Source organism: Candidatus Zixiibacteriota bacterium (assembly GCA_036397555.1).
In the GTDB taxonomy this organism is placed as follows: domain Bacteria; phylum Zixibacteria; class MSB-5A5; order WJJR01; family WJJR01; genus DATKYL01.
Window position 1 is genome coordinate 1 of sequence record DASWIS010000019.1, and the last position, 42,450, is coordinate 42,450.

The following is a 42,450-nucleotide window of genomic DNA, read 5'->3' on the forward strand; positions in this document are numbered from 1 at the left end:
TAGGCGAACATCGGCATGACGAAGTATTTCTTCCGTGGATCAGGGATCTCCGGCGCGCGGAACAGCCCCATCTGCTCCCAGCGCTGCTGCCATTTCGCCGAGGGATCGGGGAGTTTGCCGCGGAAGACGACGGCGGGTGCGGATGTTGATTCGGGTGTCATGGACCGTCTCGGGCACGGCACGCCGTGCCCCTACAATGCGAAGATCACACGCCTGAGGTGTCTTCTGCGACTGATTTCAACGATAGCGCCAGCGGGTTGGTCCGGATGTACCCGCGAATACGATGCAAGTCGGCCTCGGTCCGGATGATGTGATCATAAAACCCGCGTTGCCAGACGGCAATGCGCTGCCCGCCCGCTTCTTCGCACACCCGTCTGGTAACAGCACTCTTAAAGGATCTGACAATCGTCGGGATTGATCCTGGAACGGGCCGCCCGAACGCCTCTGGCGTAGGGGCACGGCGTGCCGTGCCCTCTTCCGTAGAGGGTGGAATCACAATGATTCCGTGGAGATGACTCGGCATGATGACGTATTCGTCCAACTGGATTCCTGGCCTGAGAGTGCCTGTTTTCAACCACTCGTCGCGCACAATCAGACCGTAATCATTCAACGACGTCTTCTCGCCATCGATGGTTCCGAATGTGTGCTGTTGACGGTACGCACACACCGTCACGAAATACGCCCCCGGCTGCGCGTAATCATAGTCGCGCAAACGGAGCGATCGGCGTGTTTGTGTTGTCGATCCGGCCATCACGGATACAAACGGCTCAATGTCCGCGCGAAGGGGATCGTCTCGCGGACATGATCCAGTCCGCAAATCCAGCCGACCGTGCGCTCCAATCCCAGGCCGAAACCGGCGTGCGGCACCGAGCCGTACTTGCGCAACTGGAGATACCACTGGTACGATTCTTCCGGAAGCCCCTGCTCGCGGATGCGCGCCAACAACCGGTCATGATCGTCCTCGCGCTGCGAGCCGCCGATCAATTCGCCGTATCCTTCCGGCGCCAACAGATCATTGCAGAGCACCAGATCGTCGCGCGTGGGATGCTGCTTCATGTAAAACGCCTTGCAGACCCTCGGCCAGTCGTAGACAAACAACGGGCGCTCGTATTCTTCCATCAGTTTTTCTTCGTCCGGGGCGCCGAAGTCATTGCCCCACTGGATCGGCAATCCGGCCTTTTGCAGCCGCGTGACCGCATCGTCATAGGTGATTTTCGGAAACGGCGCCCGGATCGCCTCCAGTTTCGCGACATCGCGCTCCAGCGTCGCCAATTCCGCGCGCGACTTGTCGAGAACCCACGCGACGATGTAACAGACAAACTCCTCTTGCAGCTTCATGTTGCCGTCGCTGTCGGCCCAGGCGACTTCCGGCTCGATCATCCAGAATTCATTGAGATGCTTGCGCGTCTTGGATTTTTCCGCGCGAAAAGTCGGGCCGAAGCAATAGACCCGGCCGTGCGCGACACAGGCCGCCTCGACATACAATTGCCCGGTCTGCGCCAGGTACGCCTTGCCCAGATCGAAATACTCGGTTTCAAACAGCGACTGCGCGGTCTCGCCGATCGCGCCGGTCAGGATCGGCGTGTCGATGATGACAAAGTTGCGCTCGTAGAAAAACTGGCGTGTCGCCATGATGATTTCATTGCGCACACGCATGATCGCGTGCTGCCGTGACGAACGCAGCCACAGGTGGCGGTGCTCCATCAGAAACGCGGGGCCGTGATCTTTGGGTGAAATCGGATACTCAGCGGCGATCTGCACGATCGTGATCGCCTGGACACCCATCTCGAATCCGCCGGGGGCACGTTTCTCTTCCCGGACAGTCCCGGTCATCGTGAACGACGATTCCTGCGTCAACTGATCGAAACGCGCAAAGGAATCATCGTCGCACTCGCTGCGCGCAAGTACTCCCTGCAGATAGCCGGTGCCGTCGCGCAGGACGGCGAAACTGATCTTGCCGCTGGAGCGCTTCTGGTACAGCCAGCCGCGCACCGTGACGGTTTCGCCGACATGCTGTCCCAGTTCGTTGATGGTGACGATCGGCGCGGCCACGTTACCCCTCTGCCCTGATGTGCGGTCTCGGCGTCATGATCATCTCGGGCGCTGCCTGCGGCTCGGCGGACTGTCCGCCGCGGCGTTTCATCCGGCGCCAACTGATGACCGTCGCGCTCCCGGCATTGAGATGCTCGAGAAAGCGGTGAATGCCGCGAGTCATCGCATGGGCACGACGTGGCGTGCCCGGTTGCGTCGCGCTGGATAGTATCGACGTGAACTGACTGAGCGTCATCAATCCATTCACCGTTGTTCGTGGAAGCGCAAATGTATTGCCCGATGATAACCCGCCGGACGTCGCAAACGCAGCCCGGTATCCGCATTCCCCGGCGATCGCGCGAACGCGGGTATTGTGGCGTCCAAATGGATACGACAAGTACTCGATGCGCCGCCCCAACTCGTCCTCGATGAGCACTTTGGAAGTCCGCAGTTCGTATCGGAGCGCGCGCTCCGAGAGCGCTGTCGGGTCCGCGTGTGTCATGGTATGCGATCCAAAGCAGATTCCGCAACGGCTCCACGCCCTGACTTGATCCCAGGAGAGCATGCGACGGCGGCGGCCCAGGATGCGTACATCCCAGTCGTCGTAACCCGACACCGATCCCGCCACCAGAAAGACCAGCGCGCTCCAGCCACGGCGCACGATCCGGGGCAACGCGAATTCGGCGATCGACTCGAAGCCGTCATCGAAGGTCAGCAGGATGTCGTGACCGCCCATCTGAATGCCATCATCCGGCCTGGCAACCCGTAGACCGCTCGTTTGGATCAGGTCGAGAAAGCGTTCCAATCGTCCCGGCGACAAACGCGTGATCTCAAAACCCGTTGCCGTCTCGACGCGATGGAAGTTCAGCACCAGCACGTTTTTCGCTCTCTAACGAGCGGGCCGGATCGGTTGATCCGGCCCGGGGTCGCAATCTTTGGTGGAGCTGACGGGATTCGAACCCGTGACCTCTTGACTGCCAGTCAAGCGTTCTCCCAACTGAACTACAGCCCCACGTTCCGCCCGCCGGGGGATCGCACGGGCGACGCGGAATATACCGCTAAGCCATGGCAAGTCAAGGCACTACGCCGGACGGATGGCCCGCCCCTCGGGGCGTGGTGAAAGACCTCTCTTCGCGATTCCGCTATAAACGGATTGAGATGCCTCGGGCCGTCATTCCGGGCCCGCTGGGCGAGGAATCTCCAACGAGTTGTCGGCATCCGCGCGCGCACAGATATGCCTCGCCCGAAGGGCTCGGCATGACATTGTCGTGGGGTTTTGCAACACTCCCCTTGGTCCGGGTTTTACACATCAGTTTCCAATACGCACTCCCTCAGGTTGTCCGAGACGCGAGGCATATGGAACGTCTCGCCTTGGTCCGGGGCACGTCATTGAAATCCGGACCAAGGTCCGGGCCCCCCCTGGGGTGACTAACCGCGCCGTTGACGCCCTGAGGGAATGCGTTAGATTACGGTCGTATCGCTTTTGCTCGGCTTCATATTACGACAGACTGAGGATCCACCTTTTCCTTCCGCTCCCATTCACGCCGGGTGGTGAGCACTAAACCTGCAATTTCGCAAGGAGCAGAAGACATGCATGACGTAGCAGTGAAACGCCTGTTGTTAGTCGGCGTGGCCATGGCGCTTGGCGTCGCCCCGGCGCAGGCCGATGTGCCGACGAACATGACGATCCAGGGCCGGTTGTCGGACGCGGGCGGCAGTCCGCTCGGTTCGACGCCGGTCGATTTGTATTTCAAGATCTTCGACGACCCGCTGGCCGGATCGGTCCTGTGGCCCGTCGATCCCGACGGCGAAATTCACGCGTTGACGACCGACGCGGGAGGATTGTGGACCTTGACGCTCGGCTCAGTCTATGCCATTCCCGATTCGATTTTCGGGGACACGTCGTTGTGGCTGTACATTCTCGTCGTCGACGGCATCAATCCCGACACCGAGCTGCCGCGCATCAAGCTCAACAGCGGCCCATTTGTGTTTCGCGCCGCGTGGGCGCAGAAAGCGGACACCGCATTGGCGGTCGCCGGGGGCGGCGCATTCCTTCCACTGTCGGGCGGCACGATGACCGGGCCGATCGGCAATACCGGCGACCCGGACATCACGATGGGGAAAGGGAATTTCGGATCGGGAAATACGAATGCCGGAACTCAGGCATTTGTCGCGGGGCAATTCAATAATTCAGTGGGCGACTGGTCGACGGTCGGCGGCGGCGTCGGCAACAGTGCGGCCGATGAGTATGCCGTAGTCGCCGGCGGCACCGACAACGAGGCCAACAACGGCTTCACGGCGATCGGCGGCGGCGGCTTCAATGTCGCCGATGGGTATTGCAGCGGGATTGCCGGAGGGTTGCAGAACCTGTGTGCCAATACCGGCGCCTTCATCGGCGGCGGCAAATGGAACCGTGCTCGCGGTCTGTTCTCGACCATCGCCGGCGGCGGGGGATTCGACCAGATCGACTCCAATTCGGTGAAAGGCGATTACTCCGTCATCAGCGGCGGGCGCCGGAATCTCGCGCTCGGACTCAGCGCGGTCGTCTGCGGCGGGTCGGGCAATCAGGCCGAGGGTAACTACGCATTCATCGGCGGCGGTGATATCAATAACGCCCCGGGCTACGGGACAGTGATCGCCGGTGGGTACGCGAACACCGCTGATCAGCAGAATGCAACGGTCGGGGGCGGCGCCCAGAACCATGCATCGGGCACCGGATCGACGGTCGGCGGGGGCACACAGAATACCGCGGCCGGTGAGTATTCGGTGATCGGCGGCGGGTCTGGTAGCTTAACCAACGGCGATTTCTCGTTCCTCGGCGGCGGCTGGTTTAACGAGGCAGACGGCTTGTCATCGGTGACCAGCGGCGGGCAGCAAAACGCCGCCGATGGCAACTACTCATGTGTCGGCGGCGGCACTGCCAATACGGCCGCCGGAATCGCCTCGGTTGTCGCGGGCGGCTCCAGCAATAGTGCCGACTCTCTGAGTTCAACCGTCGCCGGCGGCGCGGAGAATACCGCCGGCGGCATCAATGCCACAGTCGGCGGCGGCCATCAAAACTCCGCGGCTGCGACTGCGGCAACCGTGGCGGGCGGCGAATCCAATCTTGCTGACGGCACCCATGCCGTCATCAGCGGCGGATATAACAACGGCGCAGCCGGGGATTATGCCGTTATTCCCGGAGGCGATGCCAATGTCGCCGACGGCGCCAAAAGCTTCGCCGCGGGGCATCGCGCCAAGGCAATGCACGCCGGATGCTTCGTCTGGGCCGACACGACGGAGGCCAATTTCACATCATCGGCCGACAACCAGTTCCTCGTCCGCGCCGGCGGCGGCGTCGGCATTAACACCACGACCGTGACCAATGTCCTGACACTCCCCAACAATGCCGACGCGACGGGCAGCGGGCTGGCTTTCGCCTGGGACACCTATTCATCGAAGCGCTGGAAAACTGACATCACACCGATCCCGAATGCACTCGAAAAAGTCCAAAGACTGCGCGGCGTGACCTACAAGTGGACTTCCAACGACCGTGCAGACATCGGACTGATCGCCGAGGAGGTCGGCGCGGTCATTCCCGAAGTCGTGCAGTATGAGGACAACGGCATCGATGCCCGTTCGGTCGATTACGCGCGGCTGGTGGCGCTGCTGATCGAAGGGATGAAAGAACAGCAGGCGCAGATTCGCGACTTCCAGAGTCGGCTTCGCGTCCTCGAAAGGGAGAGGTAATCATGAACCGGACGAACTGGAGACGGCTGGCCATCTCGACGTTGGCGCTGATTGTCTCGCTGACGACCGCCGATGCAGCCGAACGGCGAGATGAACGCGGCCGGCCATCGCCGATCGACACGGCGATCTCGGCGGAATCGTCCGCGGGCGTTTCGGGGGATACTCGGACGACAATGCCGGCGCCGCCGAATGCATCTGCAGTGTCCGTCGCGGGAACATCCGTCCGATTGGATTGGTACAGCATCAACTACGGCGGTGTGACGGAAGCGGCTGAGGGGCCCTACCGGATGGGCGTGTCGATCGGACAGACGGCGGCAGGATTTGTCGAGGAGGGACCGTACCAGATGGGTTTGGGCTTTTGGTACGGCGCCGCGCCTGCGCCGGAGTGCGCGTGCGACTGTTTCGGCGATGCGCAGTGCGACAGCGTCATCACTAATGTCTTCGACGCGGTGATCGTCGTCGACGTGGCGTTTCGCAACGGGACCAGCCCGGTCGATCCGAATCCGAATTGCCCGTATTGGCCGACCGATGTCACCTGCGACGATGTCGTGAACATATTCGATGCGGTGCTGGTGGTCGATGTCGCCTTCCGCAACGGTGACCCGGCGGCGTTGTTTTGCGATCCGTGCGCGCCCGCTTTGACCGCCGGACTAAAGTGATGATTACCCTACGCCCCTCCGATGCACGCGGCCAGACGCGCACCGGCTGGCTGGACAGCCGTCACACGTTTTCCTTTAACCGCTACTACGATGCCCGGCACATGGGCTTTCGCGCGCTGCGTGTGATCAACGAGGACTTTGTCGAAGGCGGGCAGGGCTTCGGGCAGCATTCGCATCAAAACATGGAGATCCTCACCTACGTCGTCAGCGGCGCATTGGAACACTCCGACAGTCTGGGCAATGGTTCGGTGATCCGACCAGGGGAATTGCAACGCATGAGCGCCGGGACCGGGATCGCACACAGCGAATGGAACCATTCGCCCGAACAGCAACTGCATCTGCTGCAAATCTGGATTCTCCCCGAACGCGAAGGGACCAAGCCGTCGTACGAAGAGCAGACGCTGCCGGAACCGGAGCCCTCGGCGCTCCGTTTGATGGCCTCGCCGCCGGGACGCGACGGCATCGTGACGATCCATCAGGACGTCGACGTATACGACGCGCATCTCTCCCCCGGCTCCGTCGTTGCCCATGCAATCGGGCCGGGGCGTCACGCGTGGCTGCAACTGATCAGCGGCTCGGTCGTGCTCAACGGTACAACGCTCGCCGCGGGCGACGGCGCCGCTGTCTCCGATGAGAACGCGCTGGACATCTCGGTTGATGGCGCGTCGAACTTCCTGTTGTTCGATCTGGCGTGACCGACCAGTAGCATCGGCGCGTGGCCCGGACTTTAGGCGGTTGCTGAAAGACCCACCGTGATCGCCACAACGCAGTCTGTCACCCTGAGCGAAGCGAAGGGTCTGCTTTCTGCCCCATAGGAGAAAAACAGCAGATGCTTCGCTCCGCTCAGCATGACGAAGGTGGCTTTTCTGCACTTCCTGGAGTTTTTCATCCGCCTTTTAGGCTGTCCTGAGAACTCTCCGACAATGTCATGCCCCGTCCCGCCTTCTCGTGAGGGACGGAGCGAAAGGCAGACTGACATCGAAAGGCAATTCGGATCGATCAGCGAGCAATCGCGCGACGGAAGATCATTGGTAAGTCCCAGTGCCGGGCCGCGTGTTGACTCGGCTGCCGTCGGGGTTGCCCCTCAAACGACGGCATTGCCCGATGCACGATGACGCGGTATCATGCTCCGACGCTTGGGGGCACACGGTGCCGACGATCAATCAGACCATCCTTCACTATCGAATAATCAGAAAGCTCGGCGAAGGCGGGATGGGCGAGGTCTATCTCGCGGAGGATGCCAGACTCGACCGACAGGTGGCGTTGAAGTTTCTCCCGGCATCGTTGTCGCAGGACCACGAGGCGCGCGAGCGGCTGATCCGCGAAGCCAAGGCCGCGTCGCGTCTGAATCACAAAAACATCCTGACCGTGCACGCGGTGGAGCACGCCGATGAGCGCGACTTCATCGTGATGGAGTATGTCGACGGCCTGCCGCTGCGCGAGTGGATGTCCGGCAATAAACCGTCGTTGACGCAGACGCTGCGCATCGCCATGCAGATTGCCGACGGTCTGCAAACGGCCCACGAGGCCGGGGTCGTGCACCGCGACGTCAAACCGTCGAATATTCTCGTCACCGCCAAAGAGCAGGTGAAGATCGCCGATTTCGGGCTGGCGACCTGGCGCGGCGCATCGGAACTCACGAAATCGGGATCGACCGTGGGCACGGCCGCTTACATGTCACCGGAGCAGGCGCAAGGACAGAAGACCGACCAGCGCTCCGATCTCTTCAGTCTGGGGGTCGTGATTTTTGAGATGCTCACCGGACGGCCGCCCTTCGGGGGCGAGCATCAGGCGGCGATTGCGTATGCCATCGCGCACGAGCCGGCAGCGTCGCTGTCGCAGTATCGTCCCGACCTCCCCACCGGTCTCCAACACATTATCGACAAGTCGCTGCAAAAGGATCCGTCGGTGCGCTATCAAAGCGCCGCCGACCTGATCGCCGATCTGAAACGCGAGCGGCAGCTTTTGGATTCCACACCCAGCAGCCGGTCGCATGTCACCCCCATCGCTGCGGTGCAACCGCGACGGTCCCTGCGGCCGATAACGGTTTCCGCGATCATCGCGGCGGTATTGGTCGCGGCGGTGCTGATTCTGCGTCCGTGGCGATTCACGGTCGAGCCGACGCATGATGCGGCTGCGGTCGAAAACCGATTGGCGGTCATGTATTTCGACAATGTCGCCGAACCCGACGACCCACAACGTTTGGGGGAGATCGCCACCAACCTGCTCATCACCGATCTGTCCGGGTCACAATATGTGCAGGTCGTCTCCAGCCAGCGGCTCTACGACATCCTCAAGCTGATGGGGTACGAGGGCGCCAAGAAGATCAGCCCCGACATTGCGACGCAGGTGGCGCAGAGGGCCGGCGCCCGCTGGATGCTGGTCGGCAGCATTCTGCGCACCGCACCCAACATGGTCCTGACTGCGCAACTGATCGATGTCGCATCGGGCAACTCGATCGCGCCACAGCGCATCGACGGCGCGCCCGGCGAGGACATCTTCGCGCTGGTGGACCGGCTGCGCGGGAAGGTCACCGAAGGGCTGTCCATACCCGCCGGCATCGACGCACAGCAATCCACTCACATTGCCACGACGACGTCGACCGACGCGTACCGGCTCTATCTGGAAGGCATGGACCTGTGGCACAAGTACTACACCGATGAAGCAAACGAAAAGTTTTACCAGGCCATCGCCATCGATTCGACCTTCACGATGGCGTACTTCCGGATCGCCCAGAGCCAGTTCTCGGGCGCCGAGGTCGACAGCGAGAATCGTCGGCAACTGGACATCGCCCTGACTCAGATTGACCGCGTCGGCCCCAAAGAACAACTGCAACTGCGCGCGCTCGACGCCGGCCTGGATGGTGACGCCCCACGCGCAATCGCAACACTGACAGAGCTGCTAAAGCAGTATCCGGATGAGAAGGAGGCGTGGTGGATTCTCGGCAACATTCAGGGGTTGTGGCTGCGGGATTACGAAGTGGGAGCGGCCGCGCTCAGGCAGGCGATCGCCATCGACCCGATGTATAAACTGGCCTATAACAGTCTGGCCTACTTATACAATTTCATGGGGGATTTCGAACAGTCGCTCTGGGCGATCAATCAATACATCGCCGTCGCCCCGGACGAGGCCAACCCCTACGATTCTCGCGCCGATCTGTACGCCTACAATGGCCAGCCCGACAAGGCACTGGAGTCGTATACGCTGGCTCTCTCGAAGAACCCGGCGTACACCGTGTCGCGGCGCAAGCAGGCGTTTATGTGCCTATTCCTGGGTCGTTACGCCGACGCAGACAGCATCCTGCAATTGGAGGCCTCCGGCCCCTCGCCGGCTGCGCGCGCGGAAGGCCGCTTCCTGCTCGCCAAAGTGCCGGAACACCAGGGACGCTTGCGGGAAGCGATCGCCATTCTGAACAAGGGAATTGCCGCCGACGAATTCGATGGGATCGACAGCGCCATCTCGGCCCGGAAGCTGAATTGGCAGGCACTCCTCCTGTCCGAACTCGGCAAACACGACGACGCCATCCTCACTCTTCACGCGGCGCGGCAGAAACTCGATTCCACGCACGGGGAGGATTACGCGTGGACACTCTTCGATGAAGTCGAATTGTCCTGGCGGGGCGGCGACTTCGCCGCGGCCGAGCGTGCATTACAAGAACTGGATCAGTTCAAATCCCATCCCGATCCGCGGCGGGCCGCAATTCCGTCCCTGGCGAAAGGGCTGCTGGAATCGGCGCGCGGCCATCACGCACTGGCCACCACACTCATGGAATCGGCTCAGAGTTTCAGCGACGAATACGGGTACGTCTATGAATTGGGATGTCAGTACCTCCGGGCAGGCGAATTGAGTCAAGCGGTCGAAACCCTGGAGAGGGCGGCCGCCGAATACAGCGAGCAACGGGCGCACTTCGGTGTGATGTCGACGAAAGTCCATTACTACCTGGCCATGGCCTATGAGCAATCCGGATGGAATGACAAAGCCATCGGGCAGTACGAGAAGTTCCTCGGAATCTGGAAAAACGCCGATCCCGAACTGACGTTGGTCGATGACGCCAAATCGCGGCTGCAACGACTCCGCAGCGGGGCGTGACGTCCGGCCCTGTCTGCTTCTCTGTCAGCTACTGATTCAACGAGGCCTGTCGGACCGACAACGGTGACAACAACAACGGCCGCAAGGTTGCGGTCTTGCGGCCGTTTCATGATCCCTGCCACCCTCTGTGTGTGCAATCAAAGTGAAGGGGCGCCCTTGTGGGGTCGGTCGGGATGGGGCGACGCCGCCTCACCGCATCGGGGATGAGGCCCGATGCCGGCGCCGCTTAATGTATTCAACGATGAACGGGGCGATAAGTTTCAGGAATCGAGGCGGCTATGGGCTGCTCGTGATACGGTGACGGTCGGGGGTCCTGACATCAATATCATTGATGTGCACCGAGGTCAAAAGCCACTGGGTTGGTCCGGAAATGCTGATCGTCTCCCAATAGACCGGCCCGACCGCGCGCGCAACGCTGACCGATAAACCACGATCGAGACAGCCGTTATCGATGACGATGATGGTCGCGCCGTCGAATCGCGCGTAGGGCGTTTCTACCACGGCGTAGTCGTCGGCCATCCACGACGACCCGCAATCGCTTAAGTGCGACTCCCATTGTTCGTTGACGTCGGCGTCGAACCGCAAGAACGGCGACGCGGCCGATCCGGGATGGTCGACCCACTGCAAGTTCCCGCTGCGGTCACGGTAGACCCAGAGGGATATCGGAAAACCGCTCAGGTGAAAGTACCGGCGATGATCCCTTGTGACGGCGGAGTCAATCGCTAATGTCCGCTTCTCCCCGTCCTGAATCCCCCCCTGGGCGAGGTAAGTCCATTCGTTGCCGAGTTCCAGGGGGAAGAGCGGCCTGGTCTGGGCATCGACTTGAACCCGCTGACACCCCGAAACCCCGGCAATGGCCACGACGGCCACCACCAACATCAGGCCGAGATTGAGTCGCTTCGTCGCGAGTGGAATCATGCGCCTCTCCATCGCTAATACCCATGAAGAGGCAGCTTATTCCAGCCATGACATGTGGAAGCGGAACTTCAGGCGGGGCATATAATACATTGTCACACAATACGATACGAATTGTCATTCTGAGTCCTGTCCTCACGCCCGCATCAGGCGGGCGTGAGGACAGGGCGAAGAATCTGTTGTGGAAGCTTCGGGTGCGACGAGACCGGCGAACACGGGCAGACCCGGACAGCGCATCCGTTGCGCTATTGCGGCGGCGGCAGACGTTTCTTCATCAACTGGTAGCGGTCTTTGAAGTCGGGGAGGTCTTTGACCGATGCAGGCATGGCATCGATCTGCTCATTGATTTTGGCGATGCGTTCCTGCGTTTCGGGATGCGATGAGGTTAGGTTTTCGAAAAACCCCCGGTCGCGGTCGCCGGACAATTCGGCCAGCTTGGTGAACATGGTGACCGCGCCATTGGGATTGTACCCGGCCTCTTTCATGTAATGCAGTCCGTATTCGTCGGCTTCGAGTTCGTGGCTGCGGCCGTAGCCGGTCAGCGCCAGCCCGAGCACAATGCCGGTGACCTGTCCGGCCGCGCCCGAGGCGGCATCGCCGAGCGCGATCTGCGCTAAGACCGATGCCCCCAGCGCCGTCTGCAAGTGTTTGACCGAATGCCGTCCGACCACATGTGAAATCTCATGCGCCATGACTGCCGCCAGTTCGGCTTCGGAATCCATCATCTGCAGAATGCCGGTATAGAAATAGACAAAGCCACCGGGACAGGCGAAGGCATTGATCTGGTCAGACTCAATGACCTTGAATTGGTAGTCGAGATCGGGACGGTCGCAGACGCGGACGATCTTTTGCCCCACTTCGGTGAGATACGCCTGCCAGACCGAATCAGCGAGAACCGTCTGCGTCGCCTCGACTTCAGTCGCGACACCGCGTCCGAGCTCGACCTCCTCGGCATCGGAGATGATGATAAACGACCTCTTCCCCCCCGGCCCGGTGGTGACGCAGGAGAGGAGGAGGGTGAGGAGGGACAGGAGTAATACTCCTGTCTTAATCCGGCCAATCGTAAACATACGAATCCACTTTTCATGTGCCGGTCAGCCCTCGGGCTGACCGCGTGCCGCAGGCCCAAATCGAATCTGCCGATATTTCTGTGCCCGCCATGCGCCCTCACGTGGCGGCATGGCGGCGTCACCCGAGAGCGGGTGACGCCACATCGAATCCGGATTCGCAATGCCGTCAGCCCAAGGGCTGACCGGCACAATAATCCCTTCAGACAGTTATCGCTTCGTTCAGAATATGTTGGTGCCGCCCTACCCGAACTGATCGCATCGGCACCAGATCAACTTTGACTCCAATCACCTCCGTCAGATACAACTCCGCGCCCACCAACTCCAGCAGACTGACGGGCCGTACGAATTCAGCCAGCAAATCGAGGTCGCTGTCTGGCTCCTGATCACCGCGGACGTACGAGCCGAAAACGCCGGATACCCTCAAGCCGTAGCGCTCGATTAAATTGTCCTGATTCCGCCGAATCACATCGCGGATTTCATCGAGCGACTTCCTCACAGCTTCACCTTCTCCTCGAACCATTTCCCTGCGAAGGGCACGGTCCAGTCTTTGCCGTGCAGCGCGTGGTAGATGCCGGTGATGATTGACGCCAGACAGGCGAACACGACGGTCACCCAGAAATACTCCGAGAGTCGCGGGATGAGAAAGAGTCCCGCGAGGATTTCGGCCAGGGTCAACAGCAGCCCCTGCCGCGCATGGTTCATGGCGAATTTGTTGTGACGGTAATTCAGCAGGGTGATGAAGCAGCCGAATGGGACATACGCCAGGATGGCCGGGCCGCGCCCCTCTTCAATTTCTTCGGCGCGGGTGTCCGCAATCGGCGACTCGACCACGGGGGCCGGGCGCTCCACCATCGGATCGGCTGGGTCCATTGTGGGCACAACATAGAGCGCGGGTGGCCCGGCGGCAAGAATGAAGGGGAGGCAGGCCCTCCTCCGACCCGACGCCGTACTGCTGGCGTACAGCGAGTTACCCGGATCGCGGATCATCCCTGGGAGGTGTGAAGTGACCCCATGTGATTGTCATGCTGAGTCACACGTCCCGCCTCAGACGGGACGCTGGGCGAAGCATCTGCGTTCATTCGGGAGCGGAAGAAAGCAGATTCTTCGCTTCGCTCAGAATGACCCGCTGCGTATGCCAGGCGTCTGGCGGGGTGGCCCCGGCGCTAAACTGTCGTCAGGGAAGCGCGAATGGTGTTCAGCGGTTTGGGTCGAGGATGCCCTTCTCGACGAGCATCTGGCGGGCGATCAGCGTGTTCTCGCCGCCGGCGGGATAGTCTTTCTCGAGGCGGTCGAATGCGGCCAGCGCTTTGGCAGAATCGCCGGAAGCGACCGCTGCGCGGATAAGTCGCCGCAGATAGTCGGGCGCCTGCGGTCCGGTCGGGTCGACATCGATGGCCTGCTCGTAATGGGCGATGGCGTTGGCGGGGAAGTTCGCCTGCTCTTCAATGGCGCCCAATCCCGCCCAGGCCGCGGCGACCAGCAACGGATCGTCGCCGTAGTCGTCGATGTACCGCTCCCAGGCGACGCGCGCGTCATCGAACGACCGCTCGAGGAAATGCAGGTGCCCCATCTGGAAGCAGCCCGGCCCGGCAACCGCGGCGCCGGAGTGCTCATCGATCAATCGTTGCAGCAGCGCGGTGGCGACCGCAAAATTGCCGGAGCGCATTTCGATCCCGGCTTCGCCATAGAGCCGCTGCGCGTCGAGCTTCCGATCGGCGAAATGCGAGGTGAGGGCCCAGACCCCGACCACCAGTGCGATTACGGCCCCGACGGCAATCGCCACGGTACGCACGTTTTGCTCGGCCCATTCACGGGCGCGAAAAACGCCGGTCGTAAAGGCGTCGGTCCTCAGATCGTGCTTGGTCAGTCGGTGTCGTGTCGGTGCGGTTGCCATCACTCTCGTTTCCCGGCGGCGTTGCCGTCCCCCCTGTCAGCAATCGTCTGTCGGCCGAATGTCCTTTACGAGTGGGTGGGGGGCGCTGTCAGTGTGTCTAAAATTGTCCCGTGAAATTCAGGAAGAGCCGCACGCGGCTGACGTCGAAGGCGCGTGTGTAGTTTCCCCAGCGGTACAGTTTCCGGCGTCCGTATTCGTCATTGTTGACATCGGGGTCGACCAGTGGGTCGCAATCCAGACAGCGTCCGATCATGAACATCTCCCCCGCTTCGCTGTAGTCGTAGCCGCCGAATTCCAGCGCAAAATCGAACCCGACCTGCGACCACTGAATGCCGGTGCCCATCGACAGGATGATCGGATTGATCTGGTCGCCGGTGCCGCTGGCGGCCGCGATCGGAATGAAATACGGAAACTCCGCGGTTTGGTCGCGTCCCAGTCGCTGATCGTATGTTACGATGGCCCCGGACGGTTCGCCGATGACGTACGGCTCGTTGCGAATCCCCAGCCGGATCGGAATCACGCCGAAGCGGGCCTCATGGCGATATTCGATCCCGGCGCGAATCTGATGCAGATTGTACCAGCCGACCGGCTGCGCCTCGAACGGCGACAACGGGTCGGCGGGCTCGGTCTGATAACGCAGCCCGGAATCGCCGCTGCCCGTCTCGGAATCGCTGTTCTTAAACGGGCGCAACTGGTAGTCCACCGCGATCAGCAGATTGTCCGACGCGTTGTATGACCCGCCGAGCCCGATGGTATAGGGGATGTCGATTTCGCGGTCGGTGCCGTCCAGCGGACCGTAGAGGGGTCCGTTCGTCGGGTTCATTTGCGGGATCTGATTGGTGGTCGTGATGCGTACCGCGCGGAAATCGAGGTTTTGCGTCAGGGTCCAGCCCGGCGATAAGATCGCGCCCACGCTCCAGTTGTCGGCCCGGTACATCGCCGATAGCTGCGCCGTAAAGCCGCCGTAATCGATGTCGGAATCGTTGATCCAGCGCACATAATCGACACCCCGGCTGGTCACGCGCGTGGAGTCCAGATCGATGACGTGGTTTTCCGTGCCATCCCCGGTGATGATGCCGATCATCCCGCCGATGGACAAACGGTCGGTCACCGACGTCCCGAACGCGCCGCCGAGGATGTTGATGTTGCCTCGGATGGCATAGCGCGATTCGATCGGGGACCGCTGCTCGAACGGCGTTCCCGGAGTGTGCCCGTCGGCGGCGAATTCGCCCTCGGCGTAGGCCTGCTGCAATCGGTTGTAGAACGCCGTCAGTGTAAACTCATGTTCTTTGATCGTCACTGGGGCGACGAACGCCGCGGAGGGGAGATTGCTGAAACTGTTGTCGGAGGAAAACAACGACAATGGCGTCCCGCCCGGCGAGCCGCCCAGATCCGACGAGAAGCTGGTGTGCGCGTAATTGACGGTCAGCAGGACGCCTTCGTTGTAAACCAACCCGGCAGGGTTCCAACTGCCCGCATCGGGATCGTCGGCGACGCCGAGAAACGCGCCGCCCATGCCGCGCGCGCGCGCGCCGCCGCCCAAAAAATTCCAATCCTGAAACGTGTTGACCGAAAGGCCCTGTGCGATGACCGGTGAGGAGCCCAGCAGGGATGTCGCGAGAACCGCGAGAGTTGTTGTCCGCAACCGTTGCTTAACCACCATGAATCCTCCTGAAAATCAGCGTCCGCGCGGGCAGTTTCCCGTCAAGCACAAGGCGGGTAAGCTATTCGCGCACAAATCGATTGTCAACCGTCAACTGGAACCGACGCGGCCTGGGGCAGTCGCATCCTCCACCTCCAGTTACCGATGGACGGCGCTGATATTCCCGGCGGATTCGCCGACTACGTCTTTGTCCCGCAGAGAAATACCCCCGGACGGATTTGAACCGCCGACACGCGGTTTAGGAAACCGCTGCTCTTTCCACCTGAGCTACGGGGGCGTTGAGGCATCGCGGCCGGCCGGAATGTCTCGGGGCCGGTAGCTCATAATGGCTATCCGGTCTCGTAGGCAACCACGGCAAAGACATCATATCCATCCAGCGCCTCGCGTCCCGGCAGAAACGCCAATTCGATGACCACGCCGATCCCGGCGACAACGCCGCCGGCGCGTTCGACCAGCTTTGCCGCCGCGCGCATCGTGCCGCCGGTCGCCAGGAGATCATCGATCAGGACGACCCTCTGCCCCGGTTCGATGGAGTCGATGTGCATGTTGATCGTGTCTTCGCCGTATTCGAGCGCGTACGTCTCCGACATCACGGTCGCAGGCAGTTTGCCCGACTTGCGCAAGGCGATGAATCCGCAGCCCAACTCGTGCGCCAATGCGCCGCCGAAGATAAAGCCGCGCGCCTCGATTGCGGCGATCAGATCGGGACGTCGCGGCTGATAGTGCTCCGCGAGCGCCGACTGGGCGGCGGCGAACGCTTTCGGATTCTTCAGAAGTGTCGTGATATCCTTAAAGACGATCCCCGGCTTGGGGTAGTCGGGAATGTCACGAATGGCCGATTTGATGAGCGACGTGCGATCGTTCATTGGTCACGCCTCCGTTGCCCCGAATCAAAACCGCACATCGAAACTTTCGTATCGATGGTCATCGTCGAACCAGTGTGTCTCGACGCCGTACACATGCGCCGCCGGCGGGCCCACGCGCACATAACTGAGGAACCCGTCGAGCGCGCCGCGCTCGCCGACCGCCTCGATTTCAACAGTGCCGTCGGCGCGATTCTTCACCCATCCTTTGACCTGCGCCGCACGCGCGCGGCTCACGACAAAGTAGCGATACCCCACGCCCTGGACCACGCCGGTGATGCGAATCTGCAAGCGGGTCACGTCGCGGCTCCGGCCCGGCCGACAGCGCTGAGGATGAGACGCACGGCCGTTTCGGCGTCGCTGGCTGCGATCACCGCCGGATCGGGTCGCCAGCTACCCAGCGAGACGACGGGCTTGCCATAGAGCAGCGCGAAGGCGACTTCCGAGAGCGTACCAAACTGCCCCGGCAATGCGATGACACCATCGGCGGTCTGGATAATCATCACGTTACGTCCCTCGGCCATGCCGCTGGCAATGGCAATATCGACGCTCTCATTGGCCAGTTCGGTTTTGACGCCGGGAACGATGGCGATGGTGACACCGCCCGCCTTCCGGGCGCCGCGACTGGCCGCTTCCATGACCCCGCCCAATCCCCCGGTGAGCACGCGAGCTCCGGCCTCGGCCAGCCGTCGGCCGACTTCCTCCGCCTGCGCGCAAACATCTCCGTCAGCCGCACCGCCGCCGCAGACGGCGATTGTCGCCGGACGTGGTGCCATGCGAATAAACAAACCGCTAAAACGATGATGGGCAACTCAAAAGACAACCACGGCGATGTCACCGGAAGGCCGCGTGGCGGGAATGATCATGGTCGGGGCGACTGGATTTGAACCAGCGACCCCTTGGTCCCGAACCAAGTGCGCTACCAAACTGCGCTACGCCCCGACCTGTTTGTTTCACCGGGCCCCGTCAGGCGGGGCCGAACGGTCAATTATTCCATTCGGACAGTGCAAAACAAACTGTTTTCGGATGTGCGCCGCCCGGCTCACGTGCGATGTTCGCGCACGGTGCGGTCAGCCCAAGGGCTGACCGCCACATGACGTCGGCACGACATTGCAACTTAGGGGCGGGGTCTCCCCGCCCTGACGCGCGTCCACTAACTGGTCAGGGCGCCAGCACTGTCTCGTGCCGGTCACCCCTTGGGCTGACGCGCACGAGTCGACGGTTCGCATCCGTGTGCCGGTCAGCCCTTGGGCTGACGCACACGAGTCGACGGTTCGCATCCATGTGCCGGTCACCCCTGGGGCTGACGCACACGAGTCGACGGTTCGCATCCGTGTGCCGGTCACCCCTTGGGCTGACCCGCACGAGTCGACGGTTCGCATCCGTGTGCCGATCAGCCGTTGGGCTGACCCGCACGAGTCGACGGTTCGCATCCATGTGCCGGTCAGCCCTGGGGCTGACCGCACTGGCGCCAGAAGTTTCACGCCAATCTCCACGAACGCATTTCGTCCACCAGCGATGTATCCGTCATGTCGATTTTGAGCGGGGTAATGGATACATATCCCCGTCGGACGGCCGCGGCATCGGTTTCCTCGGTGTGGTCCCATGACGGCTCCCCGCCGATCCAGTAATACGCCAGACCACGCGGGTCGCGATTGGTCGAGATGATTTCGGTGTAGATGCGTCGTCCCAGTCCGGTAATCTGAGTCTTGCGATAGCCGCCGCGCGGCATCTTCGGAAAGTTGATGTTCAGCAGCGTGTGCTTTGGCAGTCGGCCGATGATGCGCGGAATCAGACGGCGGATGAACTTCGCCGCCGAGGTGAAATCGCGCCAATCGCGGTCGCGCGGTATGACCGAGGCGGCGATCGCCGGCACACCCATCAGCGCGCCCTCGATCGCGGCGGCCACGGTTCCGGAGTAAGTGACATCCTCGCCCATGTTGGCCCCGTGATTGAGGCCCGACACCACGAGGTGGGGACGACGACGACGCAGGATTTCGTGGAACGCCAGCGTCACCGCATCCGTCGGGGTGCCATCGACCGAGTACACCCCGTCCTCGTGCCGGCGAATTCGCAACGGACGCGTAAGCGTCAGCGAATGGCTGGACGCCGATTGGTCGGTGCCGGGCGCGACAATCGTCACGTCGGCCACGCGCCTCAATTCGTGCGCCAGAATGTTGATCCCCGGCGCATAGACTCCGTCATCGTTGGAAATCAGAATGCGGAGCACTTTGGGGATGCGCTGCGTTCTGGTCATTTCAGTGTGTCGGTTCCGATGTCGCACGCGCGGTGATGGTACGCGGGCTGCTGACGATCAATCGCAGCATCGCGCCGATGAACTCGAATGTGTCCCGCCAGGGATGAATGTAGCTTTTCTCATCCTGATACACCGTTCCGATCGACACCGCTCCGATGCGAAATCCGGCTTTCCCCGCCAGCACGAGATACTCCGGCTCGAATGTATACCCGCCGCTGCGCGGATGCACGGTTTCCATCACGGCCCGTGAAATCAGACGATAGCCGCACTGCGAATCGGCGACCGATTGACGAGCCAGCGCCGAAACGGTCCAGGAGCACAGCGTGTTGCTGAGACGACGCGAGAACGGCATGTGGCGGGCGGACAGGTCACGCGAGCCGATGATAACGTCTCCCTCACCTCTCTCGAAGGCCTCGACGAAATCCGGCAACGATTCGGGTTCATGCTGCAAGTCGGCGTCCATGTGAATCACGGCCTCGGCGCCCCGTTCCATGGCTGCGCCAAATCCCGTCATCAGCGCGGCCCCTTTGCCGCGATTGACCGGATGGGAGATCACTTCGACCCCGGCGTGCCGGGCAACCGTCTCTGTCTCATCCGCCGAACCGTCATTGACGATGAGAATGCCGATACCGGGGGCGGACGTGCGAATACGGGCGATCAATTCGGGCAGATGCCCGGCGGCATTATAGGCGGGAATGACGACGAGGCATCGCATGGATTCGATCCAATCACGCCGCGACGCTTTTCAGTTGATTGGATAGAACGGCTCGGGTGAGCCCGTGTCGCGGAACAGCACTACCTTTATCGGGGCGAGCCGATTTGAACGGCCGACCTCTCGCACCCCAAGCGAGTGCGCTAACCAGGCTGCGCTACGCCCCGAACAAGCAGATTCACGGAAATCGTTGCGGCTCCCCTATGAGAGCATCTCGACGATCGCTTCGAGTTCCCGTCGGACCTCGCCGATCATCTTGCGGGTCTTCAGACTCTCCGGCGGCGCCTTCTCCCCGGCGGATTCGGCCCGCAGCCGCTGGCGCGCCCCTTCGATGGTGTACCCCTCGCCGTACAGCAGGTGTTTAATGCGCATAATCAGTTCGATATCGCGGCGTTGGTACTGACGGTTCCCGGCCCGGTTTTTTTTGGGGCGCAACATCGGGAATTCCTTTTCCCAGAAACGGAGGACATACGGCTGCAAGTCGGTTTCGATGGCGACATCGGAGATCGCGTAGTACTTGCGCTCCGGCGGCCGCTTCAGCTTGAGCTTGGTCGTGTCGGTGGCGCTCATGACGACGGATGATACTCAAATGGTGGCGGCAGCCAAAGTGGAACTTTAAGTGCTCAAGCGGGGGCATCCAGCGGCATTTCCGAGCGCAATGGACGCAACATCAGTTCGGTCAACGCCTCACGCGGATGGGTTTCGCCGTTTAAGACACGGTGTACCGCCTCGGCAATCGGCATTTTCACTTCGAGTCTTTGCGCCAGAACCACAGCGGCACGGGTGGTGTTAACCCCCTCGGCCACCATCGACATCGCAGCGAGCGTTTCTTCGAGCGTACGGCCGCGTCCGATTTGCTCTCCGACATGGCGATTGCGCGAATGGCGCGACAGGCAGGTCGTCACCAGATCACCGATACCGGCCAGACCGGCGAACGTCTCGGGTTTGGCTCCCATCCGAATTCCGAGACGGCTGATTTCGGTCAGGCCGCGCGTCAACAGCGCGCCCTTCAGATTGTCCGCGGACTCGTATCCCAGTCCGTCGGCGATTCCGGCCGCGATGGCGATGATGTTTTTCAACGCGGCCGCGACTTCGACTCCGACGACATCATCGCTGGTGTAGACGCGAAAAGTCTCGCCGGAAAACAAACTCTGGATGCGTTCCGCCGCCGCGCGATCGTCGGATGCCGCTACAACAGCGGTCGGCACGCCCCGGACCACTTCTTCGGCATGCGAAGGACCGGTTAGTGCCACTATGGGAATGGCGGGAAGCTGCTCGGCGATGATCTCGGTCATCCGCCGACCCGTGCCGACCTCCATACCCTTGGCCAGACAGACGACAACACGGGCGCGCGGCCGGACTGCCGCGACCATCGCCGCGGTGCTGCCAATGGCCGATGTGGGGGTGACCAACAGGACAACATCGGCATCGCGGGTAATGGCCGACGCCATATCCGTTACTTGAATCGAAGCGGGCAACCTAAATCCGGGCAGCTTGTTATGCCGTTCGCGCGTGCGGGCCAATTGCTGCGCCTCCTGGGGATTGTGCTCCCAGATGGAGACGACATGTCCGGATTTGTGCAAGTGAGTCGCCACGGCCATTCCCCAACTCCCGGCGCCGAGCACCGCGACGTTCTGTGAATCGTGGTGAGACACGATGGTGAGAATAGAGCGTGCGAGGCGGCCGAATCAATCGAATTGGCAGATGCTCAACCCGAGCGTCGAAACCGATGTTCGGTCCCGGCGCGGATTCGCATGATGTTGGCGCGATGCGTGTAGAACACCAGCGCCAGCAATACGACGGAGATCGAAAGCAGCGCGTCATGGATCGGCTGACCGAGCACGAACCGCCGCACCGCGACCGCTGCGCAAAATGCCACGGCGGCGCTCAGCGAGCCCAGGGAAACAATCCGCGATATGCCGAAGACTATCGCCCAGACACCGAGGGCGATGGCGGCTTCGATCGGCAACAGGGCCACGAACATCCCCAGCGCGGTGAGAACACCCTTCCCGCCCCGGAATCCGGCAAACACCGGGAAAAGATGTCCGACAATCGCGGCGACACCGACTGAGATTCCGGCAATAACCGGATCCCAGCCGAGCGGGTGCGCGGCGATGGGGCCGAGCCAGAAGACCGGGGCAAATCCTTTGGCAATGTCAATGGCGGCGGCCAGCAGCCCCCAGCGCAGTCCGAGCACGCGCGCGGCATTGGTCGCGCCGGGATTCCCCGATCCGTGCTGGCGGATATCGATCCCCCTGACCGCATGTCCGATCCACAACGCCGACGGGATCGATCCGGCAAGATAGGAGGCAAGCAGGGAGGCGATCATCAACATCACTTCACGACCCGTCCGGCACCGACATTCGCAGGGGCGTGGTCTCCCCGCACTTTCCCGTCCCGCCGCAAGGGTTCGGACGGGGAAACTCCGCCCCTACGCGGCACTGCTTTCGTCACCATCCAGTTTTTGATACAAATACCACTCGCCGGTGCCGCTGGGCGTTTTGCGGTCAAAATAGATTTCGAAGATGTCGCCGGAATCGGTGCGCACGCGGTAATACCGACGGTGCCGTCGTGTCTTCCAGTCGCGCTGCATGGCGCCGGCGGGAAAGCCCCAATCGAACCAACTGACGATGATTTCGGCGACGGTGAATACGGACTTGTTCCAGCGAAATGTCACCGGGGCGGGGATTTCCCCCTGCGTCGTCACCGTGATGCGTTCGCCGACAAACTTCGTCATGGTTCGGCTCCGCTCACCATCAACGGTTCGGCTGCGCTCACCATAAATGGTTCGGCTGCGCTCACCATCAATGGTTCGGCTGCGCTCACCATAAACGGTTGGGCTCCGCTCACCATAAACGGTTCGGCTCCGCTCACCATAAACGGTTCGGCTGCGCTCACCATAAACGGTCAATTCTTCTTACGGAAGACCAGACGAATCGGCACACCCTCGAATCCGTAGCGTTCGCGCAAGCGGCGTGTCAGGTAGCGAATATACGGCGCCGCGATCAAATCGGGGTGATTGCAGAACAGGATGAAGGTCGGCGGCGGGTCCGGGAGCTGGGTCACGTAGTTGATTTTGATGTAGCGTCCCTTGATCGCCGGCGGCGGCTTGGAGGCGGCATCGGCCAGGACGCTGTCATTCAACTCCGATGTGGCGATCCGTGTCTGCAGTGTTCCGGCAATCGTGCGCGCCATGGTCAGAACCCGCGCGGCGCGCTGCCCGGTCAGCGCCGAGATGAACACGATCGGCGCCCAACTGATGGTGCGGATGCGGCTGCGCAGATCCTTCGCATAGGCGCCGGCGGTGTCGGTGTCCTTCTCCACGAGGTCCCACTTGTTGACCGCGAAAAACAGCCCCTTGCCCGCTTCGATGGCGGTTTCTGCGATTTTGAAATCCTGGAGTGAGAGCGGCTCCGACGCATCCAGCAGGACACAGACGATATCGGACCGATGCACCGCACGGATGCTGCGCAGCGCGGTGAAGAACTCGAGCTGATCTTTGACGCGCGCGCGTTTGCGGAGCCCCGCGGTGTCGATCAACACGAACGGCTGACCCTCGTAGGTGAGTGTCGTATCGATCGAATCACGGGTGGTCCCCGGCTCGGGCGAGACGATCATCCGTCCGCTGCCCAGCAGCACATTCGCCAATGATGATTTGCCGACATTCGGTCGTCCGACCAGCGCGACGTGAATCGGACGTTCACCCTCTTCTTCCCCTTCGCCATCGGACAACGGCGCCACCGCCGCACCGATTCGTTCAAGCAGATCGGGAATACTCTGTCCGCCGAGCGCGGAGATTCCGAGCGGATCAAACGGCCCAAGCTTGGTGAATTCGTAGATGTCGCCTTCCTGAGCGCGTTTGTCGATCTTGTTGACGACAAAAACAGCGGGCTTTCCGGACTTCAGGAGGAACCGCGCAATCTGACGATCCTCGGGCTGCGGTCCGGCGATGCCGTCGACGACAAACACAACCGCATCGGACTCCTCGATGGCCAGTTTCGATTGCGCGGTGATGTGCCGCTGCATCTCCTCTGTCCCAAGCGAAGCCGGGGGATCGTCCGAATGCAAGACGAGGCCGCCGGTATCGACCAACGCGAAATGCCGGTCGTCCCATTCGGCCACCGCATAGTGGCGGTCGCGCGTCACTCCCGAAACCGGCGAGACCACCGCCACCCGCCGTCTCAGGATGCGGTTAAAGAGGGTCGATTTGCCGACATTCGGCCGACCGATGATGCAGACCACGGGCAGGCGCATAGGGATTCCCCAAGGGGCGGGAATATACGGCGGCGGTGCCTCGACAGGTAACCTTGATCCTCGGACGTGCGTTTCAAAGACGAAGAAGTCATTCCCTCCACTCGCGTGGGCAGGAGATCGTTCTGCCGCCGTCCAGGCGAATCTCCCAAGGCAGCAGACTCGTGCGGAGATGTTTCTCCTTCATTCGCTGGCAAAAGTCCGCCTCCCTTTTCATTGCTTCAGCGGCTCGGCCCACCGGTATCACGACACGAATCTGCTTGGAGGGAAATACCTGACGGACAGCGCGAATCGACGGTATCAGATCGCTGTCGCCCGAGACCAGTACTGCGGTGTCATACGCATCCTCAACCGAAAGTCGGAACAAGTGTATTGCGATGTTGACATCGGTCTGCTTTTCCTCAAACGTCTGATAGCGTTGATGGCACAAGCGACACGTGCGATCCCGCCGTTTGAACTCCCCATACACGACATGTACGCCGCGCGTCTCGAGCGCCCTGATGTATGTCCGATGTCGAGACAGCTTTTTCTGATTCCAGGTAACGAGCGATGTGAAGTAATGGACACCAACGGAGATATCTCGCGGCAACAGGAACCGTCTCGCAAGCTGGTTCAGATCAAGCCACTTGAATCTGCGCCAAACCGCATTCTCGTTAATCGCATGGTATAGGTTGAAGCCGTCAATGAGGAAAACCACCCGGTTCATGCTCGCGAGTATAGCAGAAAAAAACCCGGATCCACGAGGAATCCGGGGCCAAAGGGGCACATGGCCCTCTTGGGAGAATCTGTTGAACTTTATACGTATATTATTCGAGGTTTCAAGAGAATTCTTGTGGTTTTCTCGAAAAATCCTAAGAGCATCTAACAGAATGAGGCATTGCGACTAAGTTAGGCTCAGCAGAAGCTTCGCCCTCCCCCCTGATCGCGCGGGAGGGCGAGGCTTCCGCCGAGCCTGCATCTGACCGAATGGATGGTGGCCAGTCATTCTGTTAGACCCTCTAAGTAATTGTCCTGAAAGGGGCCAGACGGTCCTCCGGCAATAATGCGGACAGACGGATGATTGCTCGTCGCATCCTCGATGGCCACTCGGCACAACCACAAGACATACAATGGTCTCCAAAAAGGGCGGCGACTCTCACCACGTAAAAAACCACGTCGCCGAATCGGGGACTGCGACAGTGCGGCGCAGGATGGCGCCGGAGCCGAGACGGATTTCAAATTCGTATTTCGTGTCGGCTGGGTCGAGCGTTTCGCTCGGGAATACATCCAGCGCCCAGTATCCGGTCGAATCGGAAGTTGACGAAACCTGATATGGAGAGACTATCAAGTTTGCGTGTCGCAGCGGTGACGCTACGATTCGAGCCAACACAGACGCCCCCTCGACAGTCCCGGCAGTCAGATCAGACACCCAGCCGTAGACACGACAAAGATCGGGTTCCGCCGGTGAACCGGGGTCGAACGCGGTGGCCCAGGCGGTGTCGGTCACACCGGCGGGTGTGACGACGACAATCTCCGGCTGCGGCGCAAAGATCAGGCCGCCCTGATAACCGTAGACATGGAACGTGTCGGCATCGAGCGCAAAGATCACGCGGCCGTTGGCATCCGACACACCCGTTGCGGCGGTGGCAGTTTCATCGGAGTTGTAGACGCGCAGCAAAACGCCCTGCAATGCAACTGTGTCATCGAGAACGGCCTTGAGCACGTAAACGGTGCAGGGGTACGCGCCGCCGCCCGAACAATCGCTGCCTGCTGCGGCCCCGAAATTGTCGTCGTGGGGAGCGTGATCGTTGACCGTGTCACGCACTTGCTGCGCATACTCCCGCGCCGCCTGGACCGTGCGGCCGAAACTCCAGCCGTTGTCGAAGACCGTACCTGCGGTGTCCCGATTCAGCAGCGTATCGGCCAGCTCGCGCGCGGCCGAACCCTCGATCGCGGCCGCGGTGATCGCATTCGTGCCCAGCAGGTTGACCAGACCAAGTTGTGTGCCCGATAGATTGACCGATGCTCCCTGATTGGCGACGTCGTCCCAGTTGATGCCGATGTTGTCGGCCGTCGTCAGCGTGGAGACGCCGTAGGATGACAAGGCCGCATCGACCTGCGCCCGGACCGCCGAATCGACATCCGTCTCATGCTCATAGCGCACAACGTCGGCGTACAACGTGTCGGACGACAGGGCGATCCCGTACGCGATGAGTGTCGATTCGACCGCCGCGCGGATCAGCGAATCCAGCCAGGCGCACGCCAGCGTGCAGGCGGGCGTGTCGGCCCGCGCCGTCGTGACGACGGTCAATGGCCCATCGACCGACAGGCGGGCGGAGAAGACAATCGCACTTGCAAGGCACGCCAGCAACGCGACGCGTTTGACTCTGTTTGTCACGGAATTTCCTCCGGATTGACGATGATGATGCGGCATGAGTCGGGCTCGATGATCACCTGACATTCCGCCCCGCACGCATCCACGGTGTACGTGCAGTAGATATTGGCGTCCGCCAGACCGGTGGCCGTGACGAGACCGCCCGGATCGGGATATGTGCCCGTGTACGTGTATGACGTGCGCCGCCAGTACGTAAACCCGACATCGAACTCCGCTTTTATCTGCGTACTGAAGCTGGCCCAGGCGACCAGGAAGTATTGTGTGCCCGCTTCCAAACACACGTCGCCGTCGATTGCCAGCGACGACCAGCCCGCGCCGTTGACGCCGGGGTCTTGTTCGACCGTCACGCCGACCAACGACGTGTCGGCCGCCAGGTAAATCGCGCATTTGAGCTTGTTACCCGCCGTGCCGCCGCCGTCGGACAGATAGACGGTGATCGAGTCAGCCGTCCCGCCGGACGCGCCGATCGTGTAGTTGTCGCCGACAATCGCGTTCTGAATCGACGCGCCGCTGGCTCCGGGCGTGCCGTTGTTGCCGAATATCTCGGCATGCAATGCAGTTGGTATTGCGAACACCATCATCGCCGAAGTGACCATCCCGCCAAAATAACGGCGGGCAAGTCTCAAGAGAGGACCTGCGGCGACCCGCAGACCCCGCCTGAAGGCGGGGCGACTATCCGCCAAATTAACGGCGGTCAAGTTTATCCGTAGAGATTTCCGAAGGATCACTATCGGGAGCGGCAACAGTTTCATGTTTCTCCTCAGCCCTCAAGAGAGGACCTTCGGCCCTCAAGAGAGGACCTTCGGCAAATTCAAACCGATGCCGATGGCCGAAGGTCCTCTCTTGCCGAAGGTCTTCATCAGGCGGATGGTCCCCGCCTGCGGCGGGTGAGTCGAATCCGTCGGACAAGCGATCCTTGTCGGTCTTAAGGGCTGCGTTGTCGCCGTACTCGGCCAGCTCTTCATGGCGCATCCGGTCGATCATGCCCCAGAATGTTCGTTCGGCATCGGCCGCCGGCGACAGTCGCGATTTCAATTCCATCAGACGCACGAGATCGGTCAGCTTGACATTCAGTTCCGTACCGTCGAGTTCATCCCAGCAGCGATCGAGCAATTGCTGCACACGCAGCAGATCGCCGGAGGTACTCTCTTGAGGGAGGGCCGAAGGTACTCTCTTGAGTGCTGGGGGCGGTTTTAGTGTCGCGCTTCGACGATCCACAGGTCCACCAGTGCGTTCTCCGCGGCGTCGGTCATGGCCAGGCGCACGCTGGTATCGGTCGGGATGCCGACCACGGCGACGCCGGCAGCGCCGCGGGCGATCGGGATCACGACCGGCTGCTCGATGGTCGTCGGAAGCGGGTTGCCGCGATGATCGGTCAGTGTCGCAAACGCAATTGTCTGCGCCTGGCCGCCGATGTCGAATTGAGAGAATACAACCCGCGTGCCATCGTCGTGCGTCTCCGTCGCAACGGCCGCAATCGTCTCGGCGACCAAATCGCCGTTCACCGATACCGTCGGGACAAACCACGCGCGCCGGCCCGTCAATTGTGCCAGTGTCGTGTTCATAGACAGTGCTCCTCCAACCAGACACATCCTCCGTCACTCAGAGGCGGGTGGTCCGCCCCCAGTGACCAACATGTCCAACTCACAAGGGGCGGACCCGCAGGCGGTGTTGGGAGGAGGTTGGCGGATGATGACGCGTGACCGAGACCATCGATCACACGCCGTTGATTGTTCAGCTTGCCACTTGGGCCCAACTCATCCAACCCTCAAACGAGTTTCTCCATGCTCCCTCTCGCTGTAGCCAGGGGTCCCGAGCGAAGCCGAGGGAGAGAGGGCCGGGGTGAGGGGCGCTGTTGGAGCGATTCACGTCCGCCTCCCACTTTGCAGCCCCGAAACCGGCGCGGCAAAGCGCGACAGCCGGACCCGACCGCTCTCTTCGTATTGCGCGGCGATCTCCATCCATGTCTGCGAAACGGCGCGAGACTGGCTGGAGAGCAATCCGGCATCGGCCAGTGTGGCGACCGCGCGCATCCGGCAGACTGCGGCCACCGCCCAATGGGTCTCACCGATGACGATGCCCGGTGTCGGCACATCGCGGTATTGCGGATCGATCATGGCCAGCACAGCGTCGCCGACATCACTGATGGCGGTATCAATCACTTCATCGGAGACCGTTCCCAAGGCCACGAGATAATCAACCAGCACACGCTGCCCGTCGGCGATTGCGCCGGTGCTGCGGCGCGACAGCTCGCCTGTTGTGAGACTGATGGCGTAGTCATCGCCCTCGACGTATTGATGATAATATTCGTACCAGACTGTCACCGTCTGCGGCGAAACGATCGACCCGGCGGCGAGACGTTTGATCCGCCCGTCGTCGTAATCGACGATGAAATCGGTGTTTTCGCTGTAAACGGTGCCGAGTGAACTATCCGCTGCCACAACGACCGCATCGGGAATCAGACGCTGATGTGACAGATTCACCCAGTCGGAGGCGAGGGTTACAGTCTCACGGATCAGCGACGGCGGTCTGAGCGCCTTGACGATCACGGATCCGGACACCAGTCCCCCGTGGGCGAGCCCAATCGCCTCGATACCGTCGAGCGTGACGGCGAAGTCGCTGATCGCCGCTTCGCCGACGCGCAGTTGTGTCAGGTGCCGGCGCACAAGCTCCGGCGACGTAAATGCCATGGTCAGTCTCGTAGAAGATTGAAAGGTTGACGGCCCGGTTTCATGATAACGTGCGCACGCCCGACGTGTCGACGAGCGCTGTGAGCTGCGATCCGACCGGCGGCGTGGTGAATGATCCCGAGACAACGGCGCGGACCCAGTAGCGGTTGATGCCGTTGACCGATGCGCGCTGCCAATCGCCTGGCGCGGCGGTCCCGTCGGCGAACAGACGGACTGTACGGTCGGCTTGGTTGAAATGGTAGAGGCCCGAATCGGGCGCAAAAGTGATCCACTCCTGCCCATTCCAATACGACCACTCGACTGCGCCGCCGGAGCCGGTGGTCGCCAGGATTGCGTGAACGACGGTGAAACGATCCTCGCCGCCGAGATAGACACTGTCGCCGATGTCCGCCATCAGCGCCGATGAGCTCGGATGCAGAATATCGGCGCCGCCGGCATCGGCGGCGGCGGCCGTCAGATCGACGAACGGCGTCGGTGCATCGGCGTCGTGGCACAGCACTGTGGCAAACACGGACAATTGTGACAGCGCGTTGACCGGCGTCGTGAAGACGGTGCCGTCGCGATGAGTCTCGACCAATTGATTCTGCCCTGTGCCGATCGATCTCAGGTAGAGCATGTGCGGCACGGTCCGGATGTATCGCAGCAACGGTGCGGAAACGGGCGTCGTGCTCACTGTTTGCAGTGCGCCCCATGCCGCGCCATCATATTCCTTGAGAAACAGCTCACCATCGGCGGCGAAGCAGACACCGAGCCGCGCATCGGCTGCGACCGCCGCATGGAAATCCGATCCCGCGCCGGCACCGGTGTAGAGAGTTTCTTCCGAGCTCCAGAGCGCCGCATCCAGGTGACGTGGCCGATGTCGCAGCGATGTCCCGTCCACCGAATACAGACAGTGAATGAAAGCCGCACGGGCGATGAGCAAACCATACCCCGAGCTCACGCTTCCTGACACGTCCGTCCCGGCGTCGGTCGATCCGGACCCGAATGTTGCGCCGTCGTCGACCGACGATTTTGTTCGCACGGTGACGGTGCCCGCGTCATTGCGCGTCCAGACCACCCAGAGACGATCGTATGCGTCCTTGAGAATCGACGGATCGCCGTTCGACGACGACGCCGAGTCGTAGACGGTCGACGCCGTCTGGGGAATCCAACTGCCGTTGCTGTGGACCAGCTTGAGGGAGCGCAGCGCGCCGGTGATCTCCTGCGTGTACGCCAGGTAGAGATTGCCATCGTCATCCATCACGCCGCTGAACGATGCATCTGCTGACTCGGTCACGACATCCAGCGGATCGCTCCAGTTGACATAGGGCGCGTTCGCGTACGAGACCGACAGGATCGACGGCGTGCGGGCATACAGCGCCGGCATCCGTCCGGCATACGGGCCGGATGCCAGGCGAAACAGCCGATGCTGCGTCGCCAGACCGGTCGGAACCGTGGCGGTCGATGCGCCCAGTGATTTGTGGATCATGGTCGTGTGATCTTATGTCCAGACCGAGTCGAGGACTTTGACTGCTCCTGGGACCATCTTCGCATAGGCGACCGACTCGGAGATGACCGCCTCTTCGAAGCGTTGGTCGATGATCTTGTCGTATTCGACGGTCAGCGGCTGCGTGATGACTTCCTCGGCGGCGAATCGTTTGTCCATGCCGATGACCAGGTCGGTCGCGACTTCATCGGAGCGAACCAGCGTGGCGCCCAGCGGGCTGACCAGCTCACCGGTGCCTTGAAACTTGAATCCGGCCAACGGGTCCTTGAACTCGGCCATGGTGAGGATGCTGTTGACCTTCGCCTTGGAGACGATGAGCGTGTTCATTTCAAACGGGTGCAGCTCCGACCAGAACGAGACCAGGTCGGCGTACGCGAGCGTTCCCGAGGCGGCTGTGTTGATCACCGTCGCGGCGTTGTCGTTGCCGTCGCCGTTGATGAGCACGTCGACCAACAATCCCAGCTTGTCGACCTGCATGCGGTAGCCGATGTACCACAACAGCACTTTGAACTGCGCGGTCGTGCGATGGCGCAGCGCTTTGTATGAGGCCTTCAGCGCCAGCCCGTAATCCTGCACGTCGATTGAGTGAAGCCGTTCGGTCACGACCACCGCGGGGACATTGGCGCCGTCACCGACGGGCCGCAGCGACCATTGCGCGTCGTCGGTGTCGGAGTTGATGTCGAACGGCGTGTAGCGGTTCGAACTGATGGTCGAGCTCGAACCGACCAACCCGGCCAATTCCGGTCGCATCTCCATGCCGCGCCGGATTTCCCGCATCATGAATTCCGGCAGCAGCGCCGGCGCCGCCCGCAAGAACAGTTCGACGGTGATCGGCCGCGATCCGCCGACGCGCACACCGCGCGCGGCCAACTGGCGCTCGAACGCATCCAGCGGCGAATGGACCGGCGAAGGATCGTAATCGTCGGTTTCCAGAAGCTCCGAAACCGTCAATCCCCGCGCTTCCGCCTCCAGGTAGGTGTCGCGCGAAACATCAAGCTGACGCGCCCGCCGCAGATCGACCGTACCGTCGATGCGCGGTTCCTCGGACGCTTTCTGCAGCATGCTGCGCGGTGCGTCCATCAGCATTTTGTCCAAATCCATTCCTCTCTCCTCTGTTCGTTGTTTCGCTCAGCGGCGTGCGTCAGGAGCCTCGCGCCGACGACATAGTTTCTGAGTGAATCACCACGTGCGGACGCGGTGCTCCTGACCTACGCGAGGTTTTTGACTTCGGCAGGAGCGCTCAATTCAACAGGATCGTGCACTCGGTGGTACCGTTGACGGCAAGAACTGTGCCGCGCGCGATGTTGCCGCCCGCCGGATCGTTGCCGCCGAGCGCGGGTGCCTGTTTAATCGTGCCCGATGCGCCGCACACGACACGGTTGCCGACTTCGGGGTAGGTCGTCGTGATCGGCAACGTGCAAACCCCGGCGATCTGCACCGTGGCCAGACGATCGCCGTCGTCGCCGTCTTCCAGCGTCAGATCGATCAGTTTGCCCAACAGTATGTCGCCGTCGCCGCCCGGACCGACCTCGTGATCGTCGGTGAGCGTCACCGCGTTGCCGATGTCGGCATCGGCCAGCGTGTCGGCGCCCGTGTCTTGCGCGACTTTGAATGTGGCGAAGACTTCGCCGATCGATTCCAGATTGTGATCGCGTACCGTCATTCACTCCTCCTGGATTGTGCCCGATTCATCACTCTCTCTCTCTTTCCCGTGGAGACGGCTGGTGTGAGATCGTATCGACCCACCCTCAATCCTTGTTTGCATGGGAATCCGACAATGCCACGCGTCGTGCGCGCGGGGCGAAGGCGCGCTCGAGCTGCTGTTCGAGTTGTTCGTCCAGGCCCCAAAGTTGATCCGCGTCATCGCCGATTTGCGTCAGGCGTTCGTCCAGCGCCGCCAGAGCGTCATCGTCGTCTGAGAGCTTCTGCAGCGCGCGAAATCGGCGTCGGATGCGCTCGCACAACAGCGATTTGATCGTGTTCCAGTTGTGCCCGGCATCAGGCCGCCCGGGTGATTGCGGAGCCGCACGACGATTGACCGAGGCACTCACGCTTCCTCCAACTTTTTTGAGTTCATCAGGGGTTGCTCGATTTCCCTTCCAGCAGGACCTCAATGCGGGTCAGCCGCCGATCCATCGACGTTTCCAGCCGGAACAAATCGTCGCGGCTCGCCACGTCGGTGCGCAGAACCGTCTCGATGGCGACCAGGCGCCGATCCAGATCGGCGACCGAAACGCGGTCGGCCTTTTCGCTGACGGTCAGGCGAATGCCGTAGACGGTGGTGTAATAGGCCGTCAGCGCTCCGGCGAGCATCACCACGATCGTCATGATGACCCGCATCACCGGCTGCGGAATCGGTCCGCCGCCGTGGCTACCGGCGACACGGCTCCCCGGCCGGACCACTGTTCGCGTGATCATGTCTGATAGAGGCGTGTGATGAGCCGGCCCGGCTCGTTGCGTTTGCTGCCGGATCGACATGCAGCACGACGCATGGGCCATCGCCCCGTCACCTCGCGACGGCCCACGGTCGTGTACATCGCCCACATCAATCCGGCGGCGATGCCTATGGTTTGTTCGCCTTGAGCGGCGTCGGCCGATTCGAAATGGTCAGCCCGCCGCCATGATCCCTTCTGCTCGGTCAGACGCTCACCGACGGAAAACAATTCGCATGAATGGATTGTCAGTTCATCGCACACGGCGGGATCGGCGTTATCGCGCAATGCCAGCAGATAGTCAAACTTGCCGTCGCCGGTGCTCGACCGATCCAGAACGACGGCATGCGTTCCACACTGCGGCGCACGCGGCGAATCGGATTTGCAGAAGACCGGTGCGGCAAAGTGAGTTCCCGGCGTGGCGCCCCGATAGACCAGTGACGTTTCCAGCACGCGGGTGATCTGGCGGTATTCGTAATGAGCGGATTGCGATTGCCCGGTCGCGTCGGCGTACTCGTGTCCGGGAATGTGATCGCACGTGCGGATGTCCTGCCCGCAAACCGAGCAGCGCGGCAAACGAAATTCAAAGCCGATCGACCCCTCCTTGACGATGCCGCTGTCGATGTCGGCCGCCAGGCGGTCACCGTGCGGACTGCGAAGCCAATAGAATGAAACTTCGATCCACGATCGACCCTGTACGGCCGGGCGCGCATCGAAATTGCGGGCGACCGGAAGCCGCGTGCGGTCGTGTCCGATGAGCACCGGCGTATCGATCAACAGCGCACAGAGGGGTCCATATTCTTCGACCGGGAAGCGGCCGCCGTGATCGTTGACCTCATCGGAGATCAGCCGCAGACTTCGGATATGAACGTCCTCGCTTCTTAACAGAATGGGCGGCTTGATGCGTTGATTGATGAGAGCCATCAGCTCGCCGCATCGTGTCCGCTTCGACTCTTCGGCGGTTTTGACAAGTTCGGCTCGCCCCAACTGAAGCTGCCCCCGCAACATCACGCCGTTGCCTGCCGTGGTCTGTTCGATCATCGACTGCCTCCACCCTACCCGGCAAGGGCCGATCACCCCCGGAGCGGGGACGCCGACAGATTCAAAGACAAATTGAAGACCACCGGTGGTAATGCCCTTATCCACTGACCGACAAAAGGTCGGCCGCGATAACTTAAAGCGTTACTCGAAGCACCGGACGGCAACAGCGCAAAACGCCGCAACCGTGCTGCTCTCACTCTCGTCTGAATGTCGAGTCAGGCGCGCTTCTGCGTGGTGGAGGTTGAGCATTGATCGAGTTGGCTTGACGATGAGCTTCTTTTGAGTCAGTATAATCAACGCGTATCGGCACAAGGTCCGACGCGCGAGACCAAGACAACGATCCGCCGTTCGTCCGCCCTCACAAGACCGGACGATCGGCGGTCAACACCCCACTTTGTGGCAGGAGGGTCTATGTTCAAGCGCACCATGCTTTGCACTGCCTTGGTCGTCTGTCTGTATCTGTCACCGGTTCAAGCGCAGTTCGGCATCGACGACGGCCCGCGCGGCAACTCCGGCGCCATCACGATGCGGATTGATGTCATGCCGGGCTGGTGCCCGAACTCCGTTTTCATGTCGCCCGTGTATGAAGTCTACACCGTGCGACCCGGGCGCGCGGTTGCGCCGGATTTGATTGCGGTGGCCGTTGCGGGAACGCCGACGTTGCAGGCCGCCGCCTATGATCCCACGACCGCGAATCTGGAAGGCGTTTCACCCTTGCGGTATGAATTCAGGGACATTATGGCCGCCGACGTTCCCGAAGGAGGTCCATGCGCCTGCCGACGGTCGATGCCCGATGGACTCGAAGACGTGGTCCTGTATTTCCCGCGCGGCGAGTTTGTCGCCGCGATGGAGCCGATTGTCGACACCGAGCGCCGGATGGTCCAACTGGACATGATGTACGGCGGATACATGCAGTCGGGCCTGGATTGTGTTCGCTTCTATACATCGGTCAAGACCATCAGCCCGGCCGCGGCGGAGCTGCCCGCTGTCGCCAATCTCGTCAACTATCCCAACCCGTTTAACGCCGAGACCGTGATCACGTTCGAACTGGGTACGCCGCAGGATGTGACACTCGACGTGTACGACGTGCTCGGGCGACATGTCGCGCGGCTCATGGACGGGCTGCAGGCCGCCGGAGTGCACTCAGTCGGCTGGGACGGCATCGCCGACAACGGCGCACCGCTCGGATCGGGAATGTACTTCTACCGTGTGCAGAGCCGGCAGTTCAGCGAAGTACGCAAGATGATCCTGTTGCGATGAGACGTTCTCGGGATCGGTGCACGTGAGGTCGCCAAATTGCCGGCGACCGAGGGTCTTTGGGCCGTCCTGCTGCGCGGGGCGGCCCTGCTGGTTTTGCGCGAACCGCTCTCAGAATGGAAGTGCCGGGCGCAATTCACTGTGGAGAGCGGGCGGACTGCGGACACCGGCGAGGACGCCCGGTGCTCACAGTCAATTCAACTTCCGATTGCTCGGAATGCCCGCGAATCGCCCGGTGGTTCAACGGCGGCGCTTGCGGCCGTCCGTCAGCTCAGCCGCGTACTCGAGCGTCCTTTCGGTGATCCGATCACCGGCCACCATGCGCGCCAACTCGCCGATTCGCTCTTCTCCACGTAGAAGACGCAGGCGGACTTTGGAGCGACCCCGCACGGTTTGCTTTGAAATTTGCACGTGCGAATCGGCGGGCGCGGCCATCTGTTGCAGGTGGCTGACCAAAAAGACCTGGGCATGCTTCGAGAGATCCGCAATGCGCGATGCCACTTTGTGCGCCGTTTCGCCGCCGATTCCAGAGTCGATTTCGTCAAAGACGTACAGCCGATTGTCGTGCGGGCCCCCGGTGATCGTCTTGAAAGCGAGCAACAGACGCGACAACTCGCCGCCGGAGGCGATCTTGTCCAAGGGCTTGAATCCCTCGGCGGGGTTCGCCTCGAAGAGAAACCGGATGCGCTCGGCGCCATTCGGTCCGATCGCATCAGTCCCGTCAATAACTGTTGGGGCCATCTCGACCTGGATGCGCGCCCCCGACATGCCCAATGTCGACAGCAGGGCATCGACCTTCTTCTCCAGTGTCGGCGCCGCGTGACGCCGCTGTGCGCTCAACGCGGATGCCAAAGCGGTGAGCTGCCCCTGCAATTGTCCGACTGCGTCGCTCAGTTTCCTGACACGCACTTCCAGATCACCCGCTGATTGTTCCTCGGTTTGCAATTCGTCCAGGCGCGCGAGAATGGCTGCGCCGGTGGCGCCGTATTTGGACTTCAGACGATGCAACAGCGCCAGGCGCGATTCGATCCGGTCCAACTGTCCGGGGTCGAACTCCAGCGATTGCCGATAGTCCGCAAGCGAACGCGTGGAATCGGCGACGGCCTCCTGTGCAGCGTTCAATTGTTCGGCGATCTTGCTCCAGCGCTCATCGAGCTCGGCCAGCCGTCCGGCATCGCGCACCAGCCGCGCGATGATGTCCGACACCGAGCCATCGGTCTCACTCAACGCCGAGAGCGCACGTTCGGCGCCCTCGATCAGGCGATGGCCATGGCGTAAGATCGAACGCTCAGAGACAAGCCGTTCCTCTTCGTCGGCGACGATGGCGGCGGCCCTGATCTCATCGATCTGGAAACGGCGGAGCTCCTCGCGGCTGCACTCAGATTCCCATGCGGCGGTCGCCTCCGTCAGACGCCGTCGTGCGTCGGACAATTCGGCATGGACGTCGGCGACCGACGAGGACAGTTCGACGCAGCCCCCGAAGCGATCAAGCAGCTCGGCATGACGGTCGGAATCGAGCAATAGCTGCTGCTGATGCTGGCCGCACAAATCGGCCAAGGATTCGCCCAGTGCGCGCAACTCCGTCTGCCTGAGCTGCCGCTCGCCGACAAACGCGCGTGTCGTTCCCGACTGCGCCAGTTCGCGGCGCAGCCACAACGATCCGGTCGGCAGCGACAGCGTCGCGGCGACGGCGGAATCGATGGCATCGAATTCCGCTTCGACCATCGCTTCCCGCGCACCGGTGCGCACCATCTCCGACACGACACGTCCGCCCAGCAGAAAACGGATCGCCTCGACAATGACTGTCTTGCCAGCGCCCGTTTCGCCGGTGAATACCGTCAGCCCCGGCGCGGCGTCGAACTCCAGATCATCGACGATGGCGAAGTTGCGGATGCGCAGACGGGTCAGCATCGAAGTGACATCGGATCAAGGTCCCGGAACAACCGTCACACACTCACAGCGGACGCAGCAGCGCCAGGCAGATGGCGCACAACAGCGAGATCACGCCCGCCGCCCACAACCCGATCGCCCAGTACAGGTCCTCGATCTTGCGGCGCGTGATCCGTTCGATGGCGCGGCGCGACGAGTCCGGCGAGTTGGCGAAGTATCGGTACCGTCGCACCAGCAGCACACGCAACGCCCAGAGGCCGGATAATGCCCACCAGATCATCGGCGACAACCACATGATGACGCGGGCAGCGGTCGCGCCGGACAAGGCCAGGGGGCCGAAGATCAATCCCAAGACGACTGCCAGCCATCCGAGAACAGACCACGCGAGCACTCCCAATGCGGCGACTTCGGCGGAGCGCATGACGCCGGTACGGATCTGACGCATCGCCTCAAGCCAGTACAGATCGTCCTGCGTGGGCACCGACGCCGGTTTGGTGTGGCCGCTGGAAACGGTACTGACGGTTTCAAGGGACATGGGGACGCTCAGGGCCGAATGACGATTTGGCGGTGGCAGTGCGTGCACTCCACCAACAGCCGTTTGGGAAGGTCGAGTTTTAAGTTTTGACGCCCGTCGATGGAGCGCAACAGATCGGTTTCCCCCGCTTCCAGTTCGGCGTGCAGATCAATGTTACAGGTCTTGCCGCAATGCGGGCAGGAATACAGTTCAATCACCCAGGCAACCTCCGGCCGTCACGGACTGATTCTATCGCGACCGGGACGGTTGCACAATGACAAACATCGGCAGGACAATCGGTCGCGGGCGTTACGAGCAGGGGTCGCAGTAGGCCGCTTCCGGCGTCGCCGATCGGAAGGCCACATCGATGATGCCGATGACGTCGAACACGTTGGTCACGCCGTCGCAGGTCACATCGGTCATTTCCCGGGGACACAGGGGATTGGGGTCAGGCGATGCGGGCTGGCTGCGGAAGGCGACATCGACGGCGGCGACGACGTCGAATACGTTGATGGTGCCCTCACACTGCGCAGGGTCGCCATGGCAGTCGCAGACACAGTCGCAGGCGTCGCCGACGCTGTTGCCGTTGAGGTCTTCCTGGCCGGGGTTGTAAACCGTGGGGCAGTTGTCGCAGACGTCGCCGATTCCGTCGGCATCCCCGTCAGTCTGCGAGACATTCGCGTCGTCGGGACAATTGTCGCAGGCGTCGCCACGGGTGTCGCCGTCGGAGTCGGTCTGCGCTGGGTTGGATACGGAAGGACAGTTATCGCAGGGATTGCTGACGCCATCGGCGTCGAGATCGTCGCCACGCGCCGCGATCACCCCTTCGAATCCGTTGACCAGACCGTGGCCGAACGATTCATCCCAACCGGCGGGCCCCAAGTCGAGCGCCGAACACATCAGGATTTCATGAGCCTCATCGGCAGTCAGCGCCGGATTTTCAGAGAAAATCAGGGCCGCCACGCCGGCCGCATACGGTGATGCCGCCGAGGTGCCGCCAAACCATGTGTAATCCGTTCCGGAATACCCCACCGAGCCGGTGCGGTCAGTCGTGCGAATGCTGGTCCCCGGCGCGCAGATATCGATCGAGTTGCCGTAGTTGCTGAAGCTGGCGAGGTTACCTGATGGTGTGATCGCGGAGACCGCCAGGACATACGGGTCGTTGGCGGGATACCCCACATAGGGAAGCGCGGAATTGCCTGCCGCCGCGATATGGACCATGCCATCCTCGTGGGTCTGTCGATACTTGGCCTCCAGCGCCAGGGAGTTTGGGCCGGTGTAGCTGTGATTGGTGACCCGGACGCCCATCGCCTCGGCGAATGTCAATCCGTTGAGAATCCACACCGCCTCGGCGGTGCCGAAATTGGAACAGGGAACATCGGTGATGAATATCCGAATCGGCACCACCGGAGAGGCCGGCGAAACGCCGACCACGCCCAGCGAATTGTTGATGACGGCCGCAATGCATCCCGCCACCGAAGTGCCGTGGTGATCGCACGAGTTGACCGGACTGCCGTCGAGGAAATCATCGTTGTCGGAGGCAAAATTGTATCCGGGAATCGTGTTCAAATCGGGATGGTCAAGCTGCACACCGGCATCGAACACCGCGACGATGACGCCCGGCGAACCGGTCGTAATGCCCCATGCCTGCTCGCAATCCAGGTCGACATCGGGCGTGCCGCCGAACTGCCCGTAGTTGAACATACCCCACAAGTTGCCCCACTCCGGGTCATTGGGGATCAGATCGTCTTCGGCATCCGACAAATCGACGGAGAACTGGTAGTTTGGTTCGGCCCATTCGATTCGGGGATCGAGCGCCAGGTTGTTGGCTTGCTGAAGGACGTCGAAGCCGCTTTTGGACAGGCCGCGGAGACGGTACGCGCCATCCAATTCGGCCAAATCCGATTCCACGATTTGCCAATCAGGCGCCAGCGCCTGAAGAAGGCCCATGGCGTCCTGACGGTGGTCCTTCGCGATCCGCACCAGAAGGTCCGGCGTGATGATCAGCCAATGCTTCGGTGTGGCGCCCCACTGGAAGACGGGGGACACGAAGGCGATATCCGGTTCCGATGCGAGCACGGTCAGACTGTGATTCAACTCGGTCGCCTCGCCGCCGCCCTGAGACACATCAAGCAATTGCCAGCTTCGTACCCCCGTGGAAACCGATTCCTTGATGTCCAATCCGCCGGCGGCTTTGGCTTGCTCCTGTCGGGCGGTCTGAACGCCCTCGCGAAACACGACCGCGAGACGGTCCCGCTGCAGCGTCAATTCCTCGCGCTGCCCGTCGATGATCCGCCAGGTCGGAAGACGTGGATCGTGCAGGGCGGCTTTGGCGTGTTCATCGGGCGCGTGAACCGCCAGGCAAAGTGCGGCCACGATGCTGACGCCGCCGAACGCTCTGAGAGCACGATACATTCGATTCTCCCGGTGGGGCAGGACCGTGTTACATTCGCCTTCTGGATGAACGGACGGGGCGATTCAACTCTCTGACACCCGGTGTCCGAAGAACGACCGACATCCCAATATGCCCGATTCCGACGAACTGTCAACGCTCAAGATCAGGGTCGCCGCCTTCACGGGTGTCCCCGATGACGGCACGGTCGAGCAGTTGCGGTTCCTGCACCGGGCCATCTTCGCCGACGGACGCGAACACGAGTTTGTCGAGACGCTGCGCGGGCGGTCTGGAATCCACGGCCTGATCGCCTGTGACCGCGACGATGCCGTGGGATACAAGATCGGGTACGCACTGGACGCGAAGACCTACTACAGTTGGATGGGCGGTGTCCTCTCCGGCTATCGACGGCGCGGCATCGCCTCAGACCTCCTGCGGCGCCAGCACGATTGGTGCGTCCGGCAGGGGTATGAGCGGATTCGGACGCGCACCCAGAATCAGTGGCGCGGCATGCTCGTGTTGAACATCCGGTGCGGATTCGATGTGATCGCGACGGAGATTGACGAGCGCGGCGAGCACAAAATTATCATGGAGAAGACCCTGCGACGTCCGGGTCCGGACTGATCAGAGCATCGGCGGCATGTTTTCAGGATACGACAGATCCGGGCAGCGATAGCGAATGCTCATGTGCGGCTTGTAATTCGGATGACGGAGATATCCAAGCAGGACTTCTGTCTCCGGACTGAACCATTGCACGCCGGGACCCAGTGTATCGCTCGTCTCGCGGATCCAGGCGGGGTCGCCATACTCGCCGCTCGCCATGGCGTTGCAGTGATCGAACGCCTTCATGATGGTGGTGCTGTCCATGCCCTCGATGTTGAAGTCCAGATGCACGGCGTACAGTCTGTTCTTGTTGAATGAGAATGACACCTCGCAGGACAATCCCATCAGCGTGTCGAAGTACTGCACAAGCGGCTCGCCGAGCCGGTTGCGGCCGACACTGAGATACTCATCCTTAAAGCGCTCACGGACCGCTTCACTCGAACTGCCCCAGACGAGATCACCGTAGCCCTCGGTGAACACCGTTTTTCGGGTGGTGTCCGATTCGGAGCGACCCTGGCTGGACTCATCGAGCGGGGTTTGCGCCTGTGTCGACGGCGCGGACTCTCGCGCCCGGTCGGAGGATTGACATGCGGCCCCGATGACTAACAGAGCGCCGACCAGCAGACAGCGTGCGATGTGCGTGCCCATCATGTTCGGATTATCGGCGAATCGCGCGTTGAAGGCAAGACCCTGATGAGAGAACGAGTCTGGGCTCATCGGGCGCTGTCCTTGACCGAAGATGTGTCATGACGTTCATAGAATGTGAAGGTCAGGGTCCCGTCGTGCGCCGCGCGCGATCTGTCCATCCCGGGATATCGTGACACGTCGATTTCAACCTGACGCATCTGATATGCTGCGCGAAACGCGTGGTTGACCTTCAATTCGGCGTCGGTCCGAAACACCGGCGAAGACACCGGCGATCCCTGTGCGAATCCGCATATGATGTAGTCCGGTTGGCGCGACAGGACGTATGCGCCGTCGCCTTTTTCGTGACCGGGAAGCACTTCCGCAGGACGAGAATAATGCGACGGCTGCCGGGCAATGTGGCGATCGTTGATCCCGAGCATGTCGATATAGCGATTGTCCGGCGCAAAGTACGGGGTCGCGCCGGCGGTGTTCAGCGCGATGAGGCATCCCTTCGGCCAATGACTGGAAATGTACTCCCCGATGACTTGTGCGATGGGCGGCTGCAAACCGTCCGGCGGGGCAGGACGCATGTAGTGGATCGGGATGACCAACTGCAGCGCGCACAGCACCACGGCCCCACACGCGATGAGCCATCGCTCGTGTGTCACGGGTGACGACCACATTTCCCGCAGCACCAGCGACAGGAAGATCGCAAGCGGCGGGATGACCGGCACGACCAACCGGAATCCCGGCATGAAATCGCCGCCGACGCGCGCGACATACAACACGTACCCCGCGGACAAAACCGCCAGATACGCAAGCGACGCGCGCCAGCGCCGTGCCACTGTCAGGTACACGCCCCCGGCGGCGAACAACGGCAGCAGATACGGCGGGCCGAAACCCCAAATCCGCACATACTCCAGCCCGCGTCGCATCTTCATCCACACGTAAGACGATTTGGCATAGTATGGGTTCGGCAACAGGTCGCCGTAGTACAAAACCCTCCAGACA

General features: G+C 61.6%; 43 protein-coding genes and 4 tRNA genes. 6 read left to right on the top strand and 41 right to left on the bottom strand.

Annotated features, from left to right (window positions below; all coding sequences use genetic code 11):
* Positions 1-205: 205 nt before the first annotated feature.
* The 4 genes from VGB22_06450 to VGB22_06465 form a co-directional block, all read right to left on the bottom strand.
* The gene (locus tag VGB22_06450; GenBank protein ID HEX9750907.1) at positions 206-751 is read right to left on the bottom strand and encodes a transposase; all 546 of its coding nucleotides are present in this window, start codon (positions 749-751) and stop codon (positions 206-208) included.
* Positions 751-2,052, bottom strand: a complete 1,302-nt coding sequence (gene asnS / locus VGB22_06455; protein ID HEX9750908.1) for an asparagine--tRNA ligase — start codon at positions 2,050-2,052, stop codon at positions 751-753. Before asnS ends, VGB22_06450 begins: the two co-directional genes overlap by 1 nt.
* 1 nt (position 2,053) lies before the next feature.
* Positions 2,054-2,908 (bottom strand): polysaccharide deacetylase family protein, encoded by an 855-nt coding sequence (locus VGB22_06460; protein HEX9750909.1) that lies wholly within the window; start codon positions 2,906-2,908, stop codon positions 2,054-2,056.
* Between the two features lie 59 nt (positions 2,909-2,967).
* Positions 2,968-3,043 (bottom strand) — tRNA-Ala (locus VGB22_06465).
* 578 nt (positions 3,044-3,621) lie between these two features.
* Between VGB22_06465 and VGB22_06470 the strand changes: the two genes are divergently transcribed.
* The 4 genes from VGB22_06470 (at position 3,622) to VGB22_06485 (ending at position 10,508) form a co-directional block, all read left to right on the top strand.
* Entirely contained in the window at positions 3,622-5,760 is a 2,139-nt protein-coding gene (locus VGB22_06470) for a tail fiber domain-containing protein (GenBank protein HEX9750910.1), read from the top strand.
* A gap of 2 nt (positions 5,761-5,762) precedes the next feature.
* Positions 5,763-6,419 (top strand): hypothetical protein, encoded by a 657-nt coding sequence (locus tag VGB22_06475; GenBank protein ID HEX9750911.1) that lies wholly within the window; start codon positions 5,763-5,765, stop codon positions 6,417-6,419.
* A complete protein-coding gene (locus tag VGB22_06480) occupies positions 6,419-7,114 on the top strand; it encodes a pirin family protein (GenBank protein HEX9750912.1) in 696 nt (231 codons plus the stop codon). Before VGB22_06475 ends, VGB22_06480 begins: the two co-directional genes overlap by 1 nt.
* Positions 7,115-7,568: 454 nt before the next feature.
* Positions 7,569-10,508 carry a protein kinase gene (locus VGB22_06485; GenBank protein ID HEX9750913.1) on the top strand — a complete coding sequence of 980 codons (2,940 nt, stop codon included), beginning with the start codon at positions 7,569-7,571 and terminating at the stop codon, positions 10,506-10,508.
* 276 nt (positions 10,509-10,784) lie between these two features.
* On the opposite strand, the gene VGB22_06490 is transcribed toward VGB22_06485, so the two are convergent.
* From VGB22_06490 to VGB22_06640, 31 genes are all read right to left on the bottom strand, one after another.
* The gene (locus tag VGB22_06490) at positions 10,785-11,426 is read right to left on the bottom strand and encodes a hypothetical protein (GenBank protein HEX9750914.1); all 642 of its coding nucleotides are present in this window, start codon (positions 11,424-11,426) and stop codon (positions 10,785-10,787) included.
* 242 nt (positions 11,427-11,668) lie between these two features.
* Complete coding sequence (locus VGB22_06495) at positions 11,669-12,493, bottom strand: M48 family metallopeptidase (protein HEX9750915.1); 825 nt, start codon at positions 12,491-12,493, stop codon at positions 11,669-11,671.
* A gap of 199 nt (positions 12,494-12,692) precedes the next feature.
* Complete coding sequence (locus VGB22_06500) at positions 12,693-12,989, bottom strand: nucleotidyltransferase family protein (protein ID HEX9750916.1); 297 nt, start codon at positions 12,987-12,989, stop codon at positions 12,693-12,695.
* Complete coding sequence (locus tag VGB22_06505; protein ID HEX9750917.1) at positions 12,986-13,363, bottom strand: hypothetical protein; 378 nt, start codon at positions 13,361-13,363, stop codon at positions 12,986-12,988. Before VGB22_06505 ends, VGB22_06500 begins: the two co-directional genes overlap by 4 nt.
* Before the next feature lie 325 nt (positions 13,364-13,688).
* Positions 13,689-14,387 carry a tetratricopeptide repeat protein gene (locus VGB22_06510; protein HEX9750918.1) on the bottom strand — a complete coding sequence of 233 codons (699 nt, stop codon included), beginning with the start codon at positions 14,385-14,387 and terminating at the stop codon, positions 13,689-13,691.
* A 97-nt stretch (positions 14,388-14,484) separates the two neighbouring features.
* Positions 14,485-16,050: a hypothetical protein gene (locus VGB22_06515; GenBank protein ID HEX9750919.1), complete on the bottom strand. Its 1,566-nt coding sequence runs from the start codon at positions 16,048-16,050 to the stop codon at positions 14,485-14,487.
* 203 nt (positions 16,051-16,253) lie between these two features.
* A tRNA-Arg gene (locus VGB22_06520) sits at positions 16,254-16,327 on the bottom strand.
* A 52-nt stretch (positions 16,328-16,379) separates the two neighbouring features.
* A complete protein-coding gene (locus VGB22_06525; protein ID HEX9750920.1) occupies positions 16,380-16,916 on the bottom strand; it encodes an adenine phosphoribosyltransferase in 537 nt (178 codons plus the stop codon).
* Between the two features lie 24 nt (positions 16,917-16,940).
* Positions 16,941-17,213 carry an acylphosphatase gene (locus tag VGB22_06530; protein HEX9750921.1) on the bottom strand — a complete coding sequence of 91 codons (273 nt, stop codon included), beginning with the start codon at positions 17,211-17,213 and terminating at the stop codon, positions 16,941-16,943.
* Entirely contained in the window at positions 17,210-17,689 is a 480-nt protein-coding gene (locus tag VGB22_06535; GenBank protein ID HEX9750922.1) for a TIGR00725 family protein, read from the bottom strand. Before VGB22_06535 ends, VGB22_06530 begins: the two co-directional genes overlap by 4 nt.
* 89 nt (positions 17,690-17,778) lie before the next feature.
* Positions 17,779-17,855 (bottom strand) — tRNA-Pro (locus tag VGB22_06540).
* A gap of 538 nt (positions 17,856-18,393) precedes the next feature.
* A complete protein-coding gene (surE, locus tag VGB22_06545) occupies positions 18,394-19,170 on the bottom strand; it encodes a 5'/3'-nucleotidase SurE (GenBank protein HEX9750923.1) in 777 nt (258 codons plus the stop codon).
* A gap of 1 nt (position 19,171) precedes the next feature.
* Entirely contained in the window at positions 19,172-19,885 is a 714-nt protein-coding gene (locus VGB22_06550) for a glycosyltransferase family 2 protein (GenBank protein HEX9750924.1), read from the bottom strand.
* A gap of 89 nt (positions 19,886-19,974) precedes the next feature.
* Positions 19,975-20,049 (bottom strand) — tRNA-Pro (locus VGB22_06555).
* 34 nt (positions 20,050-20,083) lie between these two features.
* Complete coding sequence (locus VGB22_06560; protein HEX9750925.1) at positions 20,084-20,452, bottom strand: MerR family transcriptional regulator; 369 nt, start codon at positions 20,450-20,452, stop codon at positions 20,084-20,086.
* A 53-nt stretch (positions 20,453-20,505) separates the two neighbouring features.
* Positions 20,506-21,537, bottom strand: coding sequence for an NAD(P)H-dependent glycerol-3-phosphate dehydrogenase (locus VGB22_06565; protein HEX9750926.1), 1,032 nt, complete (start codon positions 21,535-21,537; stop codon positions 20,506-20,508).
* Between the two features lie 53 nt (positions 21,538-21,590).
* Entirely contained in the window at positions 21,591-22,211 is a 621-nt protein-coding gene (gene plsY / locus VGB22_06570) for a glycerol-3-phosphate 1-O-acyltransferase PlsY (protein HEX9750927.1), read from the bottom strand.
* 102 nt (positions 22,212-22,313) lie between these two features.
* Positions 22,314-22,619, bottom strand: coding sequence for a DUF6504 family protein (locus VGB22_06575; protein ID HEX9750928.1), 306 nt, complete (start codon positions 22,617-22,619; stop codon positions 22,314-22,316).
* Positions 22,620-22,789: 170 nt separating this feature from the next.
* Positions 22,790-24,136 carry a ribosome biogenesis GTPase Der gene (gene der, locus VGB22_06580; GenBank protein ID HEX9750929.1) on the bottom strand — a complete coding sequence of 449 codons (1,347 nt, stop codon included), beginning with the start codon at positions 24,134-24,136 and terminating at the stop codon, positions 22,790-22,792.
* A gap of 88 nt (positions 24,137-24,224) precedes the next feature.
* On the bottom strand, positions 24,225-24,830 hold the full coding sequence (locus tag VGB22_06585) for an NYN domain-containing protein (GenBank protein HEX9750930.1): 606 nt from the start codon (positions 24,828-24,830) through the stop codon (positions 24,225-24,227).
* Positions 24,831-25,268: 438 nt separating this feature from the next.
* Positions 25,269-26,510: a hypothetical protein gene (locus tag VGB22_06590; protein HEX9750931.1), complete on the bottom strand. Its 1,242-nt coding sequence runs from the start codon at positions 26,508-26,510 to the stop codon at positions 25,269-25,271.
* A complete protein-coding gene (locus tag VGB22_06595; protein HEX9750932.1) occupies positions 26,507-27,088 on the bottom strand; it encodes a hypothetical protein in 582 nt (193 codons plus the stop codon). Before VGB22_06595 ends, VGB22_06590 begins: the two co-directional genes overlap by 4 nt.
* Positions 27,089-27,191: 103 nt before the next feature.
* Positions 27,192-27,629 (bottom strand): hypothetical protein, encoded by a 438-nt coding sequence (locus VGB22_06600; protein ID HEX9750933.1) that lies wholly within the window; start codon positions 27,627-27,629, stop codon positions 27,192-27,194.
* Between the two features lie 71 nt (positions 27,630-27,700).
* Positions 27,701-28,072: a hypothetical protein gene (locus tag VGB22_06605; protein HEX9750934.1), complete on the bottom strand. Its 372-nt coding sequence runs from the start codon at positions 28,070-28,072 to the stop codon at positions 27,701-27,703.
* Positions 28,073-28,372: 300 nt separating this feature from the next.
* Positions 28,373-29,197: a hypothetical protein gene (locus VGB22_06610; GenBank protein HEX9750935.1), complete on the bottom strand. Its 825-nt coding sequence runs from the start codon at positions 29,195-29,197 to the stop codon at positions 28,373-28,375.
* 40 nt (positions 29,198-29,237) lie between these two features.
* On the bottom strand, positions 29,238-30,665 hold the full coding sequence (locus VGB22_06615) for a hypothetical protein (GenBank protein HEX9750936.1): 1,428 nt from the start codon (positions 30,663-30,665) through the stop codon (positions 29,238-29,240).
* 12 nt (positions 30,666-30,677) lie between these two features.
* A complete protein-coding gene (locus VGB22_06620) occupies positions 30,678-31,784 on the bottom strand; it encodes a hypothetical protein (protein ID HEX9750937.1) in 1,107 nt (368 codons plus the stop codon).
* A 139-nt stretch (positions 31,785-31,923) separates the two neighbouring features.
* Positions 31,924-32,346: a hypothetical protein gene (locus tag VGB22_06625; GenBank protein ID HEX9750938.1), complete on the bottom strand. Its 423-nt coding sequence runs from the start codon at positions 32,344-32,346 to the stop codon at positions 31,924-31,926.
* Positions 32,347-32,431: 85 nt separating this feature from the next.
* On the bottom strand, positions 32,432-32,734 hold the full coding sequence (locus VGB22_06630; protein HEX9750939.1) for a hypothetical protein: 303 nt from the start codon (positions 32,732-32,734) through the stop codon (positions 32,432-32,434).
* Between the two features lie 25 nt (positions 32,735-32,759).
* A complete protein-coding gene (locus VGB22_06635) occupies positions 32,760-33,101 on the bottom strand; it encodes a hypothetical protein (protein HEX9750940.1) in 342 nt (113 codons plus the stop codon).
* Positions 33,098-34,156, bottom strand: coding sequence for a hypothetical protein (locus VGB22_06640; GenBank protein HEX9750941.1), 1,059 nt, complete (start codon positions 34,154-34,156; stop codon positions 33,098-33,100). The genes VGB22_06635 and VGB22_06640 overlap by 4 nt, the downstream gene beginning before the upstream one ends.
* Positions 34,157-34,567: 411 nt before the next feature.
* Between VGB22_06640 and VGB22_06645 the strand changes: the two genes are divergently transcribed.
* A complete protein-coding gene (locus VGB22_06645; protein HEX9750942.1) occupies positions 34,568-35,416 on the top strand; it encodes a T9SS type A sorting domain-containing protein in 849 nt (282 codons plus the stop codon).
* A gap of 237 nt (positions 35,417-35,653) precedes the next feature.
* On the opposite strand, the gene recN is transcribed toward VGB22_06645, so the two are convergent.
* From recN to VGB22_06665, 4 genes are all read right to left on the bottom strand, one after another.
* Positions 35,654-37,324: a DNA repair protein RecN gene (gene recN, locus VGB22_06650; protein HEX9750943.1), complete on the bottom strand. Its 1,671-nt coding sequence runs from the start codon at positions 37,322-37,324 to the stop codon at positions 35,654-35,656.
* A 43-nt stretch (positions 37,325-37,367) separates the two neighbouring features.
* On the bottom strand, positions 37,368-37,838 hold the full coding sequence (locus tag VGB22_06655) for a hypothetical protein (GenBank protein ID HEX9750944.1): 471 nt from the start codon (positions 37,836-37,838) through the stop codon (positions 37,368-37,370).
* An 8-nt stretch (positions 37,839-37,846) separates the two neighbouring features.
* Positions 37,847-38,035, bottom strand: a complete 189-nt coding sequence (locus tag VGB22_06660; protein ID HEX9750945.1) for a hypothetical protein — start codon at positions 38,033-38,035, stop codon at positions 37,847-37,849.
* 91 nt (positions 38,036-38,126) lie between these two features.
* On the bottom strand, positions 38,127-40,232 hold the full coding sequence (locus tag VGB22_06665; GenBank protein ID HEX9750946.1) for a S8 family serine peptidase: 2,106 nt from the start codon (positions 40,230-40,232) through the stop codon (positions 38,127-38,129).
* A 109-nt stretch (positions 40,233-40,341) separates the two neighbouring features.
* On the opposite strand from VGB22_06665, the gene VGB22_06670 reads away from it, so the two are divergent.
* Complete coding sequence (locus VGB22_06670) at positions 40,342-40,833, top strand: GNAT family N-acetyltransferase (protein ID HEX9750947.1); 492 nt, start codon at positions 40,342-40,344, stop codon at positions 40,831-40,833.
* Here VGB22_06670 and VGB22_06675 read toward each other — a convergent pair whose 3' ends face one another.
* Both VGB22_06675 and VGB22_06680 read right to left on the bottom strand, forming a co-directional pair.
* Entirely contained in the window at positions 40,834-41,529 is a 696-nt protein-coding gene (locus VGB22_06675; protein ID HEX9750948.1) for a hypothetical protein, read from the bottom strand. It abuts the gene before it with no gap.
* Positions 41,526-42,450, bottom strand: a 925-nt coding sequence (locus tag VGB22_06680; protein ID HEX9750949.1) for a hypothetical protein, incomplete at its 5' end; no start/stop codon positions are given. The genes VGB22_06680 and VGB22_06675, both read right to left, overlap by 4 nt.

What these genes read in the sequence shown, in the direction of transcription:
- VGB22_06635 (HEX9750940.1), bottom strand. Translation starts at nt 33,101, where the DNA reads ATGATCACGCGAACAGTGGTCCGGCCGGGGAGCCGTGTCGCCGGTAGC.
- VGB22_06625 (HEX9750938.1), bottom strand. Translation starts at nt 32,346, where the DNA reads ATGACGGTACGCGATCACAATCTGGAATCGATCGGCGAAGTCTTCGCC.
- VGB22_06490 (HEX9750914.1), bottom strand. Translation starts at nt 11,426, where the DNA reads ATGATTCCACTCGCGACGAAGCGACTCAATCTCGGCCTGATGTTGGTG.
- VGB22_06480 (HEX9750912.1), top strand. Translation starts at nt 6,419, where the DNA reads ATGATTACCCTACGCCCCTCCGATGCACGCGGCCAGACGCGCACCGGC.
- VGB22_06470 (HEX9750910.1), top strand. Translation starts at nt 3,622, where the DNA reads ATGCATGACGTAGCAGTGAAACGCCTGTTGTTAGTCGGCGTGGCCATG.
- VGB22_06475 (HEX9750911.1), top strand. Translation starts at nt 5,763, where the DNA reads ATGAACCGGACGAACTGGAGACGGCTGGCCATCTCGACGTTGGCGCTG.
- VGB22_06610 (HEX9750935.1), bottom strand. Translation starts at nt 29,197, where the DNA reads ATGGCATTTACGTCGCCGGAGCTTGTGCGCCGGCACCTGACACAACTG.
- VGB22_06665 (HEX9750946.1), bottom strand. Translation starts at nt 40,232, where the DNA reads ATGTATCGTGCTCTCAGAGCGTTCGGCGGCGTCAGCATCGTGGCCGCA.
- VGB22_06575 (HEX9750928.1), bottom strand. Translation starts at nt 22,619, where the DNA reads ATGACGAAGTTTGTCGGCGAACGCATCACGGTGACGACGCAGGGGGAA.
- VGB22_06515 (HEX9750919.1), bottom strand. Translation starts at nt 16,050, where the DNA reads ATGGTGGTTAAGCAACGGTTGCGGACAACAACTCTCGCGGTTCTCGCG.
- VGB22_06525 (HEX9750920.1), bottom strand. Translation starts at nt 16,916, where the DNA reads ATGAACGATCGCACGTCGCTCATCAAATCGGCCATTCGTGACATTCCC.
- VGB22_06510 (HEX9750918.1), bottom strand. Translation starts at nt 14,387, where the DNA reads ATGGCAACCGCACCGACACGACACCGACTGACCAAGCACGATCTGAGG.
- VGB22_06560 (HEX9750925.1), bottom strand. Translation starts at nt 20,452, where the DNA reads ATGAGCGCCACCGACACGACCAAGCTCAAGCTGAAGCGGCCGCCGGAG.
- VGB22_06595 (HEX9750932.1), bottom strand. Translation starts at nt 27,088, where the DNA reads ATGATGGTGTTCGCAATACCAACTGCATTGCATGCCGAGATATTCGGC.
- VGB22_06670 (HEX9750947.1), top strand. Translation starts at nt 40,342, where the DNA reads ATGCCCGATTCCGACGAACTGTCAACGCTCAAGATCAGGGTCGCCGCC.
- plsY (HEX9750927.1), bottom strand. Translation starts at nt 22,211, where the DNA reads ATGATCGCCTCCCTGCTTGCCTCCTATCTTGCCGGATCGATCCCGTCG.
- VGB22_06655 (HEX9750944.1), bottom strand. Translation starts at nt 37,838, where the DNA reads ATGTCCCTTGAAACCGTCAGTACCGTTTCCAGCGGCCACACCAAACCG.
- VGB22_06550 (HEX9750924.1), bottom strand. Translation starts at nt 19,885, where the DNA reads ATGCGATGCCTCGTCGTCATTCCCGCCTATAATGCCGCCGGGCATCTG.
- VGB22_06645 (HEX9750942.1), top strand. Translation starts at nt 34,568, where the DNA reads ATGTTCAAGCGCACCATGCTTTGCACTGCCTTGGTCGTCTGTCTGTAT.
- VGB22_06495 (HEX9750915.1), bottom strand. Translation starts at nt 12,493, where the DNA reads ATGTTTACGATTGGCCGGATTAAGACAGGAGTATTACTCCTGTCCCTC.
- VGB22_06675 (HEX9750948.1), bottom strand. Translation starts at nt 41,529, where the DNA reads ATGAGCCCAGACTCGTTCTCTCATCAGGGTCTTGCCTTCAACGCGCGA.
- der (HEX9750929.1), bottom strand. Translation starts at nt 24,136, where the DNA reads ATGCGCCTGCCCGTGGTCTGCATCATCGGTCGGCCGAATGTCGGCAAA.
- VGB22_06505 (HEX9750917.1), bottom strand. Translation starts at nt 13,363, where the DNA reads ATGGACCCAGCCGATCCGATGGTGGAGCGCCCGGCCCCCGTGGTCGAG.
- VGB22_06450 (HEX9750907.1), bottom strand. Translation starts at nt 751, where the DNA reads ATGGCCGGATCGACAACACAAACACGCCGATCGCTCCGTTTGCGCGAC.
- VGB22_06640 (HEX9750941.1), bottom strand. Translation starts at nt 34,156, where the DNA reads ATGATCGAACAGACCACGGCAGGCAACGGCGTGATGTTGCGGGGGCAG.
- surE (HEX9750923.1), bottom strand. Translation starts at nt 19,170, where the DNA reads ATGACCAGAACGCAGCGCATCCCCAAAGTGCTCCGCATTCTGATTTCC.
- recN (HEX9750943.1), bottom strand. Translation starts at nt 37,324, where the DNA reads ATGCTGACCCGTCTGCGCATCCGCAACTTCGCCATCGTCGATGATCTG.
- VGB22_06620 (HEX9750937.1), bottom strand. Translation starts at nt 31,784, where the DNA reads ATGGATTTGGACAAAATGCTGATGGACGCACCGCGCAGCATGCTGCAG.
- VGB22_06615 (HEX9750936.1), bottom strand. Translation starts at nt 30,665, where the DNA reads ATGATCCACAAATCACTGGGCGCATCGACCGCCACGGTTCCGACCGGT.
- VGB22_06535 (HEX9750922.1), bottom strand. Translation starts at nt 17,689, where the DNA reads ATGGCACCACGTCCGGCGACAATCGCCGTCTGCGGCGGCGGTGCGGCT.
- VGB22_06605 (HEX9750934.1), bottom strand. Translation starts at nt 28,072, where the DNA reads ATGAACACGACACTGGCACAATTGACGGGCCGGCGCGCGTGGTTTGTC.